Below are 54,698 nucleotides of genomic sequence, written 5' to 3'. Positions count from 1 at the left end.
CCTGGGCACGGCCAGCAGCCTCATCAAGCATGGGCCGCTGACCTTCGATGCCACCGGCCGCGTGGCCTACATCAACGAGCAGATGCTGGAGTTGTCGGCGCGCGAGCTGTCGCTGCTGGAGGTGCTGCTGCAACGCGCCGGCCGGCTGGTCAGCAAGGACCAACTGGTGGAGCGGCTGTGCGAGTGGGGCGAAGAGGTCAGCAACAACGCCATCGAGGTCTACATCCACCGGCTGCGCAAGAAGATCGAGCAGGGGCCGATCCGCATCGCGACCGTGCGCGGCCTGGGTTATTGCCTGGAGAAAATCGCGTCATGAAGCGCCTCGCCGGCCCGGTGCTGCGGCCCGCATAGATGCCGTCGAGAGACAACGGCAGCCCGCAGCAGGGCTCGCTGTTCGGCGAGATCCTCGACTGGATGCTCGCGCCGCTGTTGCTGATCTGGCCGATCAGCGTTGCGTTGACCTGGCTGGTGGCCCAGGGCATCGCGAGCCGCCCCTACGACCGCGAGCTGGGCGAGACGGCGCGCAGCCTCGGCCTGCAGGTGGCGGCGGAGTCGGCGCCGGCCAAGGGGCGGGACCGCTATGCGCTCGTGCCCGAGGCGGCGGCGCTGCTGCGGGCGGATGCGTCGGACACGGTCTTCTATCAGGTGCTGGGCCTGCGCGGCGAGCTGCTCAGCGGTGACGCGACGCTGCCGGTGCCGACCGAGGATGCGACCATCGTGCCCTGGGAGCTGCATTTCCGCGACGACGAGGTGGGCACGGACGCGGTGCGCGTGGCGTACCTCTGGGTGTCGCCCGAAGGGCAGGCCGGGTCGGGCAAGACCATGCTGGTTCAGGTCGCTGAGACGCTGGGCAAGCGCGCGCGGCTGACCAACGAGATCATCAAGGGCGTCATCCTGCCGCAGTTCGTCATCCTGCCGCTGGCGGTGCTGCTGGTCTGGCTGGCGCTGGCGCGCGGCATCTCGCCGCTCAACGAGCTGCAGCGCCGCATCCGCTCGCGCGAGAGTTCGGACCTGAGCCCCATCGACGAGCAACGCGTGCCAGACGAGGTTGCGCCGCTCGTGCGCGCGATCAACGACCTGCTCGCGCGGCTGGACAAATCGATGAGCCGGCAGAAGCATTTCCTCGCCGATGCTGCGCACCAGCTGAAGACGCCGCTGGCCGGCCTGCGCACCCAGGCCGAGCTGGTGCAGCGCGAGATCGACGCCGGCCGCTCCAGCCCCGATGAACTGAAGCGTTCGCTGGCGCAGATCGCGCGGGCCAGCGAGCGCGCGGCGCACATGGTCAACCAGCTGCTGTCGATGGCGCGCGCCGAGGACGCCGAGCAGGCGCTGCGGCGCGAGCCGCTCGACCTGGCCGAGATCGCCATCGACACCGTGCGCGACTTCGTGCCGCGCGCGCTGGAGCGGCGCATCGACCTGGGCTACGACGGTGTCGTGCCGGATGACAGCCGGCTGCGCGTGCACGGGCAGCCGGTGCTGCTGGGCGAGCTGATCCGCAACCTCGTCGACAACGCGCTGCTGTACACGCCGGCCGGCGGGCTGGTGACGGTGCGCGTCGTCGAAGATCCCTTCGGCCAGGTCGTCGTGCTGCAGGTGGAGGACAGCGGGCCGGGCATCGCGCCGGGCGAGCGGGAGAAGGTGTTCCAGCCCTTCTACCGGTCGCTGGGCAGCGGCGTCGAGGGCTCGGGGCTGGGGTTGGCGATCGTCAAGGAAATCGTGCAGCAGCACGAGGCCGAGCTGACGCTGGACGATGCCCGCGTGCGGCGCGCGGCGGGCGGCGAGTCGCCCGACGGGCAGGGGCCGGGCGCGCGGTTCACGATCCGCTTCCCGGCGACTATGTCTTCACCAGCTTCTTGACCCGCGCGATCGACATCAGCAGCCCGAGCGACAGGCCGAGCGTCGCCATCGCCGTGCCGCCATAGCTGATGAAGGGCAGCGGCACGCCGACGACGGGCAGGATGCCGCTGACCATGCCCATGTTGACGAAGACATAGGTGAAGAAGGACAGCGTGACGGCGCCCGCCATCAGCCGCGTGAACAGCGTCGGCGCGTCGGACGCGATCATCAGCCCGCGCAGGATCAGCGCGGTGAAGCCGGCCAGCAGCGCCAGCGCGCCCAGCAGGCCGAACTCCTCGCCGAAGGCCGCGAAGATGAAGTCGGTGGTGCGTTCGGGGATAAATTCCAGGTGGGTCTGCGTGCCCTGCATGAAGCCTTTGCCGGTCACGCCGCCCGAGCCGATGGCGATCTCGCCCTGGATGATGTGGAAGCCCTTGCCCAGCGGGTCCTTGCTCGGGTCGAGCAGCGTGCAGACGCGGTGCTTCTGGTACTCCTTGAGCACCGGCCATTTGACGTCCGGCTGGCAGATCGCGTCTTCGCTGAGCACCAGCGCGGTCGCACCGGCGGCGGCCAGCACGACGGCCGGCACGATGAGCTTCCAGGGCAGGCCGGCGAAGAAGATCACGTACAGGCCCGCGGCCAGCACCAGGATGCCGGTCCCGAGGTCGGGCTGCTTGGCGATCAGCACGAAGGGCAGCAGCAGCAGCGCGAACGCGGCGATGAAGTCGGGCCAGCGCAGCAGGCCCTCGCGCTTCTGGAACCACCAGGCCAGCATCAGCGGCGTGGCGATCTTCAACAGCTCGGAGGGCTGGATCTGCGTGACGCCGATGCTGAGCCAGCGTGTCGCGCCCTTCTTCGTGACGCCGAACAGCGCGGTCGCGATCAGCAACGTGATGCCCACCGTGTACAGCGGCACGGCCAGGGCCATCAGCGTCTGCGGCGGCACCCGCGAGACGATGTACATCAGCCCCAGCGCCAGCGCCATGTTGCGGCCATGGTCGACGAAGCGCGTGCCGTGGTCATAACCGGCCGAGTACATGCACAGCAGGCCCCAGCCGCACATCCACAGCACGGCCAGCAGCAGCGGGATGTCGAAGCCGCTGAGCCAGGGCCTCAGGCGCTGCCACAGGGGCGGACGCTCGATGACGGTCATCGTGAAGCTCCTGAAGCGGGCGCCGAGGCGGCGATGGGCGCGGAAGCGGCCTGGCCGGGCAGCAGCGGCACGTCGGCCACCTTGCGCGGCGTGCCGATGGGCGCGAAGGTCTGGCCCAGTTGCGTCTTGGCGATGTCTTCCTCGCTGGGGTAGGTGCCGGTGAGCAGGTAGTCGAACACGCGGCGGGCGATCGGCGCGGCCGAGGACGAGCCCCAGCCGGCGTTCTCGACGATGACGGCCAGCGCCACGGTGGGGTGCTCCATCGGCGCGAAGGCGACGTACAGCGAATGGTCGCGCTTGCGCTCGTCCGCCTTGATGCTGCTGTACTTCTCGCCGGCCCTCAGGCCGACCGCCTGGGCCGTGCCGGTCTTGCCGCCGCTTTGGTAGGCGGCGCCCAGGAACACCTGGCGTGACGTGCCTTCCAGCGTCACGCCGTTCATCGCGTTGCGGATGACGTCGACGTCGGCCGGGCGCAGCGGCAATGGCTCGCGCGCGTCGCTGGCGATGCGGCGCCGTTCGTGCCTGACGACGTCCTCGATCTCGCGCACCAGGCGGGGCTTGTAGCGCTGGCCGCCGGAGGAGACCGTCGCATAGGCGTTGGCCATCTGCAGCATCGTGAAGCTGTTGTAGCCCTGGCCGATGCCCAGCGAGATCGTCTCGCCGGGGAACCACTTCTGGTTCGCCGGGCTCTTGCGGAAGTAGTTGCGCTTCCATGCCTGCGACGGCAGCACGCCGCTGACCTCGCCCTGCACGTCGATCTCGGTCTTGCTGCCTAGGCCGAAGGGTGCGAGCTGGTCATGGATGAGGTCCACGCCCATCTCGTTGGCAAGGCTGTAGAAGTAGACGTTGGAGGACGACACGATGGCCAGACGCATGTCCTTCGGTCCCGGTCGGTCGGTCTCGGGGCTGCCGAAGGTGCGGCCGCCGAAGCTGTAGGTCAGGTTGTCCATGACGATGGTGCCGGGCGCGCGCTTGCCGCTGGTCAGCGCGGCCATGGCCATCAGCGGCTTGAAGGTGGAGCCGGGCGGGTAGGTGCCGCGCAGCGCGCGGTTCAGCAGCGGCTTGTCGATGTCCTCGTTGAGGTCGCGCCAGGAGTCGGCGTCGATGCCGTCGACGAAGAGGTTGGGGTCGAAGGTGGGCTTGGAAACGAAGGCCAGCACCTCGCCGTTGCGCGGGTCTATGGCCACCAGCGCGCCGCGGCGCTCGCCGAACAGCCGCTCCACCAGCGCCTGCAGCTTGATGTCGATGGACAGGTTGAGCGTGTTGCCCGGCGTGGGCGGCTTGTGGTCCAGCCGCCGCACGGCTCGGCCGCCCGCGCTGGTCTCCACCTGCTCGAAGCCGGTCAGCCCGTGCAGCTCCTTCTCGTACGCCTGCTCCAGGCCCAGCTTGCCGATGTACTCGGTGCCGCGGTAGTTGGCGAGGTCCTCCTCCTCCCAGTCGTCCATCTGCTTCTTCTCGGCCTGGTTGATGCGGCCGATGTAGCCGATCAGGTGGGCGCCGACCTCGCCGAGCGGGTAGGAGCGGAACAGCCGCGCCTTGATCTCCACGCCGGGGAAGCGGAAGCGCTGGGCCGTGAAGCGCGCCACCTCCTCGTCGGTCAGCTTGGTGCGGATGGGCAGGGAGTCGGTGTGCTTGGCTTCCTCCAGCAGGCGCTTGAAGCGGCGCTTGTCGCGCGGCTGGATGTCGACGACGTGGCCGAGCGCCTCGATGGTGGCGTCCAGGTCGACGACCTTCTCGGGGTTGATCTCCAGCGTGTAGGCCGAGTAGTTGCTGGCCAGCACCACGCCGTTGCGGTCCTTGATGAGGCCGCGGTTGGGCACGATGGGCACGATGGCGATGCGGTTGGACTCCGCGCGTTCGGCGAAGTTGTCGTACTGCCAGACCTGCAGCCACACCAGGCGCAACACCAGCAGCCCGAAGCAGAACAGCACGAACGCGCCCGCCGCCAGCACGCGCATCCGGAAGCGCGACAGCTCCTGGTGGAGGTTCTTGATGACGACCACGGCGTGGCGGCTCGGTCAGAGAGGGCGGTGCGCGTCGCGGTCCGGCGCGCGGCGTTGCGGCGCCAGCAACAGCACGCTCGCGATCGGCCACAGCGCGGCCTCGAACACCGGCGCCAGCAGCATGCCCCAACCCGGCCACATGCCGCCGACCAGCATGCGCACGACCAGCGCCAGCACATGGGCGCCGAAGAACAGCGGCAGCACCTGGACGGCCTGCGCCCGCAAGGAGAACCACGGCAGGCGGCGATGCAGCGCGATGGCGCCGAAGCTCAGGCCGCTGTAGGCCAGCGCGTGCTGGCCGAGCAAGGCGCCGTCGTGCACGTCGACAGCCAAGCCGAAGATGAAGGCCCACAGCACGCCGACGCGGCGCGGCTGGTGCACGCCCCAGAACACCAGCACCACGGCGAGCACGTCCGGCATCGCGGCGGCGCGGCCGACCGGCACCATGTCCACCATCAGCGCGACGATCAGCGTGAAGGCGATGAACCAGGGGTTGGCAGGGAGCAGCAGCTTCTCGGCTGCGCGCGGCATGATCATGGCGCGGCTCCCGAGGCCTTGGTGGCCGCTTTTTCGGCAGCCTTCTCGGCGCGTGCGGCCTTCTTCGCCTCGCGTGCCGTGGCCTTGGCCTCGGCGGCCGATGCGGCCTCCGCCGCGGCGGCCACTTCGGCCTCCCGCTTGGCCGCCACATGCCGGTCCATGGGCTGCAGCACCAGCACATGCCGTGCGCTGTCGGGCTGGGCGATGGGGGCCAGCAGCACCTGGGCGAAGCTGGAGTCGCCGCGGCGGTCCACCGTCGCCACCTTCGCCACCGGCAGGCCCGGCGGGTAGACGCCGTCCAGGCCCGAGGTCGTCATCAGGTCGCCGACCTTGACGTCCGCGTTCGCGGCCAGGAAGCGCAGCTCCATGCCGGTGCCGTCGGCGCGGCCGGCGGCGGCGTTGCGCATCTGCGTGCGCGCATTCAGCAGCGGGATGGCGGCATCCTTGTCGGTCAGCAGCGTGACCTCGGCCGACAACGGGTAGACCCGCGTCACCTGGCCCAGCACGCCGGCCTCGTTGATGACCGGCGAGCCGGGCGCCACGCCCTGTGTCGCGCCCCGGTCGATGACGACGCGGCGAGAGAACGGGTCCGGCGCCTCGAACAGGATTTCGGCCGACAGCGACGGCACGGCCGTCGCCGGGCGCAGGTCCAGCAGCTTGCGCAGGCGGTCGTTCTCGGCCTGCAGCGCCGACGCGCGCGACAAGCGCTCGGCCTGCTCGGCGAGCTGGCGCTTGGCCTGGTCCTCGGCGGCCATTGCGCGCTGGGTGCCGCGCAGGTAGTCGCCGGCCGTCTCCCAGGCGTCCACGGGCGTCAGCAGCAGCCGCTGCACCGGCTGCAGCACCAGGGCCAGCGCGGCGCGCGCGGGGTGCATGAGCTTGAAGCGGGCATCGGCCACCATCAGCAGCAGCGCCAACGCCGAACACAGCGCGAGCTTGGTCAGCGCCGACGGACCCTGACGGAAGAACGGTGGCGGTGAGCGGTCTAGGGTGCCGAGAGGCATGGCGCGCGCGGCGCGTTAGGTGCTTATTCGGACGTGAAGATGGAGCCCAGGCGCTCCATGCGCTCCAGGGCCATGCCGCAGCCGCGCACGACGCACGTCAGCGGGTCTTCGGCCACCAGCACGGGCAGGCCGGTCTCCTCGCCGAGCAGGCGGTCCAGGTCGCGCAGCAGCGCGCCGCCGCCGGTCAGCATCATGCCGCGCTCGGCGATGTCGGCGCCCAGTTCGGGCGGCGTCTGCTCCAGCGCGTTCTTCACGGCGGAGACGATCTGGTTGAGCGGGTCGGTCAGGGCTTCAAGGATCTCGTTGGACGAGATCGTGAAGCTGCGCGGCACGCCTTCGGAGAGGTTGCGGCCCTTGACCTCCATCTCCTTGACCTCGCTGCCGGGGAAGGCGCTGCCGATGTTCTTCTTGATGGCTTCGGCGGTGGGCTCGCCGATCAGCATGCCGTAGTTGCGGCGGATGTAGTTGATGATGGCTTCGTCGAACTTGTCGCCACCGACGCGGACCGATCCCTTGTAGACCATGCCGCCCAGCGAGATGACGCCGACTTCCGTCGTGCCGCCGCCGATGTCGACCACCATCGAGCCCGACGCCTCGGCCACCGGCAGGCCGGCGCCGATCGCGGCAGCCATCGGCTCCTCGATCAGGTAGACCTCGCTGGCGCCGGCGCCGAGGGCCGATTCGCGGATGGCGCGGCGCTCCACCTGGGTCGAGCCGCAGGGCACGCAGATGATGATCCTCGGCGACGGCTTGAACGTCTTCGAGTCATGGACCATCTTGATGAACTGCTTGAGCATCTGCTCGGTGACCGTGAAGTCGGCGATCACGCCGTCCTTCATCGGCCGGATGGCCTCGATGTTGCCGGGCACCTTGCCCAGCATGGCCTTGGCCTCGCGGCCGACGGCCTGGATGGTCTTCTTGCCGTTGGGGCCGCCCTCGTGGCGGATCGAGACGACCGAGGGCTCGTCCAGCACGATGCCCTTGCCGCGCACGTAGATCAGGGTGTTGGCGGTGCCGAGGTCGATGGCCAGGTCGGTGGAGAAGTAGCGGCGCAGGGAGGCAAACATGGTGTGGCGCGGGAGCCTCGCCGGCGGGGCGCGGCTCGAAAAATTGGGGGGTGCTTAAAGCAGCGAGGCCGCCCGGACCGCGACGAAAACAGTCGCTGAAGGGGCAGCCCCGAAGGCCATGAAGATGGACGGCGATAATAACCGAACACCCCGTTCTGAGGCCCGCCAGCACTGGCTTTCTGGCTTCAGGCTTACATCTGAAAACCCTTCATGAGCCTCACCCCTGACGACGTGAGCCGCATCGCCCATCTGGCCCGGCTGGAACTGCAACCGGCCGAGTCCGAGGCGCTGCTGGGCAACCTGAACGACTTCTTCAAGATCGTGGACCAGATGAGCGCCGTCGACACCGCTGGCGTCGAGCCGCTCTACACGCCGCTGTCGGCCGTGCAAGAGGTGGCCCTGCGCCTGCGTGACGATGTCGTCACCGAGAGCAACCAGCGCGAGCGCAACCAGCAGAGCGCCCCGGCCGTCGAGGACGGCCTCTTCCTCGTTCCCAAGGTCATCGAATGAAGCCCGTTCACGACATGGGCGTGGCCGAGCTGGCCGCCGCCCTGAAGAGCCGCGCCGTCTCCAGCCGCGAGGCCACGCAGGCCCTGCTGGGGCGCATCGCCGCCCACGAGAAGCTGGGTGCCTTCCTGCACGTTGACGCCGACGGTGCGCTGGCCCGTGCCGATGCCGCCGACGCGGTGCTGGCCGCCGGCAATGCCGGCCCGCTGACGGGCGTGCCGATCGCGCACAAGGACATCTACGTCACGGCCGACATGCCGACGACGGCCGGCTCCAAGATGCTGGCCGGGTACCGCAGCCCGTTCGATGCCACGGTCGTCGCCAAGCTGAACGCGGCCGGTACGGTCGCTTTAGGCAAGCTGAACTGCGACGAGTTCGCGATGGGCTCGGCCAACGAGAACAGCGCCTACGGCCCGGCGCACAACCCCTGGGACCTCGGCCGCGTGCCGGGCGGCTCGTCGGGCGGCTCGGCCGTCGCGGTGGCCGCGCGCCTCGTGCCCGGCACGACCGGCACCGACACCGGCGGCTCCATCCGCCAGCCGGCCAGCTTCACCGGCATCACCGGCATCAAGCCGACTTACGGCGTGTGCTCGCGCTACGGGATGATCGCCTTCGCCTCCAGCCTGGACCAGGCCGGCCCGATGGCCCGCTCGGCCGAGGACTGCGCGCTGCTGCTGTCGGCGATGAGCGGCTTCGACGAGCGCGACGCAACCAGCGTGCAACAGCCGCCGCAGGACTTTCATGCGCAGATGCTGGCGGCGCGCGAGACGGCCACCGCCGCCAAGCCGCTGGCGGGGCTGCGGATCGGCCTGCCGAAGGAGTTCTTCCCGGCCGGCCTGTCCGCCGACGTGGACGCCGCCGTGCGCGCGGGCTTGGCCGAGCTGGAAAAGCTGGGCGCCATGTTGGTGGACGTGAGCCTGCCTCGCACCGAGCTGGCCATCCCCGTCTACTACATCATTGCCCCCGCCGAGGCGAGCTCCAACCTTTCGCGCTTCGATGGCGTCAAGTTCGGGCATCGGGCCGCCAAGTACGACGACCTGCTGGACATGTACAAGAAGACGCGTGCCGAGGGCTTTGGCCCCGAGGTGAAGCGCCGGATCATGATCGGCAGCTACGTGCTCAGTCATGGCTACTACGACGCGTATTACCTCCAGGCTCAGAAGCTGCGCCGCATGATCGCGGACGACTTCCAGCAGTGCTTCGCGCAGTGCGACCTGATCGCCGGCCCCGTGGCGCCCACCGTCGCCTGGAAGCACGGCGAGGGCAAGGACAACCCGACCCAAGCCTACCTCGCAGACATTTTCACGTTGCCCGGCTCGCTGGCTGGCCTGCCCGGCATGAGCGTGCCGGTGGGCACCGGCGAAGGCGGCATGCCGGTCGGCCTGCAGCTGATCGGCAACTACTTCAAGGAAGGGCAGCTGCTGCACGCGGCCCACGCGCTTCAGCAGGCGACCGACTGGCATCTGGCCGCGCCCTCAGGATTCTGACCATGCCAACAGCCAAACTCATCCGCGGCTACGAGGTCGTCATCGGCCTCGAAAACCACGTCCAGCTCTCCACGCGGAGCAAGATCTTCAGCGGCAGCTCGACCGCCTTCGGCGCGGCACCCAACACGCAGGCCTCGCCGGTGGACCTGGCGCTGCCCGGCACGCTGCCGGTGCTGAACCGCGCGGCCGTCGAGCGCGCCATCCGCTTCGGCCTGGCGGTCGGCGCCAAGGTGGCGCCGCTGTCCATCTTCGCGCGCAAGAACTACTTCTACCCGGACCTGCCCAAGGGCTACCAGATCAGCCAGTTCGAGATCCCGGTGGTGCAGGGCGGCGCGGTGGAGTTCTTCGTCGGCGACGTCAAGCACAAGGTCAACCTGACCCGCGCCCACCTGGAGGAAGACGCGGGCAAGAGCCTGCACGAGGACTACCACGGCCAGTCGGGCATCGACCTGAACCGCGCCGGCACGCCGCTGCTGGAGATCGTCTCCGAGCCCGACATGCGCTCGGCGGCAGAGGCGGCGGAGTACGCCAAGACGCTGCACGCGCTGGTGATGTGGCTGGGCATCTGCGACGGCAACATGCAGGAAGGCTCGTTCCGCTGCGACGTCAACGTGTCGGTGCGCAAGCCCGGCGAGCCCTACGGGACGCGTCGCGAGATCAAGAACCTCAACAGCTTCCGCTTCCTCGTCGACGCGGTGAACTACGAGGTCAACTGGCAGATCGACGAGCTGGAGGACGGCCGCCGAATCAGCCAGGCGACCATCCTCTACAACCCGGACACCGGCGAGACCCGCGCGATGCGCAGCAAGGAGGACTCGGCGGACTACCGCTACTTCCCCGACCCCGACCTGCCGCCGCTGGTCGTCGCACCGGAATGGGTGGAGCGTGTCAAAAGCGAGATGCCCGAGCTGCCGGCGGTGATGGCTGCGCGCTTCGTCGAGCAGGACGGCTTGCCGGCCTATGACGCCACGATGATGACGCAGAGCCTGGCGTTCGCCCGCTATTACGAGGCGGCAAGGGATGCGTGTGGCCAGCCCAAGCTGGTCGCGAACTGGATGATGGGCGAGCTGGCGCGCCGGTTGAACGCCGAAGGCATGGCCGTGGACAGTGAGGTCTGCATTCCCGCGGACAAGCTGGCATGGCTCATTCGGCGCATTGCCGACGGCACGATCTCCAACAGCGGCGCGAAGCAGGTGTTCGAAGCGCTTTGGCACCCTGAAGGAGAGGTCTTCGACGCCGATCAGGATGTCGATGCGCTGATCGAGTCGATGGGCCTCAAGCAGTTGAGCGACACCGGCGCCATCGAGGCCATCCTGGACGAGGTGCTGGCGGCCAACCCCAAGTCGGTCGACGAGTTCCGCGCCGGCAAGGACAAGGCCTTCAACGCGCTGGTCGGCCAGGCGATGAAGGCGACCAAGGGCAAGGCCAATCCGGCGCTGGTCAACGAACTGCTGAAGAAGAAGCTGGGCTAGGACGGAGGGCAAGACCTGCGTCTTGCCTGACCGACGCCTTGAGAAGGCCTGGCCTACTTGGAGGCGCCGGGCTTCGGCGTCGCCGGCGGCGCCGTCTTCGTCAGTTCGCCCAGCGGCGGCATCGACCCCGGCGTGGCGCCGGCCCAGAGCTTGCGCAAGCGCGCGAGCTCGGCGTCGAAGCGGGCGTTGACGCGCACGATCTCGGCCTTCTGATTCTCGATGAGCTGCTCCTGGGCCTCGACGCTGGCGTCGTTCGCGTCGAGCGCCTGCTTGAGCTTGCCCGGCAGCGGCCGGCCTTTGTAGAACTCGGCCTCGTCCAGCAGCGGCTTGCGCTCGGCGCCGAGGTCCTTGATGCGGCGCTCGGAGATGTGCATCGCCTTGTTGGCGTCATCCAGCGCCAGGAGACGGGCACGCTGGTGCGCGGCCTCGTTCGGATAGCGCTGCATCAACGTGCGATCGCGGCGGATCGCGTCCAGCTGGGCAATTCGCTCGGCCGCGGCGCGGCGGTCGGCGGCTTCCTTGGCGGCGCGCTCCTCCGGGCTGAGGAAGGGCGGCAGCGTGGCGCGGTGCGAGCCGTCCGGGTTCAACACACGCTGTTCGCGCGCGGTGCATTCAGGGATGGGTCGGTCGCCGGTCAGCTTGCGGCCATCGGCGGTGGTACAGGTGTAGATGCCTTTGCCCGGCGACCCGTCCTGGGCCCAGGCGGTGGATGCGAGCAGGCAGCAGGCGACGAGCAGGACGCGCGTACAGGATTCGTTCACAGCCGCTCAGACCCCGTAGCGTTCGCGGTAGGCCAGCACGGCGGGCCGATGGGTCGCCAGCTCCGGCGCGCCTTCGAGGTAGGCGAGCAGATCGGCCAGGCCGGCCAGGGCCACCACCGGCAGGCCGTAGCGCTGCTGCACCTGCTGCACGGCGGACAGCGGGCTGTCGACGCCACCTTCGGCCGCCTTCTCCTGGCGGTCCAGCGCGATGGCGACGCCGCAGGGCGCGGCGCCGGCGGCCTCGATCATCTGGATGGACTCGCGCACCGAGGTGCCGGCGGAGATGACGTCGTCGATGATGAGCACCCGGCCCTGCACCGGCGCGCCGACGAGGGTGCCGCCCTCGCCGTGGTCCTTGGCCTCCTTGCGGTTGTAGGCGAAAGGCAGGTTGTGGCCGTGCCGCGCCAGCTCCATCGCGACCGCGGCGGCCAGCGTGATGCCCTTGTAGGCGGGGCCGAAGATCATGTCGAACTGCAGGCCGGATGCGATCAGGCGCTCGGCATAGAAGCCGGCCAGGCGGCGCAGCTTCTCGCCGTCATCGAACAGGCCGGCGTTGAAGAAATAAGGGCTGAGCCGGCCGGCCTTGGTCTTGAACTCGCCAAAGCGCAACACGCCGGCCTCCACGGCGAAGGCGACAAAGGACTGGGCGAGCGGATCGGCGGCGCGGGACATGTGACAAAGATTCTAGGGGGCAAAGAAAGAGGCCTGACCCCTAGAACGGGCCAGGCCTCTTCTGGTTTACGCGAGTCCGGCGGAGCCCGCCGCGCTCGCGCAGTTGAGACTAGAAACTTGCCTTGAACTGCACGCCGTAGCTGCGCGGCTCGTTGACGATGCCGGTCAGGTTGTTGAAGTCGATGGCGGCGACGACCTGGCGGTGGTTGGTGATGTTGCGCGAGTAGGCGGCCACCTCGTACTTGCCGTTGGCCCAACCGTAGCCCACGCGCAGGCCGCCTTCGAGCGCCGACTTGGCCGTGTACTCGACGGCCTCGTACAGGAACATGTTGTATTTGTCCTTGTACGCCCAGTCGGTCAGCACGGTCAGTTCGCCGTTGCCGATCTCGGTGCTGTACTTCAGCGTCCAGTTCCACACCACCTTGGGCGCGCGCGGCAGCGCGTTGCCGTTGATGCTGACCGTGCCGGGAAGCGGGCCCGCCGGGTCGAGCACCGTGCAGGATGCGCCGCAGGGCGCGGCAAACAGGTTCGCATCCTTGATCTTCGTGTCGTTGTACGAGAAGCCGAGCGTGGTGCGCCAGTCGCGGGCGATGATGGCCTGCGCATCAAGCTCGAAGCCTTGTCCCTCGGCCTTGGCGGCGTTGATCAGGCGGTTCTGATTCACGCCACCGCTGCCGGCGGTGAGCTGCATGTCCTTGACACGGTACTTGAAGACCGTGCCGCTGATGCGGGCGGTGTTGTCGAGCAGGTCGGCCTTGAAGCCGGCCTCGACGGACAGCACCTTCTCCGACTTGGCGACCGAGATGGTGTCGCCGAACAGCACACGCCCCTGGATGGACGGCGCGCGGTAGCCGGTGGCCACGCGGGCGAACAGACTGGTGGCCTTGTCCAGGTTGTAGTTGGCGCCCAGGTCCCAGCTCCAGTTCGTCGACTTGGGGTTCGCGGTCAGCGGGCCGACGTTGGCGCCGCCGAAGGGCGTCTGGGTACGGGCGGCGTCGAAGTCCTTCTTGTCGTTGGTGTAGCGCACGCCGCCACGGATCTTGAGGTCGGGCGTCAGGGCGTAGTTCAGGTTGCCGAAGGCGGCCCAGGACTTGGCGTTCTGATGCTGCACCGCGTAGCCGTTCTGCGGGTCGCCGGCGGCGAAGCTGTCGAAGTTGAAGCTGTCCACCTGCAGCTTCTCGTTGAAGTAGTACAGGCCGGCGATCCACTGCAGCGCCGCGCTGGTGTTGGACTGCAGCCGGAACTCCTGCGTCGTCTGGCGCAGCGTCGGGATGCCGTCGGCGGTCTGCGAGTCGAACGGGATGTTGGCGTTCTGGCCGCCGTAGTTCGGACCCGAGGGCGGCACGAAGGCGGAGCCGAAGCCGCCGTCGACGTCGCCGCGGCTGTAGAACTTGGCGCGGTCGTGGGCGGTGATGGAGTACAGCGACACGCCATCGAAGTCCCAGCGCAGGCGGGCGCTGACTTCGCTGGACTTCAGGGTCTGCGAGTTGTAGCCGTCGGTGGGGTAGTAGCTGTCGTCATAGCCATCGACGAAGTCGTTCGTGCCCTTCTTGATGATGTTGGCGCGGAATGTCGTGGCCGAGCCCTTGAAGTCGCGGGCCTGGACCTTGAAGAGGCCGGAGAAGTTGCCGTTCTTGTAGGCCGCCTGCAGGCGCAGCGCCTTGTCGTTGTAGCCCTCGAGGTCGGCTGTGGCGCCAGCCGTGGCGGCGATGGGGTTGTGCACGCGATCGTCCTGGCGCTGCACGATGCCGGCGACGCGCATCTGCCAGTCATCGCTCAATGGCACGTTGACCGCAGCTTCCAGGTTGACGGAGTTCCAACGGCCGTAGCCGAGGTTGGCATAGCCCTCGAATCGCTTGCCCGGCTTGACCGAGTCGAACTTCATCACGCCGGCCGGCGAGTTGCGGCCGAACAGGGTGCCCTGCGGGCCGCGCAGCAGCTCGACCTGCTCCATGTCGAACACCGGGAAGCCCTTGAGCGCGATGCTTTCCTGCACCACATCGTCATAGACCAGGCCCACCGGCTGTGAGGCGTTCATGTCGAAGTCGGTGTTGCCCAGGCCGCGGACGTAAAAGCGCGGGAAGGTGCGGCCGTAGTCGGACTCGATGTTCAGGCTGGGTACCTTGCCGGACAGCGCGCGGATGTCCTGGCCGCTGGCGTTGTAGGTGTCCAGCTCCTCCGACTTGATCGCCGAGATCGACAGCGGCACTTCCTTCAGGTTCTCTGCCCGCCGGCTGCCGGTCACGATGACGGCTTCGAGCTGGGTGGTGTCCTTCTTGGCCTCGGGCGCCGGTGCGTTCTGTGCCATGGCGGCCTGCATCGGGAAGGCCGCGCCGAGCGCCAGCGCGAGCAGGGTCGGAGAAATGCGGTGATTCGGCATGAGAAATCCTCGGGTTGACGGGTCGGCGAAGGGGGGTATGTGGGCACCAGGCATTTCTGACGCCGCTGGATTGCGACGGGATAGTAAAGATCGCGTGGCGTTTTCGTGATGGAAGCGGCGGCTCTGTTGTGCTTTTGCTGCACTGCGATACTGGGCGACGCCTTCCATCCCCCTAAGTCCGATGCGCTTCATCACCGCCAATCTCAACGGCGTCCGCTCCGCCGCCAGCAAGGGATTTTTCGACTGGCTGGACCAGCAACAAGCCGACGCCGTCGGGGTGCAGGAGCTCAAGGCGCAGGCCGACGTGGTCGAGAGCCAGTTCCGCAGCTGCGACAAGCTGGCCGGGCATTTCCATTACGCCGAGAAGAAGGGCTACTCCGGCGTGGGCCTGTACACGCGCGAGGAGCCGAGCGACCTGGTGACAGGCCTCGGCATGCCCGAATTCGACTGCGAGGGCCGCTGGGTCGAGAAGCGCTTTGACAAACCCGGCCGCAAGCTCAGCCTGATCAGCGTCTATTTCCCCAGCGGCACCAGCGGGGAGGAGCGCCAGCAGGTCAAGTACCGTTTCCTGGCCGCGCTGTACCCGCACCTGATGGCGCTGAAAGCCGAGCGCGAGTTCATCCTCGTGGCCGACGTCAACATCGCGCACAAGGAAATCGACCTGAAGAACTGGCGCAGCAACCAGAAGAACAGCGGCTTCCTGCCGGAGGAGCGCGCCTGGCTGACGCGACTCTTCGCGGACGGCAGCGACGGCGGCGGCTTGGTCGACGTGTTCCGTACGCTGAACGACAAGGCCGAGCAATACACCTGGTGGAGCAACCGCGGCAACGCGCGCGCCAACAACGTCGGGTGGCGGCTGGACTACCACCTGGCCACGCCCGGTCTCGCGGCCCTTGCCCGTCGCGAGGCCATCTACACCGGCCAGCTCTTCAGCGACCACGCGCCGCTGACGATCGACTACGACTTTTCGCTGTAGCTGTAGCCTGCGGTAACGAGCCGCTACGGGGCGGGGGCGCCTCCTACATGGCATTGGGCATGGGGCCGACGCCGCTGGCAAGGGGAGCGCCATAGAGTGGATTCCAGCCGGTGGAAATTGAATGCCCGGCCTCACCGGCCGGCCCATTCGCCGGTCCCCACCACTGAAAGGAGTCCCCCATGTCCGCTCTCAAGACCGCCACCAGCGCCCTGACCGCCGTCGCCCTCGTCACCGGCATCGGCCTGGCCTGGGCCCAGACCGACGCGCAGAACCAGCCGACCGATCCGATGGCCGCTGCGACCGCTTCGCCGACCAGCGAGCAGACGCCTGCCGATCCGAACGCCATTGCGCCGGTTGACACCACGATGCAGCAGCAGCAGCCCGTCGACAACACGGCTCCTGCCACCGCGCCGGCTGACACCGCCGCCACCGCGGTCGCGCCGCTGCCCAGCGATTCGACGTCCACGACCACGACGACCACGACCGTGACGCCCGCCGCGGACAACTCGTACACCGCCCCGGCCGCCACGACGACGACCACCACCACGCCCAGCTACGAGCCTGCTCCCCGCGCTGACCGCAACTGATCGGGCACGGGCCCTGCGCTTTTCTGACTGACCATGCGTTTCGGAGAGCGCCCTGACGTCGACGCCGCGACTGCTGCGCGGCGCGACGTCATCTCAGGCCTGGGCCAGGGCGCGCTGTTTGCCGCCATCGCCCTGGCCATCCTCTACATCTTCTTTGGCGACGCTTTCAAGCAGCGCCGCCCTGCCACGCCGCACGCGACACCGCGGCCCGCAGTCGCTGCCCTCCATGCGCTGGCACCAGCGCCTAGGCCGGTGGTGGACCGCAAGCTGGATTTCGGCGACGTCCGCGCTCCCGCGGATGTGACCCGCGTCGCCAGCTGGGCCGTTCGCGAGGCCGACAACGGCGACCGCCCCTTCGTCATCGTCGACAAGCGGCGCGCCCGGGTCTACGTCTTCAACCCCGCCGGCCAGCTGCTGGGCGACAGCCCGGTGCTGCTCGGCTATGCGGCGGGCGATCACAGCGTTGCCGGCATCGGCAACAAGACCATCGCGGAGATCAAACCCCACGAGCGCACCACGCCAGCGGGGCGCTTCGCGTCGGCGCCCGGTCGCAACGCCCTCGGTGAGGACGTCGTCTGGGTCGACTACGACGCCGCGGTCTCCATGCACCGCGTGCGCGCCACCAACCCCAAGGAGCGCCGCCTGGAGCGGCTGGCCACCAAGACGGCGGCCGACAACCGCATCAGCTGGGGCTGCATCAATGTGCCCGTGGCTTTTTTCGACAAGACGGTATGGCCCAATATCGGCGAGAAGCGCGGCATCGTCTACGTGCTGCCCGAAAAGCAATCCTTGACGGCCTACTTCCCCGCTGCGGCGCCGCCGCAGGTTCTGGCGCAAGCGTCTACAGGAAAAAGTAACAACGCAAAACCGTGAAGTCCTCGCCTGTGCGTCCAGGCCCCGTCTTTCTAGACTGCCCGTCGGGTTGGTGCGAGGTTGCGCCGCCCATGGACAGCGAGGCAGCGCGTGGGCAGCAGTTGGGCAGGCCGGGTCAGGACCGGCGTCGTCAGCATCGTTACAACTTGGGGTGTCATTTCGATGGCGCCTGCGGCAGCGGAAGTCGCTGTCCGGCCGGTGGCACATGACGCCCGCGACGGCCGCCCCTTCGCCATCGTCGACAAGCGTCAGGCGCTGCTGTCGGTCTACGCCGCAGACGGCCGGCTCATCGGTCGCACCGCGGCGTTGCTGGGCCTGACGCCCGGCGATACCGAACCTGCCAGCGCCCGCGGCAAGGCACCGAGCGCACTGCAATCGCACGAGCGCGTGACGCCCGCGGGTCGTTTCGAGGCCGTGCCGGGCCGCAACCTGAGCGGCGAGCGGGTCGTCTGGTTCAACTACGACAACAACCTCGCCATCCACCGCCTGCGTCCGGTGTCCGCGGCGCAGCGCCGCGAGGAGCGCCTCGCGTCGGCCAACGCGCAGGACCACCGCATCACGCTGGGCTGCGTCGTCGTCGACCCGGCCTTCTTCGACGAGGTCGTGCTGCCCGTGCTCGGCCAAGGCCCCAGCCTTGTCTACATCCTGCCCGAGGTCGAGCCGATGGTCGCCGCCGGCGGGGGCAAGCCGCACGCCGCGGCGCCCTGACCCAGCCCCGTCGACCCAGGGCATTCCCGAGGGTCCGCTGAAGCGGAAACGGCGCGCCAGGCGGGACAATTCCCATCCTGTCCAGCGGGCTACCCGCCCGCTCTGCCCGCCCACCCTATCGGGTTCACCTGGAACGAACGACGTGACTACCACCTCTCCCGTGGCCAACCCGGCCATGCCTGGCCGCGTGGCGCCAGCGCCGGCCACCATCCTCGGCCAGCCCAACCAGCTCTTCGTCCTCTTCTTCACGGAGATGTGGGAGCGCTTCTCCTACTACGGCATGCGGGCGCTGCTGGTGCTGTTCCTGGTCACCGAGGCCAGCAAGGGCGGCTGGGGATGGAGCCGGGCGGAAGCCACCAATCTCTACGGCTGGTACACCGGCCTGGTGTACCTGACGCCCATCCTGGGCGGCTACATCGCCGACCGGCTGCTCGGCACGCGTCGCTCCGTGCTGCTCGGCGGCTTCATCATCGCGGCCGGCCACGTTGCGCTCTTCATGGAGACGGTGACGAGTTTCTACATCGGCCTGGGGCTGGTCGTCATCGGCACCGGCCTGTTCAAGCCCAACATCTCGGCCATCGTCGGCCAGCTCTACGGCAAGGACAACGAGGGCGCCCGTGACGGCGGCTACACGCTGTTCTACATGGGCGTGAACGCCGGTGCCTTCTTCGGCATCTCGCTGTGCGGCTACATCGGCGAGAAGGTCTCCTGGAATCTCGGCTTCGGCCTGGCCGGCGTCTTCATGATCCTGGGCGCCATCCAGTTCTGGCTCAGCCAGGGCCTGTTCGGCGCCATCGGCGACAAGGTCGACGCTGCCGCCAAGGTCGCACGGGAAGCGCTGGACGACACGCCCCAGCACGTCGTGGCGGACCGCCTGAAGGCGATCTTCATCTTCTCGTTCTTCACGATCTTCTTCTGGTTCGCCTTCGAGCAGGCCGGCGGCTCCATGACCATCTTCGCGGCCGACTACACCGACCGCACGCTGGTCGGCACCAGCGGCTTCGTCTTCAAGATCGTCAACACCGCGATGACCTTGGTGCCGGCGGCCATCCTGTCATGGCTGCTGTTCAAGCTCTATCGCTCCACCGGCGGCAGGTACGCGCTGGCCAACGTGTCGCTGGCCGTCGCCTTCGCCATCATCTGGGGCCTGTGCCTGTGGATGCTCGGCCGCGAGTTCGCGATGGAGCAGAGCGAGGTGCCGGCCACCTGGTTCGGCGTGCTCAACAGCTTCTTCATCGTCGTGCTCGCGCCGATGTTCTCCAAGCTGTGGGAGAAGCACTGGAATCCGTCCGGCCCCGTCAAGTTCGGCACCGGCCTGGTGCTGCTCGGCCTGGGCTTCGCCGTGCTCTCCTACGGCTCGGCGGGCATCCCGCAGGGTGCGAAGACGGCCCAGGTCAGCATGATGTTCCTGACGCTGGCCTACCTGTTCCACACCATGGGCGAGCTGTGCCTGTCGCCGGTTGGCCTGTCCTACATCTCCAAGCTGGCGCCGGCGCGCCTGCTCGGGCTGATGTTCGGCGTCTGGTTCCTGAACACCGCCATCGCCAACAAGATCGCGGGCTCCACCGGTGCGGTCATCGACCAGGTGTCCAGCCAGCATTCGATGTCCGTCTTCTTCCTGATCTTCACCGTCATCCCCATCGCCGCGGGCCTCGTGCTGATGGCGATGACCCCGTTGATGAGGAAATGGATGCATGGCGTGCATTGACGTGCCGCCGCCGTAACGCCCAAAGCCGCCTGACCGCGGCTTTTCCTTTGTTCACAGTTCGTAGCTGTTGACAAGCGCTGTCAGCAGCCTGAATGGGCTTTCATGTTCGGGGTGACGTTGTAACGGGTGATCTGGCTACAGTCGCCCGCTTGCATTCGGAGCCCCCCATGACGAAGACCAGCCTGGCGCTGCCGCTAACTCCCTTTCTTGTCGTCCTGCTTGCCGCCTGCGGCCAACAGCCCGATGGCGCTGGCGGCCCCGGTGGCCATGGCGGCCCCCCGCCGGTGTCGGTGGCGCCGGCCACGCAGCGCGAGGTGCAGGAGTTCGACGAGTTCACGGCCCGCCTGGAGGCGCCCGACACTGTCGAAGTGCGTTCCCGTGTCGCCGGCACCGTCGAGGCCGTGCGCTTCAAGGAAGGCCAGCTGGTCAGGAAGGGCGAACCGCTCTTCACCATCGACACGCGCGCCTTCCGTGCGGAAGTGGCTCGCGCCGAGGCGCAGATCGCCGCGCTGAAGACGCAGGCGGAGCTGGCCAGGACCGACCTGGCCCGCTCCGAGAAGCTGGTCAGCGCCAACGCGGTCAGCCAGCAGGAGATCGACCAGCTGCGTTCCGCGCTGCGCAGCGCCGAGGCGAACCAGAAGGGCGCCGAGGCCGCGCTGGTGCAGGCCAAGCTGAATGTCGAGTACGCCAACGTGACGGCGCCGGTCAGCGGCCGCACCTCGCGCGCCAACGTCACGCCAGGCAACCTCGTCGGCGTCGGCGACCCGGTGCTGACGACCGTGGTGTCCAACGACAAGGTCTACGCCTACTTCGACGCCAGCGAGGCCACCTACCTGAAGTACATGCGCTCGGCCAAGCCGGCCGCCACGGTGGTGCAGATGGGCCTGTCCAACGAGCAGGGCTTTCCGCACACCGGCAAGCTGGACTTCGTCGACAACCGCCTGAACCCCGCCACCGCCTCCATCCGCGCCCGCGCGGTGTTCGACAACAAGGCGGGTCAGTTCACGCCCGGCCTGTATGCCCGCGTCAAGCTCGGTGGCGGCAGCAGCTACCAGGGCGTGCTCGTGCCCGACCGCGCCATCACGACCGACCAGACACGCAAGATCGTCCTCGTCGTCGGCCCCAACAACATCGTGCAGCCGCGCCCGGTCACGCCGGGTGCGCTGATCGACGGCATGCGCGTCGTCGATGGCATCAAGGGCGGTGAGCTGGTCATCGTCGACGGCCTGCTGCGCGCCATGCCCGGCGCGCCGGTCACGCCCCAGGTGCTGAAGGTCGACGACAAGGGCATGCCCATCCCGGCCGCGCCGCAGGGTCAGCCGGGCGCCGCGCCCGCTGCCGCGCCGGCCTCCGCTGCGTCGAAGTAAGCAAAGGCGGCCCCTGCCATGGACATCTCACGCTTCTTCATCGACCGGCCGCGCTTCGCGACCGTGTTGTCGCTGTTCATCTTCCTGCTTGGCGCACTGGCCATCCCGCTGCTGCCGATCTCGGAGTACCCCGAGGTCGCGCCGCCGCAGGTGGTGGTGCGCGCCCAGTATCCCGGCGCCAACCCGCGCGTCATCGCCGAGACGGTGGCCACGCCGCTCGAGGAGCAGATCAATGGCCTCGAAAACGTGCTGTATTTCGAGAGCCAGGCCACCGGCGACGGCGGCATGAACCTGACGGTCACGTTCAAGATCGGCACCAACCCCGAGGCCGCCGAAACGGCGGTGCAGAACCGCATCAACCGCGCGCTGCCGCGCCTGCCCGACATCGTGCGGCAGATCGGCGTGACGACCGAAAAGAGCGCGCCCAACCTGACCATGGTGGTCCACCTGGTCAGCCCGGACAACTCGCGCGATGCGCTCTACCTGCGCAACTACGGGCAGCTGAACGTGCGCGACGACCTGCTGCGCGTGCCCGGCATGGGCTCGGTGCTGATGTTCGGTGCCGGCGACTACGCGATGCGCATCTGGCTCGACCCCCAGAAGCTAGCCGCCCGCAACATGACGGCCAGCGAGGTGGTCGGCGCCATCCGCGAACAAAACACCCAGGTTGCGGCCGGCGTCGTCGGCGCGTCACCGGCGCCCAAGGGCACGGACTTCCAGCTCTCCATCAACGCCCAGGGCCGCCTGGCGAGCGAAGAAGAGTTCGGCGACATCATCATCCGCAGCGAGCCGAGCACCGGCGCGATGGTGCGCGTGAAGGACGTGGGCCGTGTCGAGATCAGCGCCAACACCTATGCACTGCGCAGCCTGCTGAACAACAAGGAAGCCGCGGCCATCGCCGTGTTCCAGGCCCCGGGCTCCAACGCGCTGGCGATCTCGGACAACGTGCGCCAGACGATGGAGCGCCTGAAGCCCAGCTTCCCCAAGGGCGTGGACTACGCCATCGTCTACGACCCGACGCGCTTCGTGCAGACCTCCATCGAGAAGGTCGTGCACACGCTGTTCGAGGCCGTCGCGCTGGTAGTGCTGGTCGTCATCATCTTCCTGCAGACCTGGCGCGCGTCCATCATCCCGCTGGTGGCCGTGCCGGTGTCCATCATCGGCACCTTCGCCGTGCTGCTGCTGCTGGGCTTCTCCATCAACACGCTGACGCTGTTCGGCCTCGTGCTGGCCATCGGCATCGTGGTGGACGACGCCATCGTGGTGGTCGAGAACGTCGAGCGCAACATCCAGGACGGCCTGACGCCGCATGCGGCCACCGTCAAGGCGATGCAGGAGGTCTCGGGGCCCATCATCGCCATCGCGCTGGTGCTGTGCGCGGTGTTCATCCCGCTGACGCTGGTGCCGGGCCTGTCGGGGCAGTTCTACAAGCAGTTCGCCGTCACCATCGCCATCTCGACGGTGATCTCAGCCTTCAACTCGCTGACACTCTCGCCGGCCCTCGCCGCCATCCTGCTGCGCCCGCATGACGCGCCCAAGGACGCACTGATGCGCGGCATGGACAAGGTCTTCGGCCGCTTCTTCAACTGGTTCAACCGCTTCTTCCACCGCCGCTCCGAGGACTATGGCCGCGGCGTCACCGGCATCCTGAAGCGCAAGTCGCTGGCCCTCGTCGTCTACGCGCTGCTGCTGGGCGCCACGGCGCTGCTGTTCTCGCGCATCCCCAGCGGCTTCGTGCCGGCGCCCGACAAGCAGTACCTGATCGGCGTCGCCCAGCTGCCGGCAGGCTCCAGCCTGGACCGCACCGAGGAAGTCATCCGCCAGATGAGCGCGATCGCGCTGAAGGTGCCCGGCATCGTCGACTCGGTGGCCTTCCCCGGCCTGTCGGTCGCCGGCTTCTCGGCCTCGCCGAACGAAGGCATCGTCTTCTTCGGCCTGGAGGGCTTCGACGCCCGCACTTCGCGCGAGAAGAGCAAGGAGGCCATCCTCGGCCAGGTCAACGGCGCCATCCAGCAGATCCAGGGCGCGCGCATGTTCGTCGTGCCGCCGCCGCCGGTGGACGGCCTGGGCATCGCGGGCGGCTTCAAGATCCAGGTGCAGGACCGCAGCAGCCAGGGCGAGCAGGCGCTTTACGGCGCCACCTGGGGCGTGCTGGGCCAGATCTACGGCAACCCCAACACCCCCATCGGCACGCCGTACTCCAACTACGACATCAACGTGCCGCAGCTGTTCGCCAACGTCGACCGCACCAAGGCCAAGCAGATGGGCGTGCCGCTGGGCTCCATCTACGACACGCTGCAGATCAACCTCGGTTCGCTCTACGTCAACGACTTCGCCAAGTTCGGCAAGACCTACCAGGTCATCGTGCAGGCCGACGCGCCCTTCCGCGCCAAGGCCGAGGACATCACGCAGCTCAAGACCCGCAACGGCGCGGGCGAGATGGTGCCGCTGGGTTCGCTGATGAGCGTCGAGCCGACCTTCGGCCCCACGCGCGTGACGCGCTACAACGGCTTCCCGGCCGCCGACATCAACGGCGCGCCCAAGCCCGGCTTCTCCAGCGGGCAGGCCGAGGCCGAGATCGAGCGGCTCCTCAAGACGCTGCCGCGCGGCATGAGCTACGAGTTCACCGACCTCAGCTACCAGGACCGCCTGACCCGCGACGTCGCCGTGCCGGGCCTGGGCATCAAGCTGCCGACGCTGGCCGCCGTGCTGCTGTTCTCGGTGCTGCTCGTCATCCTCGTGCTGGCCGCCCAGTACGAAAGCTGGAGCCTGCCGCTGGCCATCATCCTGATCGTGCCGATGTGCATCCTGTCCGCGCTGTTCGGCGTGTGGCTGTCGCACTTCCCGCCGTTCGGGCAGGCCGGTGACCTGAACATCTTCACGCAGGTGGCGCTGGTCGTGCTGGTCGGCCTGGCGTGCAAGAACGCCATCCTGATCGTCGAGTTCGCCAAGGAGCTGGAGGAACGCGGCAAGTCGGTGACCGACGCCGTCATCGAGGCCTGCCGCCTGCGACTGCGCCCCATCCTGATGACGTCCATCGCGTTCTGCGCCGGCGTCATCCCGCTGATCCTGGGCAGCGGCGCCGGAAGCGAGATGCGCCGCGCCATGGGCATCGCCGTGTTTGCCGGCATGCTGGGCGTGACCTTCTTCGGCATCTTCCTGACTCCGGTGTTCTACAGCCTGCTGCGCAAGGGTACCGAGAAGCGCCGCGCCCGCGCCGCCGCGCTGCGCGCGCAGGTCGAAGCGTCCGCGCACGCCTTCCATCCCGGCATCGATGACGCCGCACCCAAGAAGGAGGGCCACTGACATGCTCATCCGCCTGACCCCCCTGGCCCTTGCGGCGCTTGTCGGCTGCGCCGCACCCGGCCTGTCGCAGGGCCCGCAGAACCTGGCACCCACCCAGTTCACGCAGCTCCCTTCGGCCGCGCCCGGTGCCGCGACCATGACCGCGGCCTTCGTCGACAGCGCGCAGCTGCAGCGCATCGTCGACGAGGTGCTGGCCAACAACCGCGACCTGCGCGCCGCCGCCGCACGCCTCAAGCAAGCGGAGGCACTGGCCACCGCCGCCGGGGCCCAGCGCCTGCCCACGGTCGGCGTCGGCGCCAGCGCCAGCCGCCAGCGCGCGCCCAACGACCAGGGCCAGTTCAACACCTTCAGCAGCTACGGCGTCAATGCGACGGCCGGCTGGGAGGTCGACCTCTGGGGCCGCGCCGCCGCCGCCGCCCGGGCGGCCGGTTATGACGCCGAAAGCGCCGCGCTGGACCGTGACGCCGCCCAGCTCAGCCTGGCCGGCACCGCGCTCAACCTGCAGGCCCAGCTCATCGGCCTGGGCCACCGGCTGAAGCTCGCCAAGGAAACGCTGGTCGTGCAAAACCAGCTGCTCGACCTGGTGAAGGCGCGCGTCGGCGCCGGCCGCAACACGGCGCTGGACCAGGCCCGCGCCGAAGCGCTCGTCGCCCAGACCTCGGCCAGCGTGCCGGCCCTGCGCAACGCCGCCTGCCTGACGCGCCTGCAGCTGGACGTGCTGCGCGGCCAGCCGCCCGCCGACTGCGACAAGGCCGACAGCGACCCGCTGCCCGGCATGCCGCAGCCGCGCCTCATCAGCCTCGGCACGCTGCACGACCCGGCGGGGCTGCTGGCCCAACGCCCGGATGTGAAGGCCGCCGCCGTGCGCGCCCAGGCCGCGGCGTCACGCGCGCATATCGCCTGGGCCGCGCGCTGGCCCAGCGTGGGGCTGACCGGCCAGATCGGCTGGAGTGCCGGTGCTGCCTCCGACCTGTTCAAGAGCGCCACGCGCATCCACAGCCTCGCCGCAGCGCTGAACTGGAACTTCCTGGACTTCGGCGCCCGCAAGGCCGAGGAAAGCGCCGCGCGCGCCGGCTTCGAAGCCGCCGTCGCGGCCGCCGAGCAGGCCCAGCTGACGGCGTTGCAGGACGCCCAGGGCAGCCTGTCGACGCTGCGCGAAACCGAGCTGCAAGCCACCGCCCAGGCTGCGGCGGCCGAGGCCACGCAGCGTGCGCGCGACCTGGCCTTCAAGCGCTACGACGCCGGCGTCACCGACTTCTACTCGCTGCTCAACGCCGAGCAGGAGCGCCTGGCCGCGCAGGACGCGCTGATCCAGGTGCAGGCGGGCCGCGCCAGCGCGCTGCTGGCGGTGCACAAGGCGTTCGCAGCGCGCTTGACGGCGTCCGCGCCTTAAGAAGCCGCGACGATGCGCGCCGCCAGCAGCAGGACGCTGCGGCGGTAGGCATCCGCCAGCGCATCGGCCTGGGCGCTGCAGGGCAGCGCCAGCTCGGCGGCGCCCGCGGGCGGCAGGGCGGTGCCGGCCGGCGCATGCAGCGGGGCCCAGCGCCAGCGTGCGCGCAGCGACAGCACCAGGCCAGCGCCCTCCGGCCGCGCCAGCCATTCATCCACCTGCACCACCAGCCGCAGAGACTCCACGCCGTCGTCCGCCTGTGCCTTCGCGCCCAGCGTGACGGGGTAGGGCTGCCGCAGCCGCCACAGGTCCTCGGCCAGCACACGCGGCAGCGCGTCGCGCAGCGGCTCGGCCCAGCGCGCCTCGGGCCAGGGCCGCAGGCCAGCGCTGCCTTCGGCAACGAGGAGCTCGTCGCGGTCCAGCAGCTCGGGCAGGGCGACCTGCGAGGCCAGCACCCAGGCGCGTCCGTCCTTGCCCGGCTTGGCGTCGGCCGGCAGCGGCGGCGTGCCGGTCAGCGCATAGAGGCGGCGTGGGGGCGTGTCACGCGTGGCGCAGCCGGCCAGGGCGGTCGCCGCCAACAGCAGCAGCGCGTCGCGGCGGCGGTACCGGGGCTGGAGCAGGGGCGTCAAGGATGGCTTCATCGGGCGGGCTCCACGGCAGGGGCGTCGGGCTTGCGGCCGCGCAGCAGCGCTTCGGGCTGCGCCTCCAGCGAATCGGCCAGCTGGCGCAGCGCACGCGCCGCCTGCGCCAGCTCGCGCATGGTGCGCTCGGTCTGCTGCAGCAGCGGGCCGTCGCTGTCGGCGGCCTCGCGCAGCGAGGTGCTGGCGCGCTGCAGCTCGGCCAGCGTGCGCCGCAGGTCGGGCACCAGCGGGCCGTTCGGGTCCAGCAGCGCGTCGGCCTTGTCGGCGCCCGAGCCGAGCTTGTCGGCCGCGCGCGAGACCTTGTCGCCGGCACGGTCCACGCTCGCCATCGCACGCTCGGCGCCGCGCGTCAGCGGTACGGCGCGCTGGTCCAGCTGCGCGGCCAGGCGACGCGCATGGCCGGCCGTGGCCGCAAAGTCCTTCAGGCCCTGCTTGAGCTCCGGCGCCGCGATCAGCGAGCGAGCCGAGTTGGCGATCTGGCTCAGGTCGTCGACGATCTTGCGCAGGTCCACGCTCTCGAGCTGGTTCTTCAGCGCCTGGATGGCCGTCGGGCTGGTCGGGATCTCCGTCACATCGCCGCGGTAGCCGCCGTGCAGCACGCCGGCCGGCTTGCTGCGGAAGTCCAGGTCCACGTAGAGCTGGCCGGTCAGCAGGCTCTGCGTGCCCAGCTGCGCCGACAGCCCTCGCTTGATCAGCGTCGGCAGCGCATGGCCGATGTCCTCGTGCGTGAAGCGCCCTTCCAGGCCGCGCACCGCGTCGTCGTCGAGTTCGGCGATGACGGGGATGGCGAAGCTGTCGGTCTTGCTGTCGTAGTGCACGCTGATCTCCGTCACGTCGCCGACGCGCACGCCGCGGAAGACCACCGGCGCGCCCTTCTGCAGCCCGAATACCGAACCTGAGAAGAACATGACGACGCGCTGCGGCCGGTCGAACCAGTGCCGCCCCGGCAGCGCGATGAGTGCCAGCACGAGCACGGCCACGGCGCCGGCCACGAAGGCGCCAATGGCGAAGGGGCTGGCGCGGCGACGGCGGCTCATGCGGCGTTCTCTTCTGGCACGGCCGCACCGCGCGTCAGGAACTCCCGCACCCCGGCGGGCCCATGGTCGCGCAGCTCGGCGGGCGGGCCTAGCGCCGTCGCGGTGTGCGCCTCCACGTCGAGGAACAGCAGCCGGTCGGCCACGGCGAACAGGCTCTCCAGCTCGTGCGTGACGAGCACGATGGCCGTGCCCAGGTCGCGCTTGAGCCGCACGATGAGGTCGTCCAGCCGCGCCGAGGTCAGCGGGTCCAGGCCGGCGGAGGGCTCGTCCAGGCACAGCAGCGGCGGGTCCAGCATCAGCGCGCGGGCGATGGCCGCGCGCTTCCTCATGCCGCCCGACAGCTGCGCCGGCTCGGCGTCGAAGGTCGCCGCATCCGGCAGCCCGGCCAGCGCCAGCTTGAAGCGTGCCTGGCGCTCGCGCTGCGGCAGGTCGAGGTCGGTGTAGAGCTCCAGCGGCAGCATCAGGTTCTCGCCCACCGTCATGCTGCTCCACAGTGCACCGGCCTGGAAGGCCACGCCGATCTCGCGTTGCGGCGGGTCGTCGCCATGCACGTCGCGGTGCGCCCCGTTGGCCACCCATGTGACCCTGCCCTGCTGCGGCACCTGCAGGCCGATCATGTGGCGCAGCAGCGTGCTCTTGCCGCAGCCGCTGGCGCCGCAGATGGCCAGCACCTCGCCGGCGTGCACGTCGAAGTTCAGCCCGCGCTGCAGCTCGCGGCCGCCGGCATGCAGGCTGAGCTCCTCGACGCGCATCAGCACCTCCCCGGCCATCACACCCCCAGGCGCTGGAAGATGACCGTCAGCAACGAGGCCGCCACGACCATCCACACGATGGCCTGTACCACGGCCGCCGTCGTCGCCTCGCCCACGGCCTGCGCGCTGCGGCCGGCGTTCAGGCCCTGACGGCAGCCGGCCAGCGCCACCAGCACCGCATAGACGCTGCCCTTGAGCAGGCCGACGAACAGGTCCCAACCAGCCAGCGCTTCGCGCGTCGTCGCCAGATAGGCCATGGCCGGCACGTCGTACAGGCCGACTGCCACGCCCAGGCCCACGCCCAACCCCGCCGCGCCGGCACACAGCGTCAGCAGCGGCCCGGTGACGAGCAGGGCCAGCATGCGCGGCAGCACCAGGTGCTCGACCGGGTCGACGCCCAGCGTCGTCAACGCGTCGATCTCCTCGCCGGCACGCATGCTGCCGATCTGCGCCGCGAACGCCGCGCCCACGCGGCCGGCGAGCACGATGCCCACCACCAGCGCCGCGATCTCGCGCACGACGCCGATGGTCACCAGGTTGGCGATGAAGCTCTGCGCGCCGAAGCGCTGCAGCTGCTCCGCGCCCATGTAGGCGACGATCAGCCCGACCAGCGTGCTGACCAGCAGCACGATGGGCAGGCTGCGCGGGCCGGTCTGTTCGATCTGCCATAACCAGTCGCTCAAGCGCATGGCGCTGCGCCCGCGCGCCAGCCGCCCGAGCGCGCCGAGCAGCTCGCCGACGAAGACCAGCGTCTTGCGCCACTCCGGCTCGGGTGCGGGCTCTTCTACGGCGGCGGCCTTCGTGCGTGGCACCTCGGGCTGCGGCAGGCTCAACGTCAGCAGCGGCTGCAGGCCGGTCGGCAGGCCCGACAAATCCAGCTGCACGCCGCCGCGCGCCAGCGGCGCCAGCGCCTGCCACAGCGACGCCGCGAACGCCGGCCGCCACTGCGACAGCGCCGAGGTGTCGAAGCCGACCTGCGTGCTTTCATCGACCGGAAGCTCCGCCGGCGGCTTGGGCAGCTCCGCCTCGGCCGTCCAGGCACCGGACAGCACCAACCGCCATTGCCGACCGTCACCCTCCCAACGCGAGTGGGCCGTGGCGGTGCTGCGTTCGGCACCGGGGCTAGAGATCAACGGGGCGGGCAGGGCGTGGGACATGACAGCGCCATGCTCTGTTCATGCCGTCGGCCCGCATCCCGGACGCAGACGATGTGCCGTGTAGGACGGCGCGCCGACGCGAGCGGGCCTGTCGGCCTGCGCCGACAACCCGACGGCGACCCGGACGACCACGAGCGGCACGGCGGGCGCGCAGAGTGCGGCGATGGACACCAGCGAGCCCGCCATGAAGCCCAACGCCTCCCCCCGCCCCGCAGAGACACACACGCAGCGCGGCACCGTCACGCCCCCCGGGCCATCGCTGCCGCATGAACGTGACCAGCAGCACCGCGCGGTCGAGTCCGAGCCCGATGCACACATCGAACGTGCCGCCAGCGACCTCAAGCAAGGCCAGGTCGACACCGACCTGCGCGCCACGCCGGGCCTGGATGCCGACCGCCGCGGCGGCATGGTGACCGGCGGGGAGCGCGGTGCCGGCGACCGCAAGGCACGCCCCGGCCGCTGAGCCGGGGCGAACGGCGCGGCGCGCGGGGTGAACCGCAGCGGGCGCCGGCTAACCTCGCGGCATGTCGCTCCTGCCGCGCCGCTGGCGCCTGCCCTATCTCGCGCTGCTGACCGTCATCGGCCTGCTGCTCAGTGCCTCGGCGCTGCAGGCCTACCGGCTCTCCGGCGGGCGCCGGCTGTGGGAGCCGTTCCTGTGGGAGTTCAGCTCGGTCGCCGTCATCGGCGCGCTGGCGCTCGGCGTCCATGCACTCGTCGGCCGGCTGCTGGGGCGGCCCTGGCCGCGCCAGCTCGCCGCGCACGCCGTCGCGCTGCCGCTCTTCAGCGGCCTGCACATCGCCGGCATGTTCGGCCTGCGCTTGGCCGTCTACGGCCTCGCGGGCCTGGGCTACCAACCGGACGACGTGCCGACGCTGCTGGTCTACGAGGGTGGCAAGGACGCCGTCAGCTACATCAGCTTCTGCCTGATCTCGCGCGGCATCTGGATGGCCCAGGCTGCGTCGGCGCGTGCACAGGAGCTGGACCGTGCCCGCCGCGAGCTGGCCGAGGTGCGCCTGGCGCGCCTGGCCGACCAGGTGCAGCCGCACTTCCTGTTCAACACGCTGAACCTGATCTCCGCCGTCATGTACGAGGACGTGGCGCGCGCCGACCGGCTGCTGTGCCAGCTCGCCGACCTGCTGCGCCAGACGCTGGCGGCCCAACAGCGCGCCGAGCACACGGTGCGCGAGGAGCTGGCGCTGGTGCAGCCCTTCCTGGCGCTGATGCAGGCCCGCTTCGGGCCGGAGCGCCTCGTCGTGCGCATCGACGCCGAGCCCGCGGCGCTGGACTGCCGGCTGCCGGCCCTGCTGCTGCTCGCGCCGGTGGAGAACGCCGTCAAGCACGACGTGGCGCGCCACCGCGGCTGTGTGACCGTCGTCGTGGCGGCTGCGATTGAAGGCGGGCGCCTGCGCCTGCGCATCAGCAACCACGGCGACACACCCGTGCCCGAAGCGCCGACGGACCCCGACGGCGGCCTGGGCCTGCGCAACCTGCGCGAGCGGCTGGCGGCGCGCCACGGCAGCGCCGCGACCGTGAACTTCGGCCCCGACGGCGCGGGGATGAGCCTTGCGCTGGAGCTGCCATGCGTGTGCTGATCGTCGACGACGAGCCCGCCGCGCGCGCCAGGCTGCGCCGCCTGCTGGCGGCCGAGGCCGACGTCGCCGAACTGCTGGAGGCACCCGACGCGCCGTCCGCGCTCGCTCTCGTGCAGGCGCTGGCCGCGCCGCCGGACCTCGCGCTGCTCGACATCGAGATGCCCGGCGGCAGCGGCGTGCAGCTCGCCAGCGCGTTGCGCCGCGCCGGCGTGCGCGCGGTGGTGTTCTCCACCGCCCATGCCGAGCATGCGCTGCAGGCCTTCGAGCTGGCGGCGCTGGACTACCTGCTCAAGCCCTACACCGCCGAGCGGCTGGCGGCGGCGCTGGTGCGCGTGCGCGAGCTGCTGGCGCGGCCGCTGGCGCCGGTCGGCGAATGGTGGCTGGACGGCGAGCGCCTGCGGCTGGCCGACGTGCAATGGATCTCGGCCGCCGACAACTACATCGAGCTGCACCTGCCGCCGCGCAGCCTGCTGGAGCGCACCACGCTGGCCGACGCGCTGGCCCGCCCCGGCTGGGCGGCACGCTTCCTGCGCGTGCACCGCAGCCACGCGGTGAACCCGGCGCATGTGCGGCGCGTCCAGCGCCTGCCCAGCGGCGAGGCGGTGCTGACGCTGGCCTGCGGCGAGGCATTGCGCGTGTCGCGCGGCTACCGTGCCGCGCTCGATGCGTTCGCCCCGTAAGGATCTCCACTGGCCCCGGCGCCCTCGCGTCGCACGGCGCCGGCCGCGAAGCTGGCGGCCATGAATACCACCCCACGCCTGCCCTTCCTCGACGGCCTGCGCGTCGCCGCCTTCGCGCTGCTGATCCCGTACCACGTGGGCATGTACTACGTGACCTGGGACTGGCATGTGAAGAGCGCCGCCGCCAGCCGTGCCCTCGAGCCGTTCATGCAGCTCAGTTCGCCCTGGCGGCTCGGGCTGCTGTTCTTCATCGCCGGCGCGGCCTGCCAGGGTCTGTTCGCGCGCCGCGGCGCCGTGGGCACGCTGAAGGACCGCTCGCTGCGCCTGCTGCTGCCGCTGTTGTTCGGCATGGCCGTCATCGTCACGCCGCAGGCCTACTTCGAGGTGCTGACCAAGGCACCTCACCTGCTGCCCGGTGACGGCGGCTACCTGGACTTCTGGCAGGCCTATCTGCAGGGCGGCAAGTACTGCCGCGGCGACGACTGCATGGTCGTGCCGACCTGGAACCACCTGTGGTTCCTGCCCTATCTGTGGGTGTACGCAGTGCTTGGCGCTGCCGTCGCGGCGCTGCTGCGCTGGCCGCCTCGCGCGACGGCGTTGCCGGCCTGGGGCTGGTTGCTGCTGCCGGCCCTGCCGCTGGCGCTGCTGCGCATCGTCGTGATGCCGCATTACCCGACCACGCACGACCTCGTGCACGACCTCTACAACCACCTGCAATACGGCTGGCTGTTCGCCGTCGGCTGGGCCAGCCGCACGCCGCTGGCCGCGGGGATGTGGGGGGCCGCGCTGCGGCTGCGCTGGTGGTCGCTGGGCCTGTCGCTCGCCACCTGGGCGGTGCTGCTGGCGTTCGGCAGCCGGTATGCCGAAGCCACGCCGCCCGATGCACTGCTGGCCGCGGCGCGCGCGCTGCGCGGCTCGCTGACGTGGTGGGCCATCGTCGCCGCCTGCGGCTGGGCGCAGCGCGCCTTCACGCGCGAGTCGCCGCGGCTGCGCCAGGCCAGCGGCGCGGTGTTCTGCCTCTACATCCTTCACCAGAGCGTCATCGTCGTGCTGAGCCAGGGGTTGAAGCCGCTGGCCCTGTCCTGGGGGCTGGAGGCGCTGCTGCTGATGGCGCTGACCTTCGGGCTCTGCACGCTGGCCTACCTCGGTGCCCGTCGCGTGCCCGGCCTCGCGCTGCTGCTGGGCATCCAGCGCCGGCCCCGCAATGCACCGGCAGCGGTGTTAGCGTGCGGTCCCCTGTCCGCGTCCAGGCCGCCATGAGACCTGCATCTGCCCTTGCCCTTGCTCTAGCCGCTACCTTCACGTTGGCCATCGGCGGCGGTGCACACGCCGCTGCCGCGGCGCCAGCCGCCGAAGCCGCCTACGCCACCGTGCGGCCCATGATTGCCGAGCAGCAGCGGCTCCTTGGCCCTCAAGCGGTCGAGGTCAGCGAGGCCGTCGAGCTCGGCGGGCTGAAGCAGTGGATCACGCTGCGCGGCGCGGACCGCGCCAACCCGGTGCTGATCTACGTGCACGGCGGTCCGGGCGCGGCGGAGATGGGCCGCAGCTGGCCCTATCAGCGCGGTTGGGAGGACTTCTTCACCGTCGTGCAGTGGGACCAGCGCGGCACCGGTAGGACGCTGCGCCACGCCGGCGAGGCGGCGAACAAGTCGGCGTTGACGCGCCAGCGCATGGCCGACGACCTCGTCGAGCTGATTGCCCTGGTGCGCCAGCGCCTCGGTGTGCAGCGCGTCGTGCTGCTGGGCCATTCCTGGGGCAATGTCATCGGCATGGATGCCGCGCTGCGCAAGCCCGAGTGGGTCAGTGCCTATGTCGGTGTCGGCCCGCTGCTGAACCTGCAGGCCAATGAGCAGGCGCAGTACCAGGCGCTGCTGGCTGAGGCGCACCGGCGCGGCGACGCCACCGCGCTGGCCGAGCTGGAGGCGATCGCGCCCTATCCCGGCGAGGGCGAGATCCCGTTCGCCAAGGTCAATGTCGCGCGCAAGTGGGTGATGGCCTACGGCGGGCTTGCGGCGTACCGAAGCGATGCCAACTTCTACTTCCGTGCCGCGCGGCTTTCGCCCTACTACGAATTCGAGGATCGCCTGGCCATCGACCAGGGCGGCCAGCTCTCCGTGCCGGCGCTGCTGCCCGACATGCGCCGGGTCGACCACACCCGCATCCGTGAGGTGAGCTTTCCGATGTTCATGTTCCTCGGACGCCACGACCTGACGACGCCGTCCGCGGTCATCGAGGCCTGGATGGCGCAGCTGAAGGCGCCCCTCAAGCGGATCGTGTGGTTCGAGCACTCCGCCCACCTCGCACCGCATGAGGAGCCGGGGCGCTTCCTCGTGCAGCTTGTCGAGCAGGTGAGGCCAGTGGCCGCGGAACGGCCCTGAGCGTCACGCCATGCCGGCCCGTGGACGGCGTGGTCAGGCAGCAACCGGCGCCGCGAGGCCTTCGCTCAGGTAGATGCAGTCGCCCTGCTCGAACACGCGCACCTCGCCGGGCTCGAACGCCTGCCAGGCTTCGTCATGGGTCAGCGGCTCGGTGGCGATCAGCGTCATGCGGTCGCGCGGGCCGTTCAGCGTGGCGAGGTCGACGCTGAGGTCGCCGTCGCGCAGCCGCACATGGGCAAAGGGCGGCTGGCGGCGCAGCCAGTGCAGCTTGGTCGAGGCATGCGCCAGCAGGCCGTCGCCATCGGTCAGCAGCAGGTTGAAGCGGCCATGCTCGGCAATCTCGTGCAGCCATGGCGTCAAGGTGTCGGCCAGCTCGGGCCAGTCCGGGCGCTGGGCGCCGAAGCGCTGCTCCAGACGCTGCATCAGCCAGCAGAAGGCGCGTTCGCTGTCGGTCTGGCCCGCAGGGGTGAAAGCGCCGCTCAGCTTGGGGTGAAAGTCCTTCAGGTCGCCGTTGTGCGCGAAGACCCAGGTGCGGCCGGCCCATTCGCGGCGGAAGGGGTGGCAGTTCTCGACCGCCCGCGCGCCCTGGGTCGCCTTGCGGATGTGGGCAATGATGTTGCGCGCCTGAACCGGGTGCTGGCCGTAGTGGGAAGCCAGGTCGGAGTGGGCCGCGGGTTGGTCCTCGACCACCACCTCGCAACGCTCGCCGTCGTGGAAGGCCACGCCCCAGCCGTCGACGTGATCTGCCGTGCGCCCGCCCCGGGCAGCAAAGCCGCGCAACGAGAAATTGGCGGCGGCCGGCAGGCGGCTGTTGAGGGCGAAAAGCTCACACATCGGAGTTGTCGGGCAGCTCGGTTGGGATCTGAACGGCTCAAGTCTGAGCGCGGATGACAAAAAGTCCAACGACGCTTGCGTCATGAGCTCATGCATCGTGCTTTGTTCACAACAAACACCGCTCGCGCCCGGCCGGAACGGCAATCCCTAAGTCGCAAGGGCGTCAGGCGCGCACGACGCCGTAATTCATTCACAGTCACATCCCGCAACATTTACGCCCAGACGGCGGCGAGGTCTCCTACGCTTTGCGGAGGGCTTGCCAATCCGTTGAGCCGAGGAGCACTGCGATGTGGATGACCGAATTTGCCCAACCGGGTCAATCGCCCGGTTCCCGTCCTGCCGAGCGACGCGCGGCGGCGTCGCTGTCCAGCCAGTGGCTGGGGCTGGTGCTGGAGGAGCTCGACCATGGCGTCGTGCTGCTCAACGGCGCCGGCCGCGTGCTGCACACCAACCTCACGGCGCGCGCTTCGCTGGACGCCAACCACCCGTTGGAGATGGTCGGCCCGCACCTGCGGGCGCGGCTGCTGACCGACGCCGTGCCGCTGGCCGAGGCGCTGGAGGGCGCCGAGGCGAGCGGCCGGCGCTGCCTGCTGCGCCTGGGCGACGACCGCGCCAGCTGCGGGCGCGCCAACGTCGTGGTGGTGCCGCTCAACCGTGACGTCAGCCAGGCCGCCGTGCTGTTGATCCTGGAACGGCGCCAGCTCTGCGGCGACCTCGCCGCGCAATGGTTTGCGCTGCGCTACCAGCTCACGCCGGCCGAGACCGAGGTGCTGAAGGCGCTGTCCAACGGCGTCAAGCCGACCGAGGTCGCGCAGCGCCAGGGCGTCGCCATCTCGACGGTGCGCAGCCAGATCCAGAGCATCCGCGCCAAGAGCGGTGCCGACAGCATCGGCGAGCTGATGCGCCAGCTGGCCTTGCTGCCGCCGCTGGTGTCGTCGCTGCGGCCCCCGAAGCTGGTCAACTGAGCGAGGCTCATTTCGAGCGGGCTTCGGGCCGAGTGCCGGGCCGCTCCCGAGCCGGCCCGTTTGGCGATGTGCTTGCCGGTCGAACCGGCGAGCGTCGCCGTCCTCCCGGGCGCCCGGCCAAGGTAATCCTTGGACGAGGGGCTTCATCTCTTAACATTCCGGCGCGCGGTGGGCCACATGCCCGCAGCGCCGCCGGATGCCTGACGAATCCACCGACAACGAACTCCTGGCCCTGCCGCCATCGCTGCGGGTGCTTGCCGCCCGCGGCATCGCGCGCAGCTACCGCAAGGGCGTGGTGCTGATCGAGGAAGGTTCGGTCGGCGACAACCTCTACCTGATCGTGTCGGGCTCGCTGCGCGCCTACAGCAGCGATGCGCGCGGCCGCGAGATCACCTACGGCGTCTATGGCCCCGGCGAATACGTCGGCGAGATGAGCCTGGACGGCGGGCCCCGCTCGGCCAGCGTCATCACCGAGGAGGCCAGCCGCCTCGTCATGGTCACGCGCGCCAGCCTGCTCACCCACATCAGCGAACACCCCGAGTTCGCCTTCGAGCTGCTGACCAAGGTCATCCGCCGCGCGCGGGCCGCGACGCTGTCGACCAAGCAACTGGCGCTGAACGACGTCTACGGCCGGCTGAAGAACCTCGTCGACGAGGTGACCGGCGACGGCCATCCCCTCGCGCTGACCCACCAGGGCATGGCCCAGCGGCTGGGCTGCTCGCGGGAGATGGTGTCCAAGCTCGTCAAGGACCTCGAGCAGGGCGGCTACCTGCGGCGCGTGACCGCGGGCCAATACCAGCGGCTGAAGTCGCTGCCAGCGCGCTGGTGATCAGCCCGACCTCGCCTGCGTCTTGAGCGGCGGCGCCTCCGGGAAGCGCTGCGGGGGCTTGGGCGCGCGGGCGTAGAGCCCTTCCACCTTGGGCAGGTTGGCCTGGATGTCGCGGATGCGCGTCGTGTTGGTCGGGTGGGTGGACAGCCACTGGGGCGGCGCGCCCTTGCTGGCGGTCATCATCTTTTCCCACAGCCGGACGGCGGCAGCCGGGTCGTAGCCGGCACGGGCCGCCAGCTCGATGCCGACGAGGTCGGCTTCGGATTCGTCGTCGCGGCTGAAGCGCAGGTTCACCAGCTGCGCGCCCAGGCCCGCCGCATAGCGGCCCAGGTTGCCCAGGCCCAGCAGCGCCGAGCCCAGCTCGACGACGACGTTGGTTGCCGTCGACTTGCCGACCCGCTCGCGGGCATGTTCGCGCAAGGCATGCGCCACCTCGTGGCCCATGATGGCGGCGACCTCGTCGTCCTCCAGCTTGAGCTTCTCCAGGATGCCGTAATAGAAGGCGATCTTGCCGCCAGGCATGCAGAAGGCGTTCAGCTCCGGGCTGCCCAGCAGGTTGACCTCCCACTTCCACTGCCGCGCGCGGTCGTTCCAGGCGTAGCTGAACGGAATGATGCGCTGGGCGATGAAACGCAGCCGCTGCGCCTGGGGGTGGTCCATCGGCGCCAGTGCCCGCTGCTGTGCCGCCTGCTGCATCATCTGCGCGTACTGCTGGCCGCCGGCCTGCTCCAGCTGCTCGGCCGGCACGAAGCCCGCGAACTTGCTCTTGGGGCCGACGTCCACGCCCTCGCGGGCCCAGGCCGGCATGATGCTCGCCGCCCCGGTGGCGGCGAGCAGGCCGGTGAACAGGCGCCGGCTGCGCTGGCTCGGCGGCGCACAGCGGCCGGCGGCGCAATCGGCGCAGCCGCCGAACATGCGCTGTGGCGGGTGGGTGAGTTGCAGGTCGTCGCGGACCTGGAAATCGTCGGCATGCATGCCGGCATTGTGCGATGGCGGCCGTATGCCGCGCGTAGGACGGCGGCTTCACGTCAATGGCGACAATCAAGCCATGGACAGCCAGCAATTCCGCGCCGCCCTCGGCATGTTCGCCACCGGCGTGACCGTCGTCACCGTGCGTTCGGCCGACGGCGAACTCGTCGGCCTGACGGCCAATTCATTCAACTCCGTGTCGCTGGAGCCGCCGCTGGTGCTGTGGAGCCTGGCGCGGCGCGCCGGCTCCATGCCGGTGTTCACGCGCGGCTCGCACTACGCCATCAACATCCTGGCCGCGGACCAGAAGGAGCTGGCCCAGCGCTTCGCGACGCGGGACATCGACCGCTTCGCCGGCGTGGCCTGGCGCGAGGGTGCCGGCGGGGCGCCGGTGCTGGACGGCGCGGTGGCCGTCTTCGAATGCGCCAACCGCAGCCGCTACGAGGAGGGCGACCACGTCATCTTCGTCGGCGAGGTGGAGCGCTGCACGGCCCGCCCCGGGGCGCAGCCTTTGATCTTCCACGGCGGTCGCTATTTCACCGAGTTGCCGATCTGAGGCTTGTCGATCCGGTGGCCGGCTGATCGTCGTGTCCGTGTCCCACCCTTCAGGAATGTCATGGCCCACACCATCACCCTGCACCGCGTGCTGCGCTGCCCGCCCGACCGCGTCTACCGCGCCTTCACGACGCCCGCCGCCATGGCCAAGTGGCTGCCGCCGTTCGGCTTCACGGGCACCGTCCACGAGATGGACGCCCAGGTCGGCGGCGGCTACCGCATGTCGTTCACCAACTTCACGACCGGCGGCAGCCACAGCTTCGGCGGCCGCTACCTGGAGCTGGTGCCGGGCCAGAAGCTGCGCTACACCGCCGCCTTCGACGACCCCAACCTGCCTGGCGAAATGCAGACCACGGTCGAGCTGAAGGCCGTGTTCTGCGGCACCGAGGTGCACATCAAGCAGGAAGGCATCCCGGCGGTCATCCCGGCCGAAGCCTGCTACCTGGGCTGGCAAGAGTCGCTGACGTTGCTGGCGCAGCTGGCCGAGCCGGAGATCAACCAGTAGGTCAGCCCAGGCGGCCGGCGGGCAGGGCCGTGGGCGCTGCCACCAGCCGCCGCCAGCGCCACGCCAGCAGCGCGACTGCGACCGCGCACACGGGAGTGGCCACTGCCCAGGGCGGCGTGCCAAGTTGGTGCAGCAGGTAGAGCAGGCCTGCCAGCGCGAGCAAGGCAAGGCTCGGCAGCACCCCTGCCAGCGCCGTGGGCGCGCGCAGCGTGGCAGGCCGGCGGGTCAGTGCCAGCGCTGCGACGGGCAAGGCGGCCAACGGCAGGTAGAGCGGGAGGCTGTTGTCGGTGCCTTTGGCCAAAGCCAGCAGCGCCAGCGATGTAAAGGCCCAGCTGAAGCCGAAGTCCCGCAGCTGACGTGCGGCGACGGCACGGTTGAGCGTGGTGCCCTGCGGCATGCCCGGCAGCAGGCGCAGCAGCGCCTGCTCGCGGCGGCTCTGCCACAGGCTCGCGGGCAGCGCAAAACCGGGGCTGAGCCCGGCGCTGGCGAGGCCGATGCTCATGCCGATCGCGCCGTGTTGAAAGATGGTGGCGAGACTGATGTCGTAGATGAAGCACACGGCGCTGAAGCTGAGCAGCGTCAGCGTGGCGATGGTGCCCAGCGCCATCAGCTGTTTCAGCCAGTGCTGCTGGCCATGCAGCACGATCTCGGCGCGCGCCATCACGCTGCGCTGCCGGGTGTTGTCGGCCCGCGCCAGCAGCCGCCGTTGCCATGCGGAGAACAGGTGCATCAACGGGCTGAACAGCCATTCGATGGGCCGGCCCCAGGAGGCCGCCGTCGGCTGGCGGCCTTCGGACATCATGCGCATGACGTTTCGCCTCTGCGCCTGACGTGCATACAGGGCCTGGTGCTTGGTGCCACCGTCGCCCAAGGCGGTCGTCACGAGCCAGGCCTGCACCAGCAGCGCGAGCAGCAGCATGCCGTGGGGGTTGGCCTGCCAGAGCGCGGCCAGCGCGTTCCACAGGGGCGTCAGCTTGCCGGCGAAGACGCCCGCCAGCGGTGATTGGAACGCCAGCAGCAGCCACAGCCACCACAGCCGCGCGGTCCACAGCAGGAAGGTCACGACCAGGCTGTTGCCCAGCAGCAGGACGCCCCAGTGGACGGTGTCGGGCACGATGAGCCAGGCCAGCAGCGTGGTCAACCCCGAGCAGAGCGCCCAGCCCAGCAGGGCCGCCCGCCGCAGTGCGCGCAGATGCCCGGGCACGCCGTGGGCGGCATGGGGGTGGTTCTGCTCCAGCAGGCTGGCGCCGACGGCGATCCAGAGGCCGTGGACGACCACGATCACGATGCCAACCGGCACCCGCCACGCGGCCGCCGGCGGCAGCCAGATCAGGCTGGCCACCATGGCGATGACCGCCAGCGCGGCGATCAACCGCCGCCCCCACGGCGCGCTGCGATCGCGCTGGCGCCACGGAGCCAGCATGATTTGCGAGAACTGGGCGGCGTTCATCAGGTCAGCTCCGCGAACAGGTCGTCGAGGTTGACGCGGTCCACTGCCACGCCGGACGGCAGCGCGGCATCCGCCGGCAGGCGTGCCAGCACGCGCTCCCGGCCGGCTTCCAGTGCCGTGCGCTTGAGGGGCTCGGCGCCCAGGCGCGCCATCAGCGTGGCCATCTCGGTGACGGTGCCCGTGAACGCGCGCACCTGCTCCAGCAGCTCGTCCAGCGGCGCCTGCAGCGCGATGCGGCCGCCGCTCATGAAGGCCAGGTTGAAGGCCACGCGCTCCAGGTCGGACAGGATGTGGGTGGAGAACACGACGGTGGCGCCGCGGTCCAGCACCTCGCTCACCAGCTCGCGCAGGAAGTCGCGCCGGCCGGCGGGGTCCAGGCTGGCCACGGGCTCGTCCAGCACCAGCAGGTCGGGCTCATGGGCCAGCGCGCGGATGATGGACAGGCGCTGCTTCTGGCCACCGGAGAGCTTGCGGATGGGCTTGTCGCGCGCGATGTCCCAGCGCGACAGCAGCCCGTCGACCTTGGCCTCGTTCCAGCGTGGGTAGAAGCTGCGGAAGTACGCCAGCAGCTGGGCCGGCGTGAAGGCCTCGAACAGGTCGCTTTGCTGCGGCACATAGCCGATGCGGGCACGCGTGGCGTCGTCCGGCAGCAGGGCGTCCTGGCCGAACAGCGTCACCGTGCCCGCTTGCGGCTCGCGCAGGCCCAGCAGCGTTTCCAGCAGCGTCGTCTTGCCGGCGCCATTGCGGCCCAGCAGTCCCACGACCTGGCCGGGCAGCAGCCGCCAGTCCAGGCCTTTCAACACGGTGTCGCCCTTGGGGTAGGACAGGGTCACCCCGCTCAACTCGGCGCTGGGGGACTCGGTGTGGGGAAAGTGAGGGCTCATGGAAGGGGCCTCTTGAGGTTACGGAAGGTGGTGCGAGAGGGCCTGCGCGGGCGCAGGGCTAGGCATGCGACGCCGCCCGCGCTCATGCCCAGGCAAGCCGCGCAACGACGCGATGCGCCCGCGCAGACCCTTTCCCGAAGGGTTGTCACTCAAAAGCCCGCGCGCGGCGTTGCGAAGCCTCGCTGGGAGCGACCCCAGCTTCGTTTCGCGCCTTGCTCGCGGGCTTTTGAGTGGCAACGCATCCACCTCCCGTAGCCTCAAGAGGCCCCCTGCTCGTCAAGGATGGTTTTGAACAACTGCACGGCCTGGGCCTTGGGCAGCTCCAGCTGCCGGGCCTCGGCGGCAGCCTTCTCCAGCGTCGGGCGCAGCAGCTCGACGCGGTCGGCGGTGGGCTGGGCGCGCCGGTGCTGCGCGGCGACGACCATGGACAGCCCGCGGCGGCGCTCCAGCACGCCGTCGGACTCCAGCAGCGAATAGGCCTTGGAGATGGTCATCGGGTGCACGGCCAGCGCCTGGGCCAGCTCGCGCACCGACGGGATCTCGTCGCCCGCCTTCAGCTGCCCGGCGGCCACGCGCCGCTTCACCTGCTCGACGAGCTGGCGGTAGATGGGCTCGGGCGAGCCGGTGTTGATCTGGACGAAGTGGATGGGGTCCATGTGCTGGTGCCAATGTGTACTAGTACGATAGTACACAAGGACAGTTGCCGTCAAGCACGGCTTGCGCGGATGCAGCTCGGGTTCAGCCGATCGCCTTCTTCAGGCGTGCAGCCATCTCCGGCGCCTTGTCCGGCAGCACTTGGGTGAAGCCGATCAGCAAACCCTGGCCGGCGGCGTGAGTGGTGGCGTGTGCGGAAAGCGCAGAGGGCGCGAGACCTTCGCTGCGCGCCTGCTTCACCAATTCCGTATCGGCCGCATGGCCCGGAAAGCGGGCCAGCAGCGTCAGGCCGCCTTCGGGCGCGGCCAGTTCGATGTGCCGGCCGAAGCGCTGCTGCAGGGCCGCCGCGAGGGCCGTGCTGCGCTCGGCGTACCGCAGTCGCATGCGGCGCAGATGGCGGGCGTAGTGGCCGTCGGCCATGAAGGCGGCGAGGGTGGCCTGGTCCAGCAGTGCGTGGCCGCGGTGGGACAACTCGCTGGCGGCTGTCGCGGCATCGATCCAGGCCGACGGCACGACCAGGCAACCCAGCCGCAGGCCGGGGAATAGCGTCTTGCTGAAGCTGCCGGCGTAGAACACGCGGTCGTGCCGGTCGACGCTCTTGAGCGCCGCGGGCTTGCGGCCGGCGTAGTGGAACTCGCTGTCGTAGTCGTCCTCCAGCACCCAGGCGTCGGCCGAGTCGGCCCAGTCCAGCAATGCCTTGCGGCGCGGTGGAGCCAAGGGCATGCCCAGCGGACTCTGGTGGCCAGGCGTGACCACGGCCAGGCGCGCGGCCGGGTGGTGGCGCTTGGCGTAGGCGATGTCCAGCCCCGAGGCGTCGACGGGCACCATGCCCAGCCGCAAGCCGGCGCCGAGCAGCGCACGGCGGGCGAAGCGGTAACCCGGGTCCTCGAACCACGCCTCGTCGCCAGGCTGCGTGACGAGGCCCACGACCAGTTGCAACGCTGCCTGATAGCCCGCCGTGACGAACACCTGCGCCGGATCGCAGGCGATGCCGCGCGACACCTGCAGGTACGCGGCAATGGCGCTGCGCAACTCCGGCAGGCCGCGCGGGTCCGGATAGCACAGCCGTGACGCATCCAGCCGGCGCGCAGCCTGGACGGCCAGGCTCGCCCACTGTGTGCGCGGGAACAGGTCCAGGGCCGGCATGCCGCCGCGAAAAGGCCAAAGAAAGTCGTCGGGCAAGGCGAAGGTCGAGACCGGCGACGCGCCGGCCGACCGCGGTGCGAGCGTGGCAGGGGTGAGGTCGGGAGCGACCGCCGTGCCGGCCGCACCGCGGCCCAGGATGCAGCCTTCGCCGGCCAGGCGCCCATAGGCCGCATCCACGGTGCCGCGCGATACGTTGAGCTGTGCCGCAAGGCTGCGCGTTGACGGCAGGCGCTCGCCGGGCGCCAGCCGGCCTTGTGCAATGGCCTCGCGCAGGCGCTGGTAGAGCTGCTCCTGCAGTGGCAATGCCGAAGCCGCCTCCAGGGTGAGGGTGCTGAGCAGGGCGGCATGGGGCGGCTGATTCATGGCCTGGTCAATTTGGGCCGAAATGGCTCTGTTTCGTCGGGCCATTCTCGCGGAGAGTGCAACCATGCCGAGCGCCGCGGGGCTGCCGGCCAGCGAGGTGCAAATCATGGGCGTCACGATTCGATCGGTAGCAGTGAAGAGGGAGCGTCCCGCCCAGCCGCTGCTGGCCTTCGTGCCGGCGCTCGCGGTGATGTCCTGGCCCTTCTGGCTGCGTGGCGCCCACGCCGTGGCCGAGTCCGCACGGATGCTGATGCTGCTCGGCGCCTTGGCGATGCCGCTGCTGGCGGCGGCTTGGTGGTTGGGCTTGGCGCCGCGGTCGCCCCGCTCGGTGTTCGAGCGACGCGCGCGCCAGCTGGCCTTGCTGGCCTTTGCGGCGCCACCGCTTTTCGTGTCCCTGTCCTTCGTGCTGCGCGTGCTGGAAAAGCCCCTGCCCGAGCCGGTGGCCTGGGTGGGCCTGTGGGCTGCGGTGGCTGCGTGGCTGGGAGTGGCCGATTCGAAAGCGCCAGCCGGCATGGGCCGGCCGCCGGATGCGACGGCGCGCGTGGTGCATGGGGTGATCGCCGCCCTGGTGCTGGCCTTCATCGCCTTCCATCTCGTCAACCATCTGGCCGGCTTGCTTGGGCCGCAGGTGCATGCCTCGGTGATGCATCTGGGCCGCAGCCTGTATCGCTCGCCGGCCGTGGAAGCCGTGCTGGTCGTGCTGTTGCTCTTGCAGGTGGCCTTCGGCGCAGGGCTGGCGTGGCGTTGGAGCGCCCGGGCCATGGACGGGTACCGGGCCGTGCAGGTGGCCACGGGCGTCTATGCCGGCTTCTTCCTACTGACCCACCTGAACTCGGCGCTGGTGTCGGCAAGACTGCTGAATGGCGTGGACACCGACTGGGCCTGGGCATCAGGCGCGCCGGTGGGATTGCTGCACGACGCCTGGAGCATCCGCCTGCTGCCCCACTATGCGCTGGGCGTGTTCTGTGTGCTCGTCCACCTGGCCTGCGGGCTGCGCGTGGTGCTGCTGGCGCATGGCTGGCAGCAGCACGTTGCCAACCGGGGCTGGTGGGCCGGGCTGGCGCTGGCTGCCACCGTGGCGGCCCTCATCGTTGCAGGCTTGTGCGGCCTGCGAATCACGGCCTGAACCCGGAGCGAACCATGTCACTCACAGCTTTCGAACGCGGCTCCCTGCGCCGCTGGGCCATCGGCGTGCTGACCGCGCTGGTGGCAGCGCTGGCGCAAGTCGCCTGTTCCTTGACCAAAGCCCCCCTGGAGGTTGCCACGATGCCCACTCATACACCCCATTCACGCGCCGGCCACGAGGCCATCCGAGGCGTGGACTACCACTACGAGATCCACGGCGACGGCCCGCCTCTGCTCGTGCTGCACGGCGGCCTGGGCGACCTGCGGATGATGGCGCCGCTGGTGCCGCTGTTGGCGCGACAGCGACAGGTCATCCTGGTCGACCTTCAAGGCCACGGCCGCACGCCGCTCGGCGAGCGGCCGCTGTCCCGACAGGCCATGGCGGACGACATGGCCGAGCTGCTCACGCGCCTGGGTGTGCAGCAGGCAGATGCCATGGGTTATTCGCTTGGTGGATGGGTGGCCTTGCGGCTCGCCGTGCAACATCCCCGGCAAGTGCGCCGGTTGGTGCTGGTGTCGACCCCCTTTGCCAACGACGGCTGGTACCCGGACATCGTCGCCCAGCAGAGCCACCTGGGCGCCGCCGCGGCGCCGGCCATGCGCAGCACGCCGCTGCACAAGGCCTATGCCGAGGTCGCGCCGCGACCCGGGGACTTTCCGGCCCTGCTTGATGCCGTGGGTGGCCTGCTGCGCGAACGCTTCGATTGGACCGTCGACGCGCGCCAGCTGCGCATGCCGGTGCTGCTGGTCTATGCCGACGCCGACATGATCCGCCCCGAGCATATGGTCCTGTGCTGGCAGGCGCTTGGCGGCGGCCTGCGGGACCCGGGCTGGCAGCGCGAGCACATGCCCATGCACCGCCTGGCGGTGCTGCCCGACCTCACCCACTATGAGATCTTCGCTTCGCCGAAGCTGGCGGGCGTGGCCCTGCCATTCCTTCAGGAAGCCGCGCCGCATTGATGGGCGTGCCGCTTGCCGAAGGGCGCCTGGTCGCCCTTGCCGCGGACTGCGCACAATGTGGGCCTTGTTGTCTTGAAGCCACCCGCCATGCATCGCCTGCTGCTCGCCTCCGTCCTGTTCGCCTCCTTCGCCGCGCAGGCCCAAGTCAAGGTCGACGATCCCTGGGTGCGCGCCACCGTGGCGCCGCAGAAGGCCACCGGCGCCTTCATGCAGCTGACGTCGGCCAAGCCGGCCAAGGTCGTCGCGGCCAGCTCGCCGGTGGCGGCGATGGTGGAGATCCACGAGATGAAGATGGATGACGGCGTCATGAAGATGCGCGCCGTCGACGCGCTGCCGCTGCCGGCCGGCCAGGCCGTGGCGCTCAAGCCGGGCAGCTATCACGTCATGCTGATGGGGCTGAAGAAGCCGGTCCAGGTGGGTGACACCGTGCCGCTGACGCTGACCGTCGAGGGCGAGGACAAGCAGCGCACGACGGTCGAGATCAAGGCCGAGGTGCGCTCACGCTGAGCGCGCCTGGCCGCCGGCTCAGAGCCCGGCGTTCCGCGCCACCTCGTCCGCCAGGCGTGGCCACAGCGGCTCGGGCAGGTCGTGGCCCCAGCCCGGGATGATCTCCAGCCGCGCGCCGGGAATGCGCTGCGCCAGGTCATGCGCCGCGGCGACCGGGATCAGCGCGTCGTGCTCGCCGTGGATGACCAGCGTCGGCGCCGTGATGCGCGGCAGGCGCTCGGCGCGGTGGCTGTCGGCCGCGATGGCGACGAGCTGGCGCAGCACCGCCTGCGGGCGATAGGAGCGCTTCACGCCCCGCGCGATGCGCTCGCGCAGCGCGCGCGGCTCGGTCGGGTAGCCGGGGCTGCCGATGACGCCGTACAGGCTGACGTAGTGGTCGAGGATGTGGTCGAGCTTCTGCGCCGGCGTGCTGCCCGGCCGGGGGCGGGACATCAGCGCGCGCCGGACTTTCAAACTGGGCGCAGGCAGGCCGCGGTGGCCGCTGGTGGTCATCATCAGCGCCAGGCTCTTGACGCGGCCGGCGTGGGCGAAGCCTAGGTGCTGGGCCACCATGCCGCCCATGGAGGCGCCGCAGACGTGGGCCTGGGCAATGCCCAGCGCGTCCAGCACGCCGACGGCATCCCGCGCGAGGTCCGCAAGCTGGTAGGGCGCCTTGACCGGCAGGTGGAAGGTGTGAAGCAACGCCGCCAGCGGCAGGCTGGGCAGGCCCAGCTCGTCAAAAGGCTGGGAGAGGCCGACATCGCGGTTGTCGAAGCGGATGACCCGGAAGCCCCGGGCCGCCAACTCGCCAACCAAGCCGTCGGGCCAGGCCACCAGCTGCATGCCCAGGCCCATGATCATCAGCAGCGGCTCGCCGTCGTCCGGCCCGTGGACCTCGGCTTCGATGCGGACGCCGTTGGCGCTGAGCTGCACGGCGCGGATCAGCCCAGATCGACCTGGCGCTCGATGACGCGCGCCACCAGGCCGTAGGCAATGGCCTCCTCAGTGCTCATCCAGAAATCGCGTTCGATGTCGGCGCGCACGCGCTCCAGCGGCTGGCCGGTCTCGCGCGCGATGGTGGCTGCCAGGCGTTCGCGGGCGCGCAGAATTTCCTTGGCCTGGATGGCGATGTCGCTGGCCTGGCCGCCAGCGCCGCCAGCAGGCTGGTGGATCATGAAGCGCGTGTTGGGCAGCGCGAAGCGGCGCTCCTTGGGCACAGCCAGGTAGATGTGCGTGCCGGCGCTGGCCACCCAGCCGGTGCCGACCATGTTCACCGGCGCGCGCACGAAGCGGATCATGTCGTGGATGGCGTCGCCGCTCTCCACATGGCCGCCGGGGCTGGAGATCAACAGCGTGATCGGCGCGTCGGATTCCTGGCTCAGCGCCAGCAGGCGGCGGCAGGTGGCGTGGGCCATCTTGTCGTCGATCTCGCCAAAGATCATCACGAAGCGGCCCTTGAAGAGCAGCTGCTCTTCCATCTTCTCGGGGGCGTCTTTCTTGGCGGCCTTGTCGTCGGCGGCGAGGGTGTGGTGTTGCATGGGGGAGGTCCGGGTTAAGGGCGATACCTTACCGCGAGATGGGGCAGCGGCGCGGCGCAGGGCTTCAGGCGTCACCCACGCGGCGCCACCAGGCCACGCTGGCGATGACGAACAGCGTGGCGAAGCAGCTGGTGCTCCAGACGACCGTGCGCACCAGCCGGCGCATCGGGTAGCCGGGCAGCGTGTCGGGCGTGAGGGCCCAGGCCGACAGTGCGCCGACCGCGAGCGCCGCCGCCAGGCAGGCCCACAGCACGCGGGCGCGCCGCGGGTTCGGCGCTTCCGGGCGGTCCGGCTGCCTGCGCACCGCCCGGGCGTAGGCGACGGCAAGGACCAGCGCGCCGGCCACGGTGCTCAGGTGCTGCAGCAGCCGGGCGACCGTCAGCGGCCGGCCCAGGAAGGTCAGCAGTGGCTGGGCCAGCCAGGGCAGGAGGTCCGTGAGTGGCGGCACCGGGTGGGTGAAGAGGTCCCACAGCAGGTGGGTTGCCGCGCCGAGCAGGATGGAGAGCACAGCGACCGCCCAGCGCGCGACGGCCGCCTGCGGCGGCGGCTGCAGCTCGCCGCGCACCAATGACCGGTGAGGCTCTGGCAGCAGCACGGTCAGCGGGCGCGGCCACCGCTGCATGAGGTCCAACAACAGCAGGCAGACCGGCAGACAGACGGTCAGGACGCCCATCAGTGTGTGGCAAAAGGTGCGCCAGGCGCCGTGCATGCCGACGTAGTAGCTCAAGTCGGGGGCCATGGCCCCCAGGATCAGGGCGGGTAGTGAGAGCCAGCGGGGGCACAGCGAACGCAGCGGCAGGATGGCTGCGGGATGGGCAAAGGTCCAGGGCATGGAGGGGTTGTCAACAGCTCACAAGAGCACGTCGCGCACGCTGCACGATGCGTGCCCGGCGGCTGCCAGGGCGTTCTACGGCTGCACCGGCGTCTTGTAGAACCACCGCCTCGCCCCCTTGGGCTCGAACGGCTGCCAGTGGCCTTCCGGCTGCGCCAGCCGGTCCGCGAGCGCATACAGCGCGATCGGGTTGACGCCCAGGCCGATGTGGCTGGCCTGGACCTCGATGTTCTCGGCCAGCGGTGACGGCTCGTTGACGCTGCAGCGCCAGGCGACGACGCCGTCGCTCTTGGAGTAGATCGACGTCGTGGGCACTGGCGGGGCCTGGCGGATCTGCGCCATCAGTTCGGGGTCGTTGGACGCATGGCCGCTGACCAGCTCGAAGAAGCGCCAGGCGTTGGTTGCGCGCGGGTGCCCGGTGAACGGCGTGCCCAGCGTGACGACGCAGCGCGTCAGCTCGGGGCACGCCTTGGCCAGCTCGCGCGCGTAGATGCCGCCCAGGCTCCAGCCCAGCAGGCTCACCTTGCGATGGTGGCGCCGGTGCAGCGCCTGGAGGTCGGCCTGGGCTTGCTCCAGCACGCCCGCGCGCGGTCCGAAGTTGAAGCCCTGGCCCCAGGGCTGGGTGGCGTAGCCGAGCGAGTCGAGCAGCGCACGCAGCGGAGCCGTTGTCAGATCGTTGGCGCCCAGGCCGGGAAAGACGAACACCGGGTGCCCGTCGCCATGCGGCAGTTTCTTGAGCCAGGGCAGCGCGGCGAGCAGCGCGGCGTATTCCCAGGGCGCCCGGCTTTCCAGCATCAGCAGCCAGGCATTGGGAGCGCGCAGGTCGGGCCAGTCGGGGTGGTGGGAGGAGGGCGTTTGTTGCCAGCGCGAGAAGCGCGGCGAGCGGATGGCTGGCATGCGGTAGCGGTATCGGGGCAGCTCGGCGATGTTAGCCAGCTGTCGCCTGTTTTCGGGTCGTGCTTGCCCGGGGCCGGGGTGTCGCGTTGGCGACTCTCAGTCGGGCGAATCACTCTGACGCTGTTGTGCCACGCCGGGCTGCTCGGTGCCTCCGGTGGCGAAGCGTCGCGAAGAGCCGGCGGCATAGCGGTCACGCTCGACGACGCCGCGTTCCGTGCGCCAGAAGAAATAGCTAAGGCTGCCGAGCACCAGCAGGAAGCCGAGCCAGCTACGCAGCGTCCGGTCGGCCACAAGGATCTGGATGGACAGCACCGCGATCAGCATCAGCGGTATGAATCCGCGGTGGATGTCTGGTTGGCGACGATCACGCAATGGCGTGTCGCAATGCGGGCATTGCATTCGCTCCATGGCGGGCCGCCACCAGGGCACCTTTGGCGGCCAACGGACCTGAGCAGGCTTTGCGAACCGCCCATTGCAGTGAGGGCAGGCGTACTTGCCCACGGGCTTCGGTGTTTCGGTGACGAGCTCCGCTTCGCAATGCGCGCACACGGCCTCGGCAGACGGCAGTTTTGCGCCGCAGCCTTGGCAACGTGTCCGGCTGTTCATCGTTGAGGCCCTGAATCGCCTCAGGCGGCCTTGGTCACCCGCCGCTTGGCCGGTGCGACCTTTTTCGCCACCGTCTTCTTCGCTGCGACCTTCTTGGCAGGTGCCTTCTTCACCACCGCTTTCTTCACCACCGGCGCCGGTTGCGGCTCGACGACCTCAACCACCGGCAGCGCCTGCAACTCCATGAACGCCGCCTCCACATACGCCGCCAGCTCGCCCATCTCCGGCAGCGCCTCGCCGCAGGCCATCATGCCGATGTCCAGCGACTGGTTGTAGGTCTGCACGGTCACGTTCAGTGCCAGGCCATGCACGGCAATCGATGTGGGGTAGTTGGTCAGCATCTGCGCGCCGGCCAGGTACAGCGGCAGCTGCGGGCCCGGCACGTTCGAGATGACTACGTTCGCGACGACGGGCAGCTTCTCGGCCACCTTGGCGCGGCCGTAGAGCATGGCGCCGGCCTGCATCAGCCAGGGGATGCCCAGGCTGGGGAAGTCGGTCGGCATCAGGCTCTTGAGCTGGCTCATCTGCGCCTTCATCGCCTTGCTCGCGGCCATGACATGCGCCAGCCGCTCGGCCGGGTCGGCCAGGTGCGTGCCCAGGCTCATGAAGGTCATGGTGGCCTGGTTGTTGGACGTGGTGTCGCCCGCGGCGCGCGTGGACACGGGCACTGCGGCGACGAGGCTCTTGCGCGGCAGCGGGCCGTGCTTGGCGAAGTAGCGCCGCAGCGCGCCGCCGATGACGAAAAGCACCGCGTCGTTGAGGCTGGCCTGGTGGCGCTTGCGGGTGCGGTTCAGCTCGGCCAGCGGCAGCGTGACGCCGGCAAACGAGCGCTTGTCGGACAGGCTCACGTTGAAGCGCGTGCGGGGCGCCGGGCCGAGGTTGGACACGGCCGCCTTGCCGCGCACGACGGCCGTCGTCTGCGCCGCGACGTTGGCGAGCAGCGTGCGCAGCTTGTCGACGGACGCCTCGGCCGCCGCGCCGCCGAGCGACTTGACCGCCATGCCGCCGAGGATGCTGGCCGCATTCGGCAGCGAGCGGGCCAGCTTGACGGTCTGCTTCCATTGCTGCGACACGGCCGCGCTGAGCATGCCGACGGTGCCGAGCCGGCCGCGCTTCTTGCCGCGCGCGGCCAGAGCCTCGACGGCACGCGGCTCGGGGCTCAGGTCGAGGATGACCTGCGCCAGCGCGACGGCGGCCTGGCCGTCGACGGCGGCATGGTGCAGCTGCGTGTAGAGCGCGACGCGCGGCTGGCCTTCGGGGCCGGACTCGACACCGGTGAAGACGTGGAACTTCCACAGCGGACGAGACCGGTCCAGCAGCACCGGGTGCAGCGCGCCGACCTGCGCCTCCAGCTCGGCCATGCCGCTGTTCTCGGGCAAGGCGATCTCGACGATGTGCTCTTCGAGGTCGGGGTCGGCATCGACCCAGCCGGGGTTGGACAGCCCCAGCGGCATCGCGACGAGGCGGCGGCGCAGCGCCGGCAGCAGCGGCATGCGCGCCCGCATGTGCTCGCGCAGGTCCTCGACATAGTCACCGTCGTAGCCGACCGGCAGCTCCAGCAGGTGCAGCGCGCCGACATGCATCGGCATCTGCGGCGTTTCCAGGTAGAGGAAGCTGGCGTCGAGGCCGGCGAGCTGTTTCATCCGCTGTCTCCGGAGTTGTCGGCTCAGCATACCGACGAAACAACGCACGCCCGTCAGGGCCGACCCCTTGCAGGCCGCGCCGGGCCGCAGGGTGTCTCATTCCTCGGGTACGAAGATCCAGAGCAGCACGTAGACCAGGATGCCGCTGCCAAACGCCAGGAACAGCACCGTGAAGATCAGCCGCCAGACCCAGGAGTCCAGCCCCGTGGCGCGGGCGATGCCGCCGCAGACGCCGCCGATCCAGCGGTCCACGCGGGCGCGGCGCAGGCCGTTGACGGCGCCGACATGGGGTGCCGGCGCCGCCCCGGCGCCGTAGGCCGCCTGGCCGCCCAGCACGCGGGCCTTGGCCTTGGCGAACTCCTCGTCGCTGAGCACGCCGCGGGCATGCAGTTCAGCCAGCTTGGCGAGTTCTTCTGCGTCGTTCATTTGAGGCTCCTTTCGGTGGGGATGAAGCGAAGCCTACCGGCATGGCACATGCCCGCCACGCCCTTGCGACAGGCGGTCGATTCGCGGGAATGCGCCCGCGGAAATCAGCGGACGGGCTGCTTGGCCGGATCGATGTCGACGAACTGCCAGAAGTCCTGCCAGAACAGCGGGCGGCGGTAGCCGCTCATCCAGGGTTGCTGGATGTCGATCAACACGCGGTGGGCGTGGACCTTGTACGCCATATAGGTGACGGCGATGCGCTTGGCTTCGAGGAACAAGGCTTCACGCTCGGGGCCGTCGGGCAGGGCCTGCATGCGGTCGTAGATGGCATCGAAGCGAGCATCCTTGAAGCGCGGCAGGTTCTGCGTGCCGCTGGCAGGGCCGTAGTAGCGCTGCAGCGCACCCTGGCCGTCGGGCTGCGCGGCGGTCGAGCCCACCGGCCACATCTGGTAGTTGCCCGACTGGGCCGCCTTGAGGTTCTCCGGCCATTGCTGGATCCTGACCTGCAGCCGGATGCCGACGCCGCGCAGCGCCTTCTCCCACAGTTCGTCGACGGAACGGCTCAGCGAGTTGGGCTCGGTGTTGCGGGTCAGCACGAGGGGTTGGCCATCGGGCAGGTCGCGCCAGCCGTCGCCGTCCTTGTCCACATAGCCATACATGTCGAGCAGGGCCTTGGCGCGGGCCGGGTCGTAGTCGCTCATCTCGCTTTTGAACGCGGGGTCGTAGCCGGTGGTGCCAGGCACGATGGGCGCCTGGCCGGGCACGGCGAAGCCACGACGCGCGAGGCGGATCTCCTTCTTCACGTCATAGGCCAGCGAAATGGCCCGGCGCAGCGCGACCTTGTCGGGCGTCATGCCGCCGACGACCGGATCGTCCATGTTGAAGCAGGTCAGCGTCATGTCCGGCGCAAGCGTGAACAGCGCCTGCATGCCGCGCTTGGCCAGGTTGGGCGCGATCTTGCCGCCGGGTGCGGCCTGGGTCAGGAAGTCCTCGGGCACGCGCTCCATGAAGTCGTGCTCATTGTTCAAGAAGGCCAGCCAGCGCGGCTGGTTCTCCACAATGATGTCGACGACGACACGGTCGACCATCGGGATGCGGCGGCCCTTGAATTTGGCGAGGATGGCTTGTGCCTCCGCGTCGTCAGCCGCTGGCACGGACTCGTAATGGCGTTCGCGGTAAGCCGGGTTGCGCTCCAGGACCATCTGCGAGCTGCGCCGCCATTCCTTCAGCACGAACGGCCCAGTGCCGACCGGATGCTCCATGATCTTGTCGCCATAGAACTCGACGACCTCGCGCGCGACGGCACCGTAGAGATCGTTGCCGGCGAGGATGGACTCGACCAGCCGTGGGCGCGCATCTCGCGTCTTGAGCTGCAGCGTGTAGCGGTCCAGGGCGCGCACGCCCTCCACCTCGGTGTCGTAGGGGAACGGCTTCTTGGCCTTGATGACCTGGCTGCGCAGCTCGTCCAGGCCGACGAGGCCCGCGTCTTCGTAGCTGATCCAGCCCTGGGCGTTGTTGGCGGGGTCGGCATAGCGCTTGATGCTGTAGACGAAGTCCTGCGCCGTGACCTCGCGCTTCTTGCCCTTGAACGCCGGGTCGTCGGCGAAGTAGATGCCGGGGCGGACCTTGAACTTGAAGGTCTTGAAGTCGGCACTGATCTCGGGCTCGCCGTCGGCGATCTGCGGCACGATGCGCGTCGGCCGTGCCAGCGGGTCGTACGTGTAGAGGCTTTCGAAGATGTGCGCGGTGATGGTGCGCGAGTAGATGTCCGACAGCCGCGGCGGGTCGAAGCCGGTCTCGGCGATGCGAAAGGCATAACGCAGCGTCTTGACGGGCTCGGCAGGGCTGCCGGAAGCGGGGATCAGTGCGGCACAGACGGCCAGGGCGGCGAGCAGCTGCTTCATCACTTGGCCTTATTGGGCTTCACTTCGATTGAGGCATCGCCGCGGGGTCGACGTCGATGTACTTCCAGAAATCGCGCACGAACAGGTTGCGGCTGTAGCCCTTGACCCAGGGCTGGGCCATGTCGGTCCAGATGCGGTGGACGTGGAACTTGTAGGGCGCGTAGGCGACGAGCAGGCGCTGCGCCTCGGTCATCAGCGCGAGCCGCTCCGGGCCGTCGGGCAGGGCCTTCTGCTTTTCGTAGATCGCCTCGAAGGCCGGCAGGTCGAAACGCGCCTTGTTGGCCTTGCCCTTGGCCTTGCTCGAGCCCAGCGCCAGGAAGGTGTCGCCGTCGGGTGTCGTGCCGACCCAGCCCACGCCCCACATCTGCAGCTTGCCCGCGTTGGCGGCCTTGAGCTGCTCGGGGAACTTGCCGATCTTGAACGTCATGCGGATGCCGAGCGCGTCCATGTTCTTTTGCCACTGCTCGGCCAGCTGGCGGCGCTCGCCGTCGGCCAGCGTCGAGTATTCGATGGCCAGCGGCTGGCCGTCCGGCTGCTCGCGGTAGCCATCGCCGTCGCGGTCGACATAACCGTACAAGTCCAGCAAGGCCTTGCCCTTGGCGAGGCTGAACTCGCTCATCTCCGACTTGAAGGCCGGGTCGTGGCCGAAGGCCACGGTGGGGATGGGACCCTGGCTCTTCAGCGCCTGGCCGCGGCGCACCAGGCGGATTTCCTTGTCCAGGTCCACGGCCAGGTTGATCGCGCGGCGCAGCGCGATGCGCTCGGGCGTGTAGCCGCCCACGACCGGATCTTCCATGTTGAAGTAGCTCAGCGAGATGTCGGCGCGCGGATAGCGCGTCATCGTGATGCCTTGCTTGGCGAGGTTCGGTGCCAGATGGTTGCCGGGGATGGCGATGCCGGCGAAGTCGATGGGCACCTCCTCGATGACCTCGGCCTCGCCGCGCAGGAAGGACAGCCAGCGCGGCTGCGCCTCCTCGATGATGTCGATGACGACGCGGTCCACCATGGGCAGCTTGCGGCCCTGCAGCGCAGCGACCTCCGCCTTGAGCTTGTCACTGGCGTCCGGCGGCGCGACCTCGGCGTAGCGCACATCGCGGAA

Annotated in this window: 52 protein-coding genes (2 of these 52 running past the window's edge); 25 read left to right on the top strand and 27 right to left on the bottom strand. The window is 69.7% G+C overall.

Annotated elements, in window-relative coordinates:
- Both ASD35_RS14020 and ASD35_RS14015 read left to right on the top strand, forming a co-directional pair.
- The coding region annotated (locus tag ASD35_RS14020; RefSeq protein ID WP_235538347.1) for a response regulator transcription factor crosses the window boundary (this coding region is incomplete at its 5' end): on the top strand, positions 1-316 show 316 of its 473 nt. Its footprint begins 157 nt before the window's first position.
- A 35-nt stretch (positions 317-351) separates the two neighbouring features.
- Complete coding sequence (locus tag ASD35_RS14015) at positions 352-1,857, top strand: sensor histidine kinase (RefSeq protein WP_056875564.1); 1,506 nt, start codon at positions 352-354, stop codon at positions 1,855-1,857.
- Here the strand turns inward: ASD35_RS14015 and rodA are convergent.
- Genes rodA through ASD35_RS13990 form a run of 5 tightly spaced genes read right to left on the bottom strand, consistent with a single transcriptional unit; the run spans position 1,835 to position 7,597 of the window.
- On the bottom strand, positions 1,835-2,989 hold the full coding sequence (gene rodA / locus ASD35_RS14010) for a rod shape-determining protein RodA (RefSeq protein ID WP_056875563.1): 1,155 nt from the start codon (positions 2,987-2,989) through the stop codon (positions 1,835-1,837). The two genes, ASD35_RS14015 and rodA, sit on opposite strands and share 23 nt — an antisense overlap.
- Complete coding sequence (gene mrdA / locus ASD35_RS14005; RefSeq protein ID WP_157275563.1) at positions 2,986-4,992, bottom strand: penicillin-binding protein 2; 2,007 nt, start codon at positions 4,990-4,992, stop codon at positions 2,986-2,988. The genes rodA and mrdA overlap by 4 nt, the downstream gene beginning before the upstream one ends.
- A gap of 15 nt (positions 4,993-5,007) precedes the next feature.
- Positions 5,008-5,529: a rod shape-determining protein MreD gene (gene mreD / locus ASD35_RS14000; protein WP_056875562.1), complete on the bottom strand. Its 522-nt coding sequence runs from the start codon at positions 5,527-5,529 to the stop codon at positions 5,008-5,010.
- Positions 5,526-6,530: a rod shape-determining protein MreC gene (gene mreC, locus ASD35_RS13995; RefSeq protein ID WP_056875561.1), complete on the bottom strand. Its 1,005-nt coding sequence runs from the start codon at positions 6,528-6,530 to the stop codon at positions 5,526-5,528. Before mreC ends, mreD begins: the two co-directional genes overlap by 4 nt.
- Before the next feature lie 23 nt (positions 6,531-6,553).
- The gene (locus ASD35_RS13990) at positions 6,554-7,597 is read right to left on the bottom strand and encodes a rod shape-determining protein (protein ID WP_056191483.1); all 1,044 of its coding nucleotides are present in this window, start codon (positions 7,595-7,597) and stop codon (positions 6,554-6,556) included.
- A gap of 210 nt (positions 7,598-7,807) precedes the next feature.
- On the opposite strand from ASD35_RS13990, the gene gatC reads away from it, so the two are divergent.
- From gatC to gatB, 3 genes are read left to right on the top strand one after another with little or no spacing between them, the layout of a single operon-like run.
- Positions 7,808-8,107, top strand: coding sequence for an Asp-tRNA(Asn)/Glu-tRNA(Gln) amidotransferase subunit GatC (gatC, locus tag ASD35_RS13985; RefSeq protein WP_056875560.1), 300 nt, complete (start codon positions 7,808-7,810; stop codon positions 8,105-8,107).
- Entirely contained in the window at positions 8,104-9,591 is a 1,488-nt protein-coding gene (gatA, locus tag ASD35_RS13980; protein ID WP_056875559.1) for an Asp-tRNA(Asn)/Glu-tRNA(Gln) amidotransferase subunit GatA, read from the top strand. The genes gatC and gatA overlap by 4 nt, the downstream gene beginning before the upstream one ends.
- A gap of 2 nt (positions 9,592-9,593) precedes the next feature.
- Positions 9,594-11,063, top strand: coding sequence for an Asp-tRNA(Asn)/Glu-tRNA(Gln) amidotransferase subunit GatB (gene gatB, locus ASD35_RS13975; protein WP_056875558.1), 1,470 nt, complete (start codon positions 9,594-9,596; stop codon positions 11,061-11,063).
- 53 nt (positions 11,064-11,116) lie between these two features.
- Here the strand turns inward: gatB and ASD35_RS13970 are convergent, their stop codons facing one another.
- The 3 genes from ASD35_RS13970 to ASD35_RS13960 all read right to left on the bottom strand — a co-directional run bounded on the left by ASD35_RS13970 (position 11,117) and on the right by ASD35_RS13960 (position 14,876).
- Entirely contained in the window at positions 11,117-11,824 is a 708-nt protein-coding gene (locus ASD35_RS13970) for a hypothetical protein (RefSeq protein WP_056875557.1), read from the bottom strand.
- A 6-nt stretch (positions 11,825-11,830) separates the two neighbouring features.
- Complete coding sequence (pyrE, locus tag ASD35_RS13965; RefSeq protein ID WP_056875556.1) at positions 11,831-12,496, bottom strand: orotate phosphoribosyltransferase; 666 nt, start codon at positions 12,494-12,496, stop codon at positions 11,831-11,833.
- 109 nt (positions 12,497-12,605) lie between these two features.
- Positions 12,606-14,876: a TonB-dependent receptor gene (locus ASD35_RS13960; protein WP_056875555.1), complete on the bottom strand. Its 2,271-nt coding sequence runs from the start codon at positions 14,874-14,876 to the stop codon at positions 12,606-12,608.
- A 181-nt stretch (positions 14,877-15,057) separates the two neighbouring features.
- Here ASD35_RS13960 and ASD35_RS13955 point away from each other — a divergent pair, with 181 nt between their 5' ends.
- The 8 genes from ASD35_RS13955 (at position 15,058) to ASD35_RS13920 (ending at position 25,794) form a co-directional block, all read left to right on the top strand.
- Positions 15,058-15,852, top strand: a complete 795-nt coding sequence (locus ASD35_RS13955) for an exodeoxyribonuclease III (RefSeq protein WP_056875554.1) — start codon at positions 15,058-15,060, stop codon at positions 15,850-15,852.
- Between the two features lie 179 nt (positions 15,853-16,031).
- Positions 16,032-16,439 (top strand): hypothetical protein, encoded by a 408-nt coding sequence (locus ASD35_RS13950; protein WP_056875553.1) that lies wholly within the window; start codon positions 16,032-16,034, stop codon positions 16,437-16,439.
- A gap of 33 nt (positions 16,440-16,472) precedes the next feature.
- Entirely contained in the window at positions 16,473-17,312 is an 840-nt protein-coding gene (locus ASD35_RS13945) for a hypothetical protein (protein WP_200956051.1), read from the top strand.
- Positions 17,313-17,510: 198 nt separating this feature from the next.
- Positions 17,511-18,020: a L,D-transpeptidase gene (locus ASD35_RS13940; protein ID WP_157275562.1), complete on the top strand. Its 510-nt coding sequence runs from the start codon at positions 17,511-17,513 to the stop codon at positions 18,018-18,020.
- A 142-nt stretch (positions 18,021-18,162) separates the two neighbouring features.
- The gene (locus ASD35_RS13935; RefSeq protein WP_200956050.1) at positions 18,163-19,728 is read left to right on the top strand and encodes a peptide MFS transporter; all 1,566 of its coding nucleotides are present in this window, start codon (positions 18,163-18,165) and stop codon (positions 19,726-19,728) included.
- Positions 19,729-19,895: 167 nt separating this feature from the next.
- The gene (locus ASD35_RS13930) at positions 19,896-21,095 is read left to right on the top strand and encodes an efflux RND transporter periplasmic adaptor subunit (protein WP_056875551.1); all 1,200 of its coding nucleotides are present in this window, start codon (positions 19,896-19,898) and stop codon (positions 21,093-21,095) included.
- A gap of 18 nt (positions 21,096-21,113) precedes the next feature.
- On the top strand, positions 21,114-24,401 hold the full coding sequence (locus ASD35_RS13925; RefSeq protein ID WP_056875550.1) for an efflux RND transporter permease subunit: 3,288 nt from the start codon (positions 21,114-21,116) through the stop codon (positions 24,399-24,401).
- Position 24,402: 1 nt separating this feature from the next.
- On the top strand, positions 24,403-25,794 hold the full coding sequence (locus tag ASD35_RS13920) for an efflux transporter outer membrane subunit (protein ID WP_056875549.1): 1,392 nt from the start codon (positions 24,403-24,405) through the stop codon (positions 25,792-25,794).
- Here the strand turns inward: ASD35_RS13920 and ASD35_RS13915 are convergent.
- The 4 genes from ASD35_RS13915 to ASD35_RS13900 are packed head-to-tail and all read right to left on the bottom strand — an operon-like array spanning position 25,791 to position 29,378.
- The gene (locus ASD35_RS13915; RefSeq protein ID WP_056875548.1) at positions 25,791-26,432 is read right to left on the bottom strand and encodes a membrane integrity-associated transporter subunit PqiC; all 642 of its coding nucleotides are present in this window, start codon (positions 26,430-26,432) and stop codon (positions 25,791-25,793) included. The two genes, ASD35_RS13920 and ASD35_RS13915, sit on opposite strands and share 4 nt — an antisense overlap.
- On the bottom strand, positions 26,429-27,469 hold the full coding sequence (locus ASD35_RS13910) for an MlaD family protein (RefSeq protein ID WP_056875547.1): 1,041 nt from the start codon (positions 27,467-27,469) through the stop codon (positions 26,429-26,431). Before ASD35_RS13910 ends, ASD35_RS13915 begins: the two co-directional genes overlap by 4 nt.
- A complete protein-coding gene (locus ASD35_RS13905; protein WP_235538346.1) occupies positions 27,466-28,221 on the bottom strand; it encodes an ABC transporter ATP-binding protein in 756 nt (251 codons plus the stop codon). Before ASD35_RS13905 ends, ASD35_RS13910 begins: the two co-directional genes overlap by 4 nt.
- 17 nt (positions 28,222-28,238) lie before the next feature.
- Positions 28,239-29,378: an ABC transporter permease gene (locus ASD35_RS13900; protein WP_082580151.1), complete on the bottom strand. Its 1,140-nt coding sequence runs from the start codon at positions 29,376-29,378 to the stop codon at positions 28,239-28,241.
- A 184-nt stretch (positions 29,379-29,562) separates the two neighbouring features.
- Between ASD35_RS13900 and ASD35_RS13895 the strand changes: the two genes are divergently transcribed.
- From ASD35_RS13895 to ASD35_RS13875, 5 genes are all read left to right on the top strand, one after another.
- Positions 29,563-29,841 carry a hypothetical protein gene (locus tag ASD35_RS13895; RefSeq protein WP_162254463.1) on the top strand — a complete coding sequence of 93 codons (279 nt, stop codon included), beginning with the start codon at positions 29,563-29,565 and terminating at the stop codon, positions 29,839-29,841.
- Positions 29,842-29,902: 61 nt separating this feature from the next.
- Complete coding sequence (locus tag ASD35_RS13890; protein WP_056875544.1) at positions 29,903-30,970, top strand: sensor histidine kinase; 1,068 nt, start codon at positions 29,903-29,905, stop codon at positions 30,968-30,970.
- Entirely contained in the window at positions 30,958-31,650 is a 693-nt protein-coding gene (locus ASD35_RS13885) for a LytTR family DNA-binding domain-containing protein (protein WP_056875543.1), read from the top strand. The genes ASD35_RS13890 and ASD35_RS13885 overlap by 13 nt, the downstream gene beginning before the upstream one ends.
- A 60-nt stretch (positions 31,651-31,710) precedes the next feature.
- Complete coding sequence (locus ASD35_RS13880; RefSeq protein WP_056875542.1) at positions 31,711-32,910, top strand: acyltransferase family protein; 1,200 nt, start codon at positions 31,711-31,713, stop codon at positions 32,908-32,910.
- Positions 32,907-34,028 (top strand): alpha/beta fold hydrolase, encoded by a 1,122-nt coding sequence (locus ASD35_RS13875; RefSeq protein WP_056875860.1) that lies wholly within the window; start codon positions 32,907-32,909, stop codon positions 34,026-34,028. Before ASD35_RS13880 ends, ASD35_RS13875 begins: the two co-directional genes overlap by 4 nt.
- 33 nt (positions 34,029-34,061) lie before the next feature.
- On the opposite strand, the gene ASD35_RS13870 is transcribed toward ASD35_RS13875, so the two are convergent.
- A complete protein-coding gene (locus ASD35_RS13870) occupies positions 34,062-34,862 on the bottom strand; it encodes a class II glutamine amidotransferase (protein ID WP_056875541.1) in 801 nt (266 codons plus the stop codon).
- A 287-nt stretch (positions 34,863-35,149) separates the two neighbouring features.
- Here ASD35_RS13870 and ASD35_RS13865 point away from each other — a divergent pair, with 287 nt between their 5' ends.
- Together ASD35_RS13865 and ASD35_RS13860 are read left to right on the top strand one after the other, a co-directional pair.
- Positions 35,150-35,827 carry a LuxR C-terminal-related transcriptional regulator gene (locus tag ASD35_RS13865; protein WP_056875540.1) on the top strand — a complete coding sequence of 226 codons (678 nt, stop codon included), beginning with the start codon at positions 35,150-35,152 and terminating at the stop codon, positions 35,825-35,827.
- Positions 35,828-36,023: 196 nt separating this feature from the next.
- Positions 36,024-36,656, top strand: a complete 633-nt coding sequence (locus ASD35_RS13860; RefSeq protein WP_056875539.1) for a Crp/Fnr family transcriptional regulator — start codon at positions 36,024-36,026, stop codon at positions 36,654-36,656.
- Here the strand turns inward: ASD35_RS13860 and ASD35_RS13855 are convergent, their stop codons facing one another.
- A complete protein-coding gene (locus tag ASD35_RS13855) occupies positions 36,657-37,631 on the bottom strand; it encodes a M48 family metallopeptidase (RefSeq protein WP_235538345.1) in 975 nt (324 codons plus the stop codon).
- A 73-nt stretch (positions 37,632-37,704) separates the two neighbouring features.
- Between ASD35_RS13855 and ASD35_RS13850 the strand changes: the two genes are divergently transcribed.
- Together ASD35_RS13850 and ASD35_RS13845 are read left to right on the top strand one after the other, a co-directional pair.
- Positions 37,705-38,181, top strand: a complete 477-nt coding sequence (locus tag ASD35_RS13850; RefSeq protein WP_056875538.1) for a flavin reductase family protein — start codon at positions 37,705-37,707, stop codon at positions 38,179-38,181.
- Between the two features lie 60 nt (positions 38,182-38,241).
- Positions 38,242-38,685 carry an SRPBCC family protein gene (locus ASD35_RS13845; RefSeq protein WP_056875537.1) on the top strand — a complete coding sequence of 148 codons (444 nt, stop codon included), beginning with the start codon at positions 38,242-38,244 and terminating at the stop codon, positions 38,683-38,685.
- A gap of 1 nt (position 38,686) precedes the next feature.
- Here the strand turns inward: ASD35_RS13845 and ASD35_RS13840 are convergent, their stop codons facing one another.
- From ASD35_RS13840 to ASD35_RS13825, 4 genes are all read right to left on the bottom strand, one after another.
- Positions 38,687-40,135: a hypothetical protein gene (locus tag ASD35_RS13840; RefSeq protein WP_056875536.1), complete on the bottom strand. Its 1,449-nt coding sequence runs from the start codon at positions 40,133-40,135 to the stop codon at positions 38,687-38,689.
- Complete coding sequence (locus ASD35_RS13835; protein ID WP_082580149.1) at positions 40,135-41,019, bottom strand: ABC transporter ATP-binding protein; 885 nt, start codon at positions 41,017-41,019, stop codon at positions 40,135-40,137. The genes ASD35_RS13840 and ASD35_RS13835 overlap by 1 nt, the downstream gene beginning before the upstream one ends.
- Positions 41,020-41,276: 257 nt before the next feature.
- Positions 41,277-41,675 carry a GntR family transcriptional regulator gene (locus ASD35_RS13830; RefSeq protein WP_056875534.1) on the bottom strand — a complete coding sequence of 133 codons (399 nt, stop codon included), beginning with the start codon at positions 41,673-41,675 and terminating at the stop codon, positions 41,277-41,279.
- A gap of 82 nt (positions 41,676-41,757) precedes the next feature.
- Entirely contained in the window at positions 41,758-43,182 is a 1,425-nt protein-coding gene (locus tag ASD35_RS13825) for a PLP-dependent aminotransferase family protein (RefSeq protein ID WP_056875533.1), read from the bottom strand.
- A 64-nt stretch (positions 43,183-43,246) separates the two neighbouring features.
- Between ASD35_RS13825 and ASD35_RS27600 the strand changes: the two genes are divergently transcribed.
- From ASD35_RS27600 to ASD35_RS13810, 3 genes are all read left to right on the top strand, one after another.
- Complete coding sequence (locus ASD35_RS27600) at positions 43,247-44,308, top strand: hypothetical protein (RefSeq protein ID WP_056875532.1); 1,062 nt, start codon at positions 43,247-43,249, stop codon at positions 44,306-44,308.
- A gap of 14 nt (positions 44,309-44,322) precedes the next feature.
- Positions 44,323-45,267 carry an alpha/beta fold hydrolase gene (locus tag ASD35_RS13815; RefSeq protein WP_082580148.1) on the top strand — a complete coding sequence of 315 codons (945 nt, stop codon included), beginning with the start codon at positions 44,323-44,325 and terminating at the stop codon, positions 45,265-45,267.
- A gap of 87 nt (positions 45,268-45,354) precedes the next feature.
- Entirely contained in the window at positions 45,355-45,774 is a 420-nt protein-coding gene (locus tag ASD35_RS13810) for a copper chaperone PCu(A)C (protein ID WP_056875531.1), read from the top strand.
- Between the two features lie 18 nt (positions 45,775-45,792).
- Here ASD35_RS13810 and ASD35_RS13805 read toward each other — a convergent pair whose 3' ends face one another.
- The 9 genes from ASD35_RS13805 to ASD35_RS13765 all read right to left on the bottom strand — a co-directional run.
- Positions 45,793-46,686 (bottom strand): alpha/beta fold hydrolase, encoded by an 894-nt coding sequence (locus ASD35_RS13805; RefSeq protein ID WP_056875530.1) that lies wholly within the window; start codon positions 46,684-46,686, stop codon positions 45,793-45,795.
- Positions 46,687-46,694: 8 nt separating this feature from the next.
- Positions 46,695-47,291, bottom strand: coding sequence for an ATP-dependent Clp protease proteolytic subunit (locus ASD35_RS13800; RefSeq protein WP_056875529.1), 597 nt, complete (start codon positions 47,289-47,291; stop codon positions 46,695-46,697).
- A gap of 64 nt (positions 47,292-47,355) precedes the next feature.
- Positions 47,356-48,123, bottom strand: coding sequence for a DUF4184 family protein (locus tag ASD35_RS13795; RefSeq protein WP_082580147.1), 768 nt, complete (start codon positions 48,121-48,123; stop codon positions 47,356-47,358).
- A gap of 75 nt (positions 48,124-48,198) precedes the next feature.
- Positions 48,199-49,020 (bottom strand): triacylglycerol lipase, encoded by an 822-nt coding sequence (locus tag ASD35_RS13790; RefSeq protein WP_082580146.1) that lies wholly within the window; start codon positions 49,018-49,020, stop codon positions 48,199-48,201.
- A 96-nt stretch (positions 49,021-49,116) separates the two neighbouring features.
- A complete protein-coding gene (locus ASD35_RS27245; RefSeq protein WP_157275558.1) occupies positions 49,117-49,626 on the bottom strand; it encodes a hypothetical protein in 510 nt (169 codons plus the stop codon).
- A gap of 20 nt (positions 49,627-49,646) precedes the next feature.
- On the bottom strand, positions 49,647-51,269 hold the full coding sequence (locus tag ASD35_RS13780; RefSeq protein ID WP_162254462.1) for a wax ester/triacylglycerol synthase family O-acyltransferase: 1,623 nt from the start codon (positions 51,267-51,269) through the stop codon (positions 49,647-49,649).
- Positions 51,270-51,365: 96 nt separating this feature from the next.
- The gene (locus tag ASD35_RS13775; protein ID WP_056875526.1) at positions 51,366-51,695 is read right to left on the bottom strand and encodes a PspC domain-containing protein; all 330 of its coding nucleotides are present in this window, start codon (positions 51,693-51,695) and stop codon (positions 51,366-51,368) included.
- Positions 51,696-51,799: 104 nt separating this feature from the next.
- Positions 51,800-53,599 carry an ABC transporter substrate-binding protein gene (locus tag ASD35_RS13770; RefSeq protein WP_056875525.1) on the bottom strand — a complete coding sequence of 600 codons (1,800 nt, stop codon included), beginning with the start codon at positions 53,597-53,599 and terminating at the stop codon, positions 51,800-51,802.
- 19 nt (positions 53,600-53,618) lie between these two features.
- Positions 53,619-54,698 carry the 3' portion of an ABC transporter substrate-binding protein gene (locus ASD35_RS13765; RefSeq protein ID WP_056875524.1) on the bottom strand. The gene runs 729 nt beyond the window's last position, so the window shows 1,080 of its 1,809 coding nt (coding positions 730-1,809); its start codon lies off the right edge, out of view — the gene reads right to left on this strand; its stop codon occupies positions 53,619-53,621.

It is taken from the genome of Pelomonas sp. Root1444 (assembly GCF_001426885.1).
GTDB lineage: Bacteria > Pseudomonadota > Gammaproteobacteria > Burkholderiales > Burkholderiaceae_C > Pelomonas.
This window is presented reverse-complemented; position numbering and strand designations above follow the sequence as displayed.

What these genes read in the sequence shown, in the direction of transcription:
- ASD35_RS13790 (WP_082580146.1), bottom strand. Translation starts at nt 49,020, where the DNA reads ATGCCAGCCATCCGCTCGCCGCGCTTCTCGCGCTGGCAACAAACGCCC.
- ASD35_RS27245 (WP_157275558.1), bottom strand. Translation starts at nt 49,626, where the DNA reads ATGAACAGCCGGACACGTTGCCAAGGCTGCGGCGCAAAACTGCCGTCT.
- ASD35_RS13910 (WP_056875547.1), bottom strand. Translation starts at nt 27,469, where the DNA reads ATGAGCCGCCGTCGCCGCGCCAGCCCCTTCGCCATTGGCGCCTTCGTG.
- ASD35_RS13835 (WP_082580149.1), bottom strand. Translation starts at nt 41,019, where the DNA reads ATGAGCCCTCACTTTCCCCACACCGAGTCCCCCAGCGCCGAGTTGAGC.
- ASD35_RS13800 (WP_056875529.1), bottom strand. Translation starts at nt 47,291, where the DNA reads ATGCAACACCACACCCTCGCCGCCGACGACAAGGCCGCCAAGAAAGAC.
- ASD35_RS13890 (WP_056875544.1), top strand. Translation starts at nt 29,903, where the DNA reads ATGTCGCTCCTGCCGCGCCGCTGGCGCCTGCCCTATCTCGCGCTGCTG.
- ASD35_RS13795 (WP_082580147.1), bottom strand. Translation starts at nt 48,123, where the DNA reads ATGCCCTGGACCTTTGCCCATCCCGCAGCCATCCTGCCGCTGCGTTCG.
- ASD35_RS13830 (WP_056875534.1), bottom strand. Translation starts at nt 41,675, where the DNA reads ATGGACCCCATCCACTTCGTCCAGATCAACACCGGCTCGCCCGAGCCC.
- ASD35_RS13865 (WP_056875540.1), top strand. Translation starts at nt 35,150, where the DNA reads ATGTGGATGACCGAATTTGCCCAACCGGGTCAATCGCCCGGTTCCCGT.
- ASD35_RS13845 (WP_056875537.1), top strand. Translation starts at nt 38,242, where the DNA reads ATGGCCCACACCATCACCCTGCACCGCGTGCTGCGCTGCCCGCCCGAC.
- ASD35_RS13875 (WP_056875860.1), top strand. Translation starts at nt 32,907, where the DNA reads ATGAGACCTGCATCTGCCCTTGCCCTTGCTCTAGCCGCTACCTTCACG.
- ASD35_RS13950 (WP_056875553.1), top strand. Translation starts at nt 16,032, where the DNA reads ATGTCCGCTCTCAAGACCGCCACCAGCGCCCTGACCGCCGTCGCCCTC.
- rodA (WP_056875563.1), bottom strand. Translation starts at nt 2,989, where the DNA reads ATGACCGTCATCGAGCGTCCGCCCCTGTGGCAGCGCCTGAGGCCCTGG.
- ASD35_RS13925 (WP_056875550.1), top strand. Translation starts at nt 21,114, where the DNA reads ATGGACATCTCACGCTTCTTCATCGACCGGCCGCGCTTCGCGACCGTG.
- ASD35_RS13905 (WP_235538346.1), bottom strand. Translation starts at nt 28,221, where the DNA reads ATGCGCGTCGAGGAGCTCAGCCTGCATGCCGGCGGCCGCGAGCTGCAG.
- ASD35_RS13870 (WP_056875541.1), bottom strand. Translation starts at nt 34,862, where the DNA reads ATGTGTGAGCTTTTCGCCCTCAACAGCCGCCTGCCGGCCGCCGCCAAT.
- ASD35_RS13955 (WP_056875554.1), top strand. Translation starts at nt 15,058, where the DNA reads ATGCGCTTCATCACCGCCAATCTCAACGGCGTCCGCTCCGCCGCCAGC.
- ASD35_RS13915 (WP_056875548.1), bottom strand. Translation starts at nt 26,432, where the DNA reads ATGAAGCCATCCTTGACGCCCCTGCTCCAGCCCCGGTACCGCCGCCGC.
- ASD35_RS13945 (WP_200956051.1), top strand. Translation starts at nt 16,473, where the DNA reads ATGCGTTTCGGAGAGCGCCCTGACGTCGACGCCGCGACTGCTGCGCGG.
- ASD35_RS13815 (WP_082580148.1), top strand. Translation starts at nt 44,323, where the DNA reads ATGTCACTCACAGCTTTCGAACGCGGCTCCCTGCGCCGCTGGGCCATC.
- ASD35_RS13850 (WP_056875538.1), top strand. Translation starts at nt 37,705, where the DNA reads ATGGACAGCCAGCAATTCCGCGCCGCCCTCGGCATGTTCGCCACCGGC.
- ASD35_RS13840 (WP_056875536.1), bottom strand. Translation starts at nt 40,135, where the DNA reads ATGAACGCCGCCCAGTTCTCGCAAATCATGCTGGCTCCGTGGCGCCAG.
- mreD (WP_056875562.1), bottom strand. Translation starts at nt 5,529, where the DNA reads ATGATCATGCCGCGCGCAGCCGAGAAGCTGCTGCTCCCTGCCAACCCC.
- ASD35_RS13960 (WP_056875555.1), bottom strand. Translation starts at nt 14,876, where the DNA reads ATGCCGAATCACCGCATTTCTCCGACCCTGCTCGCGCTGGCGCTCGGC.
- gatB (WP_056875558.1), top strand. Translation starts at nt 9,594, where the DNA reads ATGCCAACAGCCAAACTCATCCGCGGCTACGAGGTCGTCATCGGCCTC.
- ASD35_RS13920 (WP_056875549.1), top strand. Translation starts at nt 24,403, where the DNA reads ATGCTCATCCGCCTGACCCCCCTGGCCCTTGCGGCGCTTGTCGGCTGC.
- ASD35_RS13860 (WP_056875539.1), top strand. Translation starts at nt 36,024, where the DNA reads ATGCCTGACGAATCCACCGACAACGAACTCCTGGCCCTGCCGCCATCG.
- ASD35_RS13880 (WP_056875542.1), top strand. Translation starts at nt 31,711, where the DNA reads ATGAATACCACCCCACGCCTGCCCTTCCTCGACGGCCTGCGCGTCGCC.
- ASD35_RS14015 (WP_056875564.1), top strand. Translation starts at nt 352, where the DNA reads ATGCCGTCGAGAGACAACGGCAGCCCGCAGCAGGGCTCGCTGTTCGGC.
- ASD35_RS13990 (WP_056191483.1), bottom strand. Translation starts at nt 7,597, where the DNA reads ATGTTTGCCTCCCTGCGCCGCTACTTCTCCACCGACCTGGCCATCGAC.
- ASD35_RS13900 (WP_082580151.1), bottom strand. Translation starts at nt 29,378, where the DNA reads ATGTCCCACGCCCTGCCCGCCCCGTTGATCTCTAGCCCCGGTGCCGAA.
- ASD35_RS13895 (WP_162254463.1), top strand. Translation starts at nt 29,563, where the DNA reads ATGAAGCCCAACGCCTCCCCCCGCCCCGCAGAGACACACACGCAGCGC.
- ASD35_RS13885 (WP_056875543.1), top strand. Translation starts at nt 30,958, where the DNA reads ATGCGTGTGCTGATCGTCGACGACGAGCCCGCCGCGCGCGCCAGGCTG.
- ASD35_RS13825 (WP_056875533.1), bottom strand. Translation starts at nt 43,182, where the DNA reads ATGAATCAGCCGCCCCATGCCGCCCTGCTCAGCACCCTCACCCTGGAG.
- ASD35_RS13770 (WP_056875525.1), bottom strand. Translation starts at nt 53,599, where the DNA reads ATGAAGCAGCTGCTCGCCGCCCTGGCCGTCTGTGCCGCACTGATCCCC.
- ASD35_RS13775 (WP_056875526.1), bottom strand. Translation starts at nt 51,695, where the DNA reads ATGAACGACGCAGAAGAACTCGCCAAGCTGGCTGAACTGCATGCCCGC.
- mreC (WP_056875561.1), bottom strand. Translation starts at nt 6,530, where the DNA reads ATGCCTCTCGGCACCCTAGACCGCTCACCGCCACCGTTCTTCCGTCAG.
- pyrE (WP_056875556.1), bottom strand. Translation starts at nt 12,496, where the DNA reads ATGTCCCGCGCCGCCGATCCGCTCGCCCAGTCCTTTGTCGCCTTCGCC.
- ASD35_RS13855 (WP_235538345.1), bottom strand. Translation starts at nt 37,631, where the DNA reads ATGCATGCCGACGATTTCCAGGTCCGCGACGACCTGCAACTCACCCAC.
- ASD35_RS27600 (WP_056875532.1), top strand. Translation starts at nt 43,247, where the DNA reads ATGCCGAGCGCCGCGGGGCTGCCGGCCAGCGAGGTGCAAATCATGGGC.
- gatA (WP_056875559.1), top strand. Translation starts at nt 8,104, where the DNA reads ATGAAGCCCGTTCACGACATGGGCGTGGCCGAGCTGGCCGCCGCCCTG.
- ASD35_RS13930 (WP_056875551.1), top strand. Translation starts at nt 19,896, where the DNA reads ATGACGAAGACCAGCCTGGCGCTGCCGCTAACTCCCTTTCTTGTCGTC.
- gatC (WP_056875560.1), top strand. Translation starts at nt 7,808, where the DNA reads ATGAGCCTCACCCCTGACGACGTGAGCCGCATCGCCCATCTGGCCCGG.
- ASD35_RS13780 (WP_162254462.1), bottom strand. Translation starts at nt 51,269, where the DNA reads ATGAAACAGCTCGCCGGCCTCGACGCCAGCTTCCTCTACCTGGAAACG.
- ASD35_RS13810 (WP_056875531.1), top strand. Translation starts at nt 45,355, where the DNA reads ATGCATCGCCTGCTGCTCGCCTCCGTCCTGTTCGCCTCCTTCGCCGCG.